The sequence below is a fragment of the Streptomyces sp. NPDC006332 genome, assembly GCF_040612855.1.
GTDB lineage: Bacteria > Actinomycetota > Actinomycetes > Streptomycetales > Streptomycetaceae > Streptomyces.
On the sequence record NZ_JBEXRA010000068.1, the window covers coordinates 1 to 42,699 of the forward strand.

The following is a 42,699-nucleotide window of genomic DNA, read 5'->3' on the forward strand; positions in this document are numbered from 1 at the left end:
CCGTGCGGTGTGTCCGGGGTGCCTTCGGAGCGGGGGAAGAACTCGTACCAGGCGCCGTACAGGGCCCGTTCCCGCTCGACGAGCAGCGGCAGCGTGTCCGAGGCGGTGACCAGTTCCCGCAGCGGAAACCGGGCCAGCACCGCGTCCACCTCCGGCGTCAACGCCGCGGCCAACCGGGTCGCGACCGGCAGCGAGTCGTCGCGCAGGACCTCCACCGCGGCCAGCAGCGCGGCCCGCCCCGGCCCCCGCGGAACTCCGGCCGCCGCCCGTTCGTGCAGTTCGGCGCCCTCCTCCAGGACCAGCCCGGTGTCGATGCCGGCCGGAACCTTGATGCGGGCCGTGCGCCGCCAGGTGGACAGCGGATCGCTCCACGCCTCGACGCGGTAGGTCCAGTGGCCCGCGATGTCCGGGGTGACCTCGGCTCCCCAGCGGTCGGTGCCCGGGGCCAGTTCCCGCATCGGCGTCCACGGCCCGTGCCGGCCCTCGGGGTCGGTCAGGACGACATTGGCGGCGACCGCGTCGTGCCCCTCGCGGAACACGGTCGCGGTGACCTCGAACGTCTCGCCGACGACCGCCTTCGCGGGCCGCCTGCCCCGGTCCACGGCAGGCCTGACGTCCCGGACGGGAATGCGGCCGATGGCCGGGAGCGAACTCATGTGCACCACCTCCGCGTTCTCGACTGGGCCGGGCTCGTGGCCGGGCCGGGGAAACGACAGGTGCCGGAAGGTGTCTACCGTCCGGCGGGAGACCGCCGGCCCGATGCCGGCGGACCCCGTCTGACGAACGGCCGCCGACGGGGCCGCTCGCTCTCCTCCCGGAGGTAGGCGACGAGGGTGGACCGCAGATAGCGTTCCGCGGCGTCCGCGGCCTCACGTGCGCATCGCTTCCCCATCAGCACGCACAGGGTGTAGCCCGAGTCCTCGAAGGTGGACCGGATCCGGCAGTCGGCGGGGGACGCGAGCATCCTGCGTTCCCACGCCCGGTACCGCCGCAGTTGCCGGGCCACTTCGGCTTTGGCCGGTAGCAGCATGAGCCGTTCACCTTCCCGGGCTCGATGGCGCGTCTCCCGACCGTCGGGCGGCCGCGCGGGTACGCGCGGATCCGTTACGGGCATCGAGGTCTTCACACATGGTGCACGCTTGATGACTCAACGTCTTGTTGGATCTTCAACCGCCCGGTCGAACGCTCGTGTTGCACGAATGGCGTAGCCCGCCCACTCTTGAGGTGACTCAGAAGCGATCAGTGCTCACGCTTCGTGTCCGGGGCCCGGCCCCGCAGGGGACGAGGCGGAGCGAGAGCTTCGCCGGTGAGGAGCCAACGACGATGAACACCGCAGTGCCCTGCTACTACCACCTCGACGTCGAGGTCAGCCCGGAACGCGTCGGACAGGTCAGGCGCATCCTGGCCGCCCACCTCCGTCACTGGGACCTTCAGAACCTGGTCGAGCCCGTCTGCCGAGGCACCGAACTGCTGCTGAGAGCCATAGACGAGCACGCCACCGACAAGAACACGTCGATCGAGATGTGGTGGAACGGCCAGCACCTCATCACCGCCATCAGCGAGAACGACTGCGACCTGCGTCCGGACCAGGACCTGCGCGACTGCCTCGAGCGCATCGCCGCGATGAGCGACGGCTGGGGCTGCTGCGCCACCGACACGGGCAGCAAGGTCATCTGGTTCTCGCAGCGCGCCCGCGCCGGCGAACGCGTCCCGCTGGTGCCCACCGCGCCCGCGCCCGACCTGCGCGAGGGGCTCCAGGTGCCGCGGGAGGTCCGAGTCGCGGCTCTGGCCGGACCCGCCCCGGCCGGAACGGCCGGCACACCGGACGGCGTCCTGGAGGACGCGCGGTGACCGCGCGACCCCGCCGGAAAGGGGTGCCCGCCTGGAGCGGGCACCCCTACCCGTTGGGCGCCTCCCACGACGGCGAGGGCACCAACTTCGCGTTGTTCAGCGAGGTCGCCGAACGCGTCGACCTGGTCCTCGTCGACGACGACGGCACCCACCGGGAGGTCCCGGTGGCCGAGGTCGACGGATTCGTGTGGCACTGCTACCTGCCCGGGATCGGACCGGGGCAGCGCTACGGCTACCGGGTGCACGGCCCCTGGCAGCCGTCGTTCGGTCACCGCTGCAATCCGGCCAAACTCCTGCTCGACCCGTACGCCCAGGCGGTGGACGGCCAGGTGGACAACCACGCCTCCCTCTTCGAGCGCGCCGGCGGCCCGTCCCGGTCCGACAGCGCCGGGCACACCATGCTCGGCGTGGTCACCGACCAGGCCTTCGACTGGGGCGGCGACCAGCCCCTCCGGCGGCCGTACGCCGACAGCGTGATCTACGAGGCCCACGTCCGCGGGATCACCGCCACCCATCCCGACGTCCCGCCCGACCTCCGCGGCACCTACGCCGGTCTGGCCCACCCGGCGGTGATCGAGCACCTGACCTCGCTCGGCGTGACCGCCGTCGAACTGATGCCGGTCCACCAGTTCGTGCAGGACGGCGTCCTCACGGACCGCGGCCTGTCCAACTACTGGGGCTACAACACGATCGGCTTCTTCGCGCCGCACAACGCCTACGCCGCCCACGGCACCCGCGGCCGGCAGGTCACCGAGTTCAAGTCGATGGTGAAGGCGCTGCACGAGGCCGGCCTCGAAGTGATCCTGGACGTCGTCTACAACCACACCGCGGAGGGCAACGAGAAGGGCCCCACGCTGTCCTTCCGAGGCATCGACAACGCCTCGTACTACCGCCTGGTGGACGGCGACTGGGCGCACTACTACGACACCACCGGCACCGGCAACAGCCTGCTCATGCGGCACCCCTACGTCCTTCAGCTGATCATGGACTCGCTGCGGTACTGGATCACCGAGATGCACGTGGACGGCTTCCGCTTCGACCTCGCGGCCACGCTGGCCCGGCAGTTCCACGAGGTGGACCGGCTGTCGGCGTTCTTCGACCTGATCCAGCAGGACCCGGTGATCAGCCGCGTCAAGCTGATCGCCGAACCCTGGGACGTGGGGGAGGGCGGCTACCAGGTGGGCAACTTCCCGCCGCTGTGGTCGGAGTGGAACGGCAAGTACCGGGACGCCGTACGGGACTTCTGGCGAGGCGAGGAACACACGCTCGCCGAGTTCGCGTCCCGGCTGACCGGGTCCTCCGACCTGTACCAGCACACCGGGCGCCGACCTCGTGCCAGCGTCAACTTCGTCACCGCGCACGACGGGTTCACCCTGCGCGACCTGGTCTCGTACAACGACAAGCACAACGAGGCCAACGGCGAGGACAACCGGGACGGCGAGAGCACCAACCGGTCCTGGAACTGCGGGATCGAGGGCGAGAGTGACGACCCGGCGGTGCTGGACCTGCGGGCCCGGCAGACACGCAACTTCATCGCCACGCTGCTGCTCTCGCAGGGCATCCCGATGCTCAGCCACGGCGACGAAATGGGACGTACCCAACGCGGCAACAACAACGCCTACTGCCAGGACAACGACGTCTCCTGGATCGACTGGCGGCTCACCGACGAGCAGCGCGACCTCGTCGACTTCACCCGGCACGTCATCGGGCTGCGCGCCGCCCATCCCGTGCTGCGCAGGCGCCGCTTCTTCCGCGGGGAGACGGTGACCCACGCGGACCAGCCGCTGCCGGACCTGGTGTGGCTGCTGCCGGACGCGCGCGAGATGAGCGACGAGGACTGGCAGCGCTCCGACGCCCACTCGGTCGGGGTCTTCCTCAACGGCGACGCCATCGCCGAACCCGACCCGCGCGGGCGGCCCGTCGTCGACGACTCGCTCCTGCTGCTGCTCAACGGATACTGGGAGCCGGTGGAGTTCCGGCTGCCGGACGTCACCTACGGCGAACGCTGGACCACGCTGATCGACACCGCCGAGCCGCAGGGCACCGACGAGCGGGAGCACAAGGCGGGCACGGCGGTGACCGTCGAGGCACGCAGCCTGGTCCTGCTGTCGAGGCCGTCATCCGCCTCCGGGTGAGGTCAGTGTTCGCGGCGCGAGGTCACCGTGAACTGCGCCCCGTCCGGGTCGCGCAGTACGGCCTCGTCGCTGCCTTTCGACAGCACGCTGCCGCCGTTCATCTCCGCGGCCCGCGTGCAGGCCGACACGTCCGCGACCGCGAAGTGGACCTGCCAGTGCGGCCGGATCGTCGGGTCGGGAGCCGAACCCAGGGCACCCGACTCGATCCGGGCCACGATGTCGCCACGGCTGCGCAGCACGACCTCGCCGCCCTCGTAGTGGACCTCGCAGCAGCCGGGACGCTCCGACGCCCAGTCCAGGACCTCCCCGTAGAAGATGGCCGAGTCGAAGGCGTCCCGGGTGTGGAGCCTGATGAAGGCCGGCTGGGCCTCGCGCCAGCTCTCCCAGTCGGCGAACAGCTCGCCCTCCCAGACGCCGAACGTGGCCCCGTCCCGGTCGGCCAGCAGAGCCGCCCGCCCGGGAGGGAAGGACAGCGGCCCGACCGCGGCGGTACCGCCGCGTTCCTGCGCCCGTGACGCGGCCTCGTCGGCGCTGGCCACCGCGAAGTACGGCGTCCACGCGACCGCCATCTGCCACATGGAGGCCACCGCGGCGATCCCGGCCACCGGGGTGCCGTCGGCCAAGGCCATACGGAAACGGTCGCCGAGTTTCGCCCGTTGCCACTGCCAGCCCAGCACGGCCGTGTAGAACCCCACCGTCGCCTCCACGTCGCGGCTGGTCAGGCTCACCCAGCAGGGTGCGCCGAACACCGAGTGGGTGGACGTGACGTCCTTCGTCGCGTGGTGGGGGCTCACGTGGTGCTTCATGACAGTCGTGTCCTGCTCTCCTCGGCCGGGGGGCCACGGTCTCGTCCCAGTGTCCGACCGGAACCGCTCGGGGCGCCTGCCGAGTACCCCGGTGGCACCACCGAAACGATGGCCCGTATGCGCCCTGCCGGGTGGCGTGTGCCACAGCGACTGATCAGGATGGAGCCGTGTCCCGCGTACCGCACGAGCCCGCCGACGACTCGGACCGCATCTTCGCGCTGCAGGAAGAGGTCGACCAGCTCAAGGAAGCCGTCGCCTCGCACGCCGTCGTGGACCAGGCGATCGGCATGGTCGTCGCCCTCGGCCGAGTGGCGCCCGACCAGGGGTGGGAGGTACTGAAGAACGTCTCCCAGCACACCAACATCAAGCTCCGCGATGTCGCGGAGCTGATCCTTCTGTGGGGAAGGGCCGGAGAGATGCCCCCACAGATCCGCGCGGAGCTCGAAGACGCCCTCGACCGGTACGGCCCCACACAGATCCCCGGAGCGCCGCCACACGAGTGACGGCCGCGGCCGCGCGGCTCAGCCGGCGTCGGCGAGGACTTCCTCACGCAGCCGGTCGAAACAGCCGCTGAGCAGTCGGGACACATGCATCTGCGAGATGCCGAGCTGCTCGGCGATGGTGCTCTGGGTCATGCCCCGGAAGAACCGCAGATACAGAATGGTGCGCTCGCGCTCCGGCAGCGCCTCCAGGCAGGGCCGGACAGCCACCCGGTCGACGACGGTCTCGAAGGCCGGATCCGGACCGCCGATCGCGTCACCCAGCGCGTACCCGTCGGTGCCCGGCATCTCGGCCTCCAGCGACAGCGCGGAGAAGCACTCCAGCGCCTCCATGCCGGTACGGGCCTCGTCCTCCGTCATGTGCGCGTGAGCGGCGATCTCCGGCACGGTCGGAGCCCGGCCCGGAGTCGTCTGCGACAGTTCCTTCGCGGCCCGGCGCACGCGATTGCGCAGGTCCTGGACGCGTCGCGGTACGTGCAGCGTCCACATGTGGTCGCGGAAGTGCCGCTTGATCTCGCCGGTGATGGTCGGCACGGCGTAGGCCTCGAAGGCGCAGCCCCGCTCGGGGTCGTAGTGGTCGACGGCCTTGACCAGTCCGAGGGCCGCCACCTGGTAGAGGTCCTCCAGGGACTCTCCGCGGCCCCGGAAGCGGACCGCGATGCGCTCCGCCATGGGCAGCCAGAGCTCGACCACCTCGTCCCGCAGCGTCTTGCGCTGCGGGCCGTCGGGCAGCGCGGCGAGCCGTTCGAAATCGGCGGCGGTGTCGGGGGCGTCGTCGTGCGGGTGGGGCTTCGTTCTGCCAGTGACAGGCATGCTGCCCGCCTCCCTCAGCAGGTGCTGGATGGACAGACACGTGGGGGCGCGGGCACTGAGCATGCGGAGTACGCGCGGGCCCGAGCGGGCCGACTTCCCACGGACGTGCCTCCTGTCCGAAGCACATAAGGCAATATTCCCGGCAGTAGCATCCCAAAACAACCCCAAAGCCACCGGGCGGCACGTGACCGCCCCACGCCAGGCTCTTGACCACCTTTTGGGATTCATTACCTCTGCTACAGAGGTAACCTCCGTCGAGTGGAACCCGATCCCTTCCCGGAGGAGCTGGCCGACGCGCTCGTCGGAGTCCAGCGGCTGATCCGACGCCGACTGCGCCCCCAGATGGCCGCCCCACCGCTGCGCGGAGCCGAGGTGGAGCTGTTGCGCCTCGTGGTGGCGCGGCCCGGCATCGGCATCTCGGACGCCGCCAAGGACCTGTACCTCGCGAGCAACTCAGTGTCCACGCTGGTCAACCGGCTCGCCCGGGAGGGCTATCTGACCCGCGAGACGGACCCGGCCGACCGGCGGGCGGCGCGACTGCTGCCGACTCCCGCGGCCGAGTACCGACTCGGGGAGTGGCGCAGACGGCGCGCCGCACTCGTGCGAGGCCAGGTGTCCCGCCTCGACGAGGCGGACCAGCAGGCACTGCGCGCGGCGCTCCCGGCCCTGCGCAAGCTGGCCGACAACCTGCACGAGGAGGCCGAGGAGTCATGACTGAGGACACCCGACCCGCCGTCACCTGCGAGAACCTCGTCTACTCCTTCGGTGAGACGACCGCGGTGGACGGACTCGATCTGACCGTGACCCAGGGTGAGGTGTTCGGGCTGCTCGGCCCCAACGGCGCCGGGAAGACCACCGCCATCCGCTGCATCACCACCCTCCTGCCGGTGCCCGCGGGGCAGGTCCGCGTCTTCGGTCGCGACACCGCCGAGGACGCCATGGCCGTACGCCGCCTGCTGGGCTATGTGCCGCAGCAGCTCTCGGCCGACGCGAGCCTCACCGGCCGGGAGAACATCGCCCTGTTCGCCCGCGTCTTCGACCTGCCCCGCCGGGAACGCGCCGAACGCGTCGGCCAGGCCCTGACCGCCGTCGGCCTCACCGACGCCGCCGACCGGCTCGCCGGCACCTACTCGGGCGGCATGGTCCGCCGCCTCGAACTCGCCCAGGCCCTGGTCAGCGCGCCCCGTCTGCTGATCCTCGACGAACCCACCATCGGGCTCGACCCGATCGCCCGCACCGGTGTGTGGGAGCACATCAACGCCGTCCGCGCGGCCACCGGCATGACGGTCCTGGTGACGACCCACTACATGGACGAGGCCGACCAGTACTGCGACCGGGTCGCACTGATGCACCACGGCCGCGTCCGGGCGCTCGGCACCCCGGCCGAGCTCAGGGAGGGCCTCGGCGAACGCCGGCGCGCGGCAGGCGCCCCGGCCACGGCTCCCCTGCCCACGCTGGAGGACGTCTTCCGCGACGTCGCGGGCAGCGGTCTCGACGACCAGTCAGGAGGTTTCCGCGATGTCCGAAGCACCCGCCGAACCGCGAACCGCGTCGGCTGACCGTGCCCGCGAGGACGGCATCGGCCTGCTGGTACAACCGCCCCGGCCCCGCGCGGGCTGGCGGCTGTTGCCCGCCCGGGTCGTCGCCATGTGCGCCGTCGAACTGCAGAAACTGCGCCACGACCGGACCGAGTTGTACACCCGCGCGGTCCAGCCGGCCCTGTGGCTGCTGATCTTCGGCCAGACCTTCACCCGGATCAAGGCGATCCCCACCCAGGGCATCCCCTACGTCGACTACCTCGCGCCCGGCATCATCGCCCAGTCCGCGATGTTCATCGCCATCTTCTACGGCATCCAGATCATCTGGGAACGGGACGCCGGCATCCTGAACAAGCTGCTGGTCACACCGACCCCACGGTCGGCGCTGATCACCGGCAAGGCGTTCGCGGCCGGGGTGAAGTCGCTGATCCAGGCCGTGGTCGTCATCGTCATCGCGGCGCTTCTCGGGGTAGCCCTGACCTGGAACCCGCTCAAGCTCCTCGGTGTCTCCGCGGCCGTGATCCTCGGGTCCGTCTTCTTCTCCTGCCTGTCGATGACCATCGCCGGCGTCGTCCTCAGCCGCGACCGGCTGATGGGAATCGGGCAGGCGATCACCATGCCGCTGTTCTTCGGCTCCAACGCCCTCTACCCGGTGTCCGTCATGCCGGGCTGGCTCCAGGCGGTCAGCAAGGCCAACCCGCTCAGCTATCAGGTCGACGCGCTGCGCGGCCTGCTCCTGGGGACGCCCGCGCATCCGGCGCTCGACTTCGCGGTGCTGCTCGTGGCCGCCACGCTCGGCATCACCGCGGCCTCCTCGCTGCTGGGCCGGCTGGCACGCTGAGCGGCGGCCGGAAAGTGATGTGCGGCACGCGCCGGGAACGGGTCGTCCGCCCGGTCGGCCTGTTCTTCCTGCGCACGGCTTGATCACCGATCAAGGGGACGAATTCGCTGGCCACAGCTCATTCTGCTCATTTGACACTGCGCTGAGCGCACAGATAGGAAGCAGCTCTCTGAGGTCGAAGAGGTGCACTGTGTACGAGCCGAACGTGGTCGGGGACTGGCAGGAGTACGACGAGCATGCCGGTCTGCGGGTCCGCGTCCATCAGCTGGAAGCGGCCGAGCCGCCGCGCGGACGGGACGACGCCGCCGAGGGGCTGGCGTACTTCCGGCTGCGCGTCACCGTGGAGAACCGGGGCCCCAGCCACCTCGGTATCCACCTGGAGGACGGTCAGATCGACGTGCGGATCGGCCCCGACGGCGAGAGCGCGTTCCTGGACTGGCGCAACTCCCAGTTCATCGAGGGCTACGACGTCTATCCGCTGCGCCGGGCCACCGCCGTGCTGTACGCCGCCGGACCGGAGGCGTCCCTGAGCCAGGTGGACATCCAGATCCAGCTGCGGGTCGACGAGGAGTGGGCGGACCGTCGGCTGTGGGCGGGCGGTATCGGACTGCAGGAGGGGGCCGTCGGCACCGGCACGGTCCGTGAGGGCCTCGCCTGCCAGGTGAGCAACTTCCTGCGGGACCAGGCCGAAGAGGGCACCGCCTGACGTGGGCCCGCCCCTCGGGGCGGGCCGCATCGGCGCCTGGGCTCAGTGCGGGATGCCGTCGATGATCTCGCGGGCGCCCTGCCGCAGCAGGGCCACGGCGACCGAGGTGCCGAGCGTCGCCGGGTCGAGCGGGCCCGCCCATTCGTGCGCGTTCAGCCGGGTCTTGCCGTCCGGGGTGAACACACAGGCGCGCAGGGACAGTTCACCACTGCGGGCCACGCGGGCGTACCCGGCGATCGGGCTGTTGCAGTGTCCCTGCAGGACGTGCAGGAACATGCGCTCCGCGGTGGCCTCCCGGAACGTGTCCGGGTCACCGAGCGAGCTGACCGCGTCGATGGTCGCGGTGTCGCCCTCGCGGCACTGGAGCGCGAGGATGCCCGCGCCGATCGGCGGCATCATCGTCTCGGGGGAGAGGATTTCGCTGATCACGTCCCGCCGGTCGATGCGCTCCAGGCCGGACACCGCGAGCAGCAGCGCGTCCGCCTCACCGGCCGCGAGCTTCTCCAGGCGCCGGTTGGCGTTGCCGCGGAACGGCACACAGTCCAGGTGCGGGTGGGTGGCGGCCAGTTGGGCGACCCGGCGCACCGAGGAGGTGCCGATCCGGGTACCGGCCGGAAGCTCGTCCAGGGTGAGCCCGTCCGGGTGGATGAGGGCGTCGCGGATGTCGTCCCGCTTCAGGAACGCGGCGAACGTGGTCCCCGCGGGCAGCGGCCGGTCGGCGGGCACGTCCTTGACGCAGTGCACCGCGAGATCGGCCCGGCCGGCCAGCAGCGCCGCGTCGACCTCCTTGGTGAAGGCGCCCTTGCCCTCGACCGCGGACAGATCGCCCATCCACTTGTCCCCGGTGGTCTTCACCGGTACGACCTCGGTGCGCGTGTCGGGATACAGGGCGGCCAACTCGGCGCGGACCCGCTCCACTTGGGCGAGCGCCATCGGCGAGTCGCGGGAGACGATACGGATCAGTTCGGGCACGGACATGCGGACACGATAGTCCCTTCGGACAGTGCGCCCGTGCAGTACCGCTCGACTTCCGGACGAGGAGGCGGATCCCGGCGCCGGCCGACCGTTTCAGGCCAGTGGTGTACTGAGTTCGACCGAACGCAGCGCGGCGGCCAGAGCTTGTTCGTCGCCGACGTCCAACGCCGTGTCGGTGAGTTTGATGACGTGCTCGTCGCCGTGCGCCAGGGCCAGCTCCAGGACCTCCTCGGCCGTCAGGCGTGCGGGAGGCGTGTAGGTGACCGGCTGCGCGGGCGCGTACATCGCGGTGACCGCGGCGGACGCCGTCCAGGCCGCGCGCAGGCTCGGCACCCACAGCTCCCGCGGCAGCGAACCCAGCGTGCGCAGCACGGCGTTGGGGGCCGTGGCCGCGTGCACCAGCATGGTCTCCTCGCCGTGGCCGTGGGTGGCGTAGCGATGGGTCGCGGCGCGGACGAGTTCGGTGAGCCGCTGCCTGGCCGTGTCCGGGTCGGTGACGTCGTCCGCCCAGACCGGCAGCCGGCGTACCGCTGCGAGCCGGGCCGGGAAGGCGCCCTCGGACGCCTCGATGGCGGGTGTCGCGTCGAGTGACCGCGCCGCGGAACGGGCGCCGGGCAGCGAGGTGATCCCGGACACAGGGTGGTGCCGGGCCGCCCAGTAGCCCAGTCCGTGCGCGAGTTCGGCGAGCCGGGGCGGGGTCGGTCCCGCTTCGAGGGCGCGTACGGCGTGGCCGACCCGGATGACCGGATGGGTGGCGCCGCCGTAGATCCCCGGCAGGAGGCGCGGCCACCACAGGGCGAGGACATCGCGCCACGGGTGGTCGGCGAGGGCCCGGGAGAAGTAGCCGATCCAGTCGGCGGCCCGGCGCGGATCGCCCAGCCCCGAGGGCCAGTTGTCGTCGGTGACGGGGGCAACCGGGGCGGGGAAGTCCTCCAGCTTGCCTCGGTAGAGGTCCAGCCAGCGGTGTACGGCGCCCGCCCGCCCGTGCGCGGCGAGTGCCTCGACGACCATGGGGGCGTGGTTGGTGAGCCGGCCCAGCCGCTCCGGTCCACAGGAGTGCAGGCGTTCCAGGGCTTCTTCGAGCTGTCCGCTCGTGTCACTGGTGTCCATGCACGGGACGCTATGCCCGGCCCGGAAGGAGCGGATCGGGCGCGGGACGGGACCCTTGTGGTGCGTGGGTCGTACGTCTCGCGCCCGATGTCCCTCCCCGGGGCGGGTGTTCGGTCAGGCGCCGGGGTCGAAGGCGATGCCGGACGGCTTCGCCGAGGTGAGGTGGCCCGCGAAGTTGGCGTCCTTGAGGCCGAAGTTGGCGCTGCCGAAGTCGTAGGCGCTCAACGTGTCGCGCAGGCCCGACGGGTAGCCGTTCCAGCCGACCAGCGGCGGGTACTGCCAGGTGCCCTTGTGGTTCTCCGGCGGCTCGTCGTTCGAGTTCGCCAGCCGGAAGCAGTGCGTGCTGATGCCGTCCTTGTGGTAGACGACCTTCGCGTGGGTGCCGTCGAAGCGGACCCCGGACGCCGCCGTGACGGTGAACGAGCCGTGGTTGGACGTCGAGACGTACCGCACCTGGTTGTCCTGCACCCAGATCACGACGTGCTCCCAGTCGTGCCGGTGCCCGCCGATGCTGCTGCCGGCCACGGCCTGGTCCTTCTCGAAGTACAGGCCGTACATGTAGGCGCACCAGCCGTTGTTGCACTTGTAGCGCGAGTAGCTGTTGGTGTTGTCGAGGTCCGAGGCGTCACGGCAACCGCCGTTGAGGGCGCCGGTCGGATTGAGACCGCCGTTGACGCTGCCGTCGGGACCGATCGCGGGTGTGGGGTAGCACCCGTCCGTGTCGTAGTCGAAGGCCGGCTGGAAGCTCTTCTCGGCCGTCTCGGCGTTGGCGGGGAGCGCCTGCGGCGGGGCGGCGAAGGCCACGGTGGGGAAGGCGACGACGAGGGCGGCGGCGCCGGCCAGGCCGGTGAGCCATCTCCTGCGGTGAGCCTTGAACGACGGTGACGACACTGCGTCCTCCTCTGGTCCGGGCGCAGCCCAACGGCTGTGGGGGGCAAGGGAGATCAGCTTCCCGGGTTTTCATGTCCGCGCCAAGAGTGCGCGGGCGTCTCTCCGGTGACAGTGGCCCCAACAGTTGGGTCCTGACGTCGTGTCGGGACGGGACGTCAGGGCAGGTCGTCCGGAAGGTCCGCCGCCGATTCCTCGGGGGCGAGGTCGGGCCGCAACCGCAGCCAGGACGGCTGGCGCAGCATTCCGGCCCGGGTCCGGGTGCTGTAGCGGACCTCGCCGACCAGGCGGGGCAGCACCCAGTGGGCGCCGGCGACCCGCGGAACGGGATCGAAGGGGCACACGTCGGTCTCGGCGGCCCTCAGCAGCGCGGCGAGCCGCTCCCGTTCGGTCTCGCTCCAGCCGGTGCCGACCCCGCCGACGTAACGCAGTCGCCCCCGGGTGCGCTGTCCGACCAGCACCGCGCCCGGCAGGCCGGTGAGCCGCCCCTGGCCGGGCAGCCAACCGCCCACGACCACGTCCTCGCTGCGCATGTTCCGGATCTTGATCCAGGCCCGGGAACGCACTCCGGGCTCGTACGCCGAGTCCAGCCGTTTGCAGACCAGGCCCTCCAGCCCGTTCTCGCGGGTGGCCCGCAGGGCCTGCTCGCCGTGACCGACCAGGGCGGCCGGGGTGGACCAGTGCGGCCCGCTCAGGTCCAGCCCCTCCAGGAGGGTGCGCCGCCGGGTGTAGGGGAGGGTGACGAGGGAGTGGCCACCCAGGTGCATCACGTCGAACAGGACGAGGTGGACGGGCACCTCCGCCGCGCGGCGCGCCGCCCTGCCGGGGGACTGCACCAGGCCCATGCGGGACTGCAGCAACTGGAAGTCGGCGCGCCCCTGTTCGTCCAGCGCCAGCACCTCTCCGTCCAGCACGGCGGGGGTGGGGCCGAGGGCGCGGCCCAGCGGAAGCAGTTCGGGGTAGGCGACGGTGACGACCTCCCCGGAGCGGGCGCGCAGGACCACGCCGCCGTCCCCGGCGAGGTAGGCCACCACCCGCTGGCCGTCCTGCTTCGTCTCGTAGGCCCACCGGGCGTCCTGCGCGGCGGGCGGCAGGACGCCGGTCGTGGCGAGCATGGGCGGGATCAGCGGGAGACTCACGGGTCAGTTCTCGACGCTCCTGCCCGTCGTCACGCGTGCCGTCCGCCGGGTTCGCCTGAACGGCGCCGTGCACGAGGCACCGGCCGGGGCGGAACCGGAGGTGCGGGCCGTCGCCCGTGGGCCGCCCCCGCCCCGAGCGTCGGTGTGCTCTCGGACGTTGCCGCCGGTCGGCCCGGGCGCCCGGCCGTCGGCCCGGCAGAGGCAGCGGCAGCGGCTGGGGAAGCCCGCGTGCGCCGACTGAGGCGTAAGCGGTACGCGGCCCTCAGCCCCGGCGGTCAGCGCCGCCCGCCGACGGCGCCGAGCGGAGCCTGCGTTGTGCTCACTTCGCCGTGGTGGTGCGAGCCGTCGACGCGCCGGCCCCCGGCGCCGGGGTCGGAGCGGGGGAGACCCGCTGCCGGGGAATGAACGCGGCGATCGCGAAGGCGAGCAGAGCGGCGCCGGCGCCGAGCGCCATGACCGTCCGGAAGCCGTCCTCGGAGGGCAGGGCGTAGCCGCCCAGGGTGGTGGTCATCTGCGAGAGGACGACACCCGCGATGGCGCTGGCCACCGACGTACCGATGGACCGCATCAGGGTGTTGAGGCTGTTGGCGGCGGCCGTCTCGCTCGCGGGCACGGCGCCCATGATCAGGGCGGGCATCGAGCCGTACGTGAAGCCGATGCCGGCGCCGATCACACAGGAGACCAGCACCAGGTGCCAGACCTCGGACATCAGTACGATGTTCAGGCCGTACCCGCAGGCCACGATCACCGCACCGATCATCAGCGTCACCTTCGGCCCCTTGGCCTTGGACACGGCGGCGGAGACGGGCGCGGTCGCCATCATCACCAGGCCTGAGGGAGCCATCACCAGACCGGCCGTCAGCAGCGACCTGCCCAGTCCGTAACCCGTCTGCTCGGGCAGCTGGAGCAGCTGCGGCAGCACCAGGGACATCGCGAACATGGAGAATCCGATCGCCACCGAGGCCAGGTTGGTGACCAGTACCTGACGACGGGCGGTGGTGCGCAGGTCGACCAGCGGCTGCGTGGTGCGCAGTTCGAACGCGCCCCACGCCAGCAGCACCAGCACGGCCGCGGCGAACAGTCCGAGCGTGGTGCCGCTGGTCCAGCCCCAGTCGGCGCCCTTGGAGATCGCCAGCAACAGGCACACCAGGCCGGTCGCCATGCCGAGCGCGCCGACCACGTCGAAGCGGCCACCGGTGCGTACCCGCGACTCCGGCACCAGGGCCACGACCAGAACGAGGGCGATCACGCCCATGGCGGCGGAGGCCCAGAACAGGACGTGCCAGTCGAAGTTGTCGGCGATCAGGGCGGCCGTGGGCAGACCGAGGGCGCCGCCGACACCGAGGGAGGCGCTCATCAGCGCGGTCGATCCGGCCAGCCGCTCGGCGGGCAGCTCGTCCCGCATGATGCTGATGCCCAGCGGGATCACCCCCGAGGCGAGCCCCTGCAACGCCCGGCCCACGACCATCGGCACCAGGGACTCGCTGAGCGCGCACGCCACCGAGCCGATCACCAGCATCAGGACGCTGATCATCAGCATCCGGCGCTTGCCGAACATGTCACCGAGGCGGCCCACCACCGGAGTGGCCACGGCCGCCGCCAGCAGGGTCGCGGTGACCGCCCAGGCGGTGTCGGACGCCGGCGCGTCGAGCAGCCGGGGAAGCTCCGGCACGATCGGGATCACCAGGGTCTGCATCAACGCGACGACGATCCCGGCGAAGGCCAGCACCGCCACGACGGCGTTGGGTCTCGGCGCGGCGGTGCCCCCGGACTCGGCGGGTGGGGCAAGGGCGTCGGACATACGGAGCCTCCGTGGGCGTCAGGTGGAGAGGCAGCCGGATTTAAGGCAGCTGCTTGACTTACCATACTGGCTCCGTTTCCTTACGTAGGCTTCAGGGACGTGAGGCGTCGCTCGGCGGCGGACCCGTGGCGGCTCCAGGGGCTGGCCGGCGCGGGGTTTCCCGAGCCCCGGTGCGGTGGTGATCATGGCGGGCGGGACGGTACGAGCCGAACAGGTCAGCGCGACGCGGGAGCTGATCCTGACGGCCGCGGAGCGGCTGTTCGCCGAACGCGGCGTGTACACGGTGTCCAACCGTCAGGTCAGCGAGGCCGCGGGCCAGGGCAACAACGCGGCGGTCGGCTACCACTTCGGCACCAAGACCGACCTGGTCCGGGCCATCATCCGCAAGCACGCCGCACCGATCGAGGAGATCCGCGCCCGGCTGCTGGCCGCCACCGGCGACTCCACCGATGTGCGCGACTGGGTGGACTGCCTCGTCCGCCCGGTGCCCGAGCACCTCGCGGCGCTGGGCTCTCCCACCTGGTACGCGCGGTTCTGCGCCCAGGTCATGACCGACCCGGCGCTGCGGCGGACCATGTCGGAGGAGTCGCTGGCGTCCCCGGCCCTGCGGCAGATCGTGGAGGGGCTGCGGCGCTGCCTGCCCGAGCTGCCCGACGACGTGCGCGCCGAGCGCGGCGACATGGCCCGCCACCTCATCGTGCACGTCTGCGCCGAGCGGGAGCGCGCGCTCGCCGAGCACACGCCCACGCCACGCTCCACCTGGCACGAAGCCGCCACCGGTCTGGTGGACGCGGCCGTCGGCATGTGGCTGGCGCCCGTAACCCCGGGCAGAATTAATTGAGTTAGGCAAGCAGCGGGGTAGGGTGGGGCGAATGTACGGCGTCATCCGCGAGAAACCGGCGCCGGTCCGCGGGGCCGGAGAGCACCTGCTGCTCGTCGTCGACGAGCCGGACACGGCCGAACTGCTCTCCACCACCCTCCACTTGGCGGGGTATCACATCACCGTGGTCCGCAGTGGGACCGAGGCGCTGGCGCGGCTCGCCGAGCGCCGGTTCGACCTCCTGGTCGTCGACGCGGCGCTTCCGGACCTGGAGAGCATCGGCCGCGACCGGCCCACCGTCGTCGACCGCCCGCCGGTGCTCCTGCTGACCGTGTACGAGTCCCTCGACCGGCTGGTCCCGGTACTCGGCCCGGGGGAGCGGGACTACGTCACCAAGCCCTTCCGGTTGGCCGAGGTCCTCGCCCGGGTGCAGGTCCTGCTGCGCGGACCTGGTCCCCGCGGGCCGCGCGGCGACGAGCTGGGCTACCGGGACCTGGTCCTGGACGACACCCGCTGCGAGGCGCGCCGCGGCCCCCGGCGGCTGGACCTCACACCGGCCGAGTACCGGCTGCTGCGTCACTTCTTGGTCAACACGCACCGGGTGCTGTCCAAGGAGCAGATCGGCCGCTACGTCTGGGGCGACTTCCCCGGCGACAACGCCATCGAGCAACTCGTCTCCCGGCTGCGACGCAAGGTGGACCGGGACGCCCCGCAGCTGATCCACACCCGCCGGGGCTTCGGATACTGGCTGGGGGACGCCGACGCCGAGTTCTGAGGCGTCGTCGCGGAGCACCGTGTGTCCTGAATGCGGCTGTGATCCGGGCCACGTCAGCTTTCTGTCAGGAAACTGACGGGTGGGCGTCAGTCCGCTCTGTTTGCCTGTGCTCATCGAGGCCTCACCCAACTCACCCCGGCGTTCCGCTCCCGGAGCCCCCACACCGAGGAGAACCATGGCCGACACCCTCACCGGCAGCGCCCCCGACGCGGCCACGCCGGTGCCCGAGTTCCCGATGGCCAGGGCGGCGGGCTGTCCCTTCGACCCGCCCCCGGCCCTCCGGGCCCAGCAGGACGAGGGCCGCCTCGTCAAGGTCCGCCTCTGGGACGGCAGCACGCCCTGGCTGGCGACCCGCTACGAGGACCAGCGCACCCTGCTCCTCGATCCCAGGGTCAGCGCCGACATCACCACCCCCGGCTATCCGCTCCAGGCACCGAGCAACGGCAAGAACAACATCAGCTTCATCCTCATGGACGACCCCGAGCACGCCCGCCTGCGCCGCATGGTGACCGCGCCGTTCGCGGTGAAGCGGATCGAGGCGCTGCGGCCCGGTGTGCAGAAGATCGTGGACGACCTGATCGACGACATGCTCGCCACCGGCGGCCCCCTCGACCTGGTGCAGGCGTTCGCCCTGCCGGTGCCCTCGCTGGTCATCTGCCAACTCCTCGGAGTGCCGTACGCCGACCACGACTTCTTCCAGGACAACAGCAGGACCCTCATCACCCGGGACGCGGCCATAGAGGACCGCATGGCCGCCCACGGAAGGCTGATCGGCTACCTCGACGAGCTGATGGGCCGGAAGATGACCGCCCCCGGCGACGACCTGCTCTCCGGGCTCGTGACGCGGGTCGAGGCGGGCGAGCTGACGCGGCAGGACGCCGCCCAGATGGGCGTACTGCTGCTGCTGGCCGGCCATGAGACGACCGCCAACATGATCGCGCTCGGCACGCTCGCCCTGCTCGAGCATCCGGACCAGCTCGCGCTGCTGCGGGACAGCGACGCCCCCAAGCTGGTCGCTTCGGCGGTGGAGGAACTGCTGCGCTACCTCAACATCGTGCACGGCGGACGACGCCGGGCGGCCCTGGCGGACATCGAGATCGCCGGGCAGGTGATCCGGGCCGGCGAGGGCGTGATCCTGCCCAACGACATCGCCAACCGTGATCCCGAGGCCTTCGCCGACCCCGACCGGCTGGACATCACCCGCGACGCCCGTCGGCACGTCGCCTTCGGTTTCGGCGTCCACCAGTGCCTGGGCCAGCCGCTGGCCCGGATGGAACTCCAGGTCGTCTACAGCACCCTCTACCGCCGGATCCCGACCCTCCGGCTCGCCGCCGAGGTGGACAGCCTGCCGTTCAAGCACGACGGATCGGTCTACGGAGTCTACGAACTGCCCGTCACCTGGTGACCCCCGCACCGACGGTCAACCCCCCACACAGAGCGAACGAGGTACCGAACATGCGCGTGGAACTGGACGAGCCGAAATGTGTCGCGTCGGGACAGTGCGTGATGGCCGCCCCCGAGGTCTTCGACCAGCGGGACGAGGACGGCATCGCCTTCGTGCTGGACGACAAGCCCCCGGCCGACCTGCTCGACGACGTGCGCGAGGCCGTGGCGATCTGCCCGGCCGCCGCCATCCGGCTGGTGGAGCGGTGAGGCGGATCGTCGTCGTGGGTGCCTCGGCTGCCGGGCTCGCCGCGGCCGAGACGCTGCGCCGCGAGGGCTACGACGGCACGCTCACCCTCGTCGGTGACGAGCCGCTGCCCCCGTACGACCGGCCGCCGCTGTCCAAGCAACTCCTGGCCGCGGAGTGGGAGGCGGAGCGGCTGGCGCTGCGCAGCCCCGCCGACCTGAGGGCGCTCGACCTCGACCTGCGGCTCGGGGTGGCGGCGACCGGCCTCGAACCCGCCGAGCGGATCGTCCGGTTGGCCGACGGCGGCGACGTGCCGTACGACGGACTCGTGGTGGCGACCGGGGTCCGGCCACGCCGGCTGCCCGGCGAGGGCGCCCATGTGCTGCGCACCCTCGACGACGCCCTCACGCTGCGGGACCGGCTCGCGCCCGGGCGGCGCCTGGTCGTGGTGGGCGCCGGTTTCCTGGGAGCGGAGGCCGCCACCGTCGCCCGGGGGCTCGGCGCCCACGTCACCCTCCTCGAACCCGCGCCCGTGCCGCTGGCCCACGCCGTCGGCACGGCGGTCGGGGAGGTGCTGACCCGGACCCATCTGGAGCGGGGAGTGGACCTGCGCTGCGGGGTCACCGTCACCGAGGTGACCGAGGACGGGGTGCGGCTCGCGGACGGGGAGGTCGTCGACGCGGACGAAGTGCTGGTCGCCGTCGGCTCCTGGCCGAACACCGAGTGGCTGGAGGGCAGCGGCCTCGCCCTGGGCGACGGGGTGGTCTGCGACCAGTACTGCGAGGCCGCGAAGAACGTCTACGCGGCCGGGGACGTCGCCCGTTGGTACAACCCGCTGTTCGGCACGTCGATGCGGATCGAGCACCGCACCAACGCCGCCGAACAGGGCATGGCCGCCGCCCGCAACCTGCTCCGCCCCGAGGCGCGCAAGCCGTTCGCGCCGGTGCCGTACTTCTGGTCCGACCAGTACGGGATGAAGATCCAGGCGTACGGCTTCCTGCGGGGCCACGACGAGGTCACGGTGGTGGACGGCGACCTGGGCGAGCGCCGGTTCGTCGCCCTGTACCGCACCGGCGACCGGGTCAGCGGCGCCCTGGCGGTCGGCATGCCGCCCAAGGCGCTCCGGACCTGGCGGCAGGTCATCGCGGCGGGCGCGCTGTGGGACGACACCGTCCGGGTCGAGGTCCCGGCGGCCGAGGCCTGACCTCCCTGAACGCGGATCACCAGATTACTTGAGTTACGCAACAAGATGGTAACCTGGCTCGCATGTCCCCACAGCCGCTCCCCGATACCCCCGCCTCCCCGGAAGTCACCGAGATCGAGCGGGCGCTCACCCGCATCACGTACCTGAGCACGCGCGCCCGGCAGCACGAGCGGCTCATGGCCCTGGCCGGGGTGCCGCTCGACCGTGCCGCCGTGGCGCTGCTGCGCCAGGTCGCCGACTCCGAGGCGCTGCGGCCGGGGGAACTGGCGAACCGGCTGGGCGTGGAGGCCTCCCACGTGACCCGCACCGTGCAGCAACTGCAGAGGTCCGGGTACGTCACCCGCGTCCCCGACCCCGACGACCGCCGCGCCCAGCGCATCCAGCTCACCGACACGGGCCGGCAGGCCATCGCCCGGATCCGGGACGCGGGCGCCCGCGGCATGCAACTCGCCCTCGCCGACTGGTCGCCCGAGGAACTGCGCCGTCTCGCCACGCTCTTCCACCGCATGGTCGACGACTTCCTGTCCTACTCCGTCGACGAGGACACCGAACCGGCGGCCGCGGCGCCCACCCAGACCGCCTGACCGTACGGCCTGATCACCCCGACGCCGCACGAGGTCGGCGGCGAGGCGGCCGGTCGGCCGATACCGCCTCCCCGGCAGGCGCGGGTTCCCGCAGGCCGCACAGCACAAGCCGCCCCAGCGCGGGCAGGACCACCAGCGGCACGAGCGCGGCCCGCAGCGACGTGGCATCGGCCACCGCCCCCAGAACCGGCGCGGCCAGACCTCCGATGCTCACGGTCAGCCCCAGCGTCACACCGCTCGCGGTGCCCACCCGCCTGGGCAGGAAGTCCTGCCCGAGCGTGACCTGCAGGGAGAACGGCACATACAGGCCCGCCGAGGCGAGGGCGACGAACGGATACACCGTCGCGCCCGGGGCCAGCACCACCCCCGCGACGGCGAGCACGGTCAGCGCGTACGACCACCGCACCACCGCCAACCGGCCGTACCGGTCGGCGAGTCGGCCACCGGCCACTGTGCCCGTCGCGCCCCCGGCGTAGAGCACGCACAGCGCGACCGTCCCGGCCAGGTTTCCGTCGCCGGTGCGCTCACGGACGTACAGCGGGACGAACGCGCTCAGGCCGACGAAGACGATCGACCGGCAGACGACCGCGCCGGACAGCCGCAGGAACGACGGCCAGTCGTCGGTGCCGGTGCCCCCCGCGGCAGCGGCGACCAGGCCGCGGGCCCTGGTGGTGCGGACCGCGGCCGCGCACAGCACCGCTCCCAGCACGGCGGGGACGACCAGCAGGGGAGAGGCGCGCAGACCGCCGACGGCGACCACGCCGGCGACCAGCAGTGGGGCCAGAGCGAAACCGACGTTGCCACCGAGAGCGAACCAGCCCATCGCCGTGTTGCCGCCTCCCGCGGCGACGCGGGCCGCGCGGGCCGCCTCCGGATGGTGGGCGGCGACCCCGATGCCGGACAGGGCGACCGCGGCCAGGGTGAGCGTGTAGGAGCCGCCGATCCCGCTCGCGGCCACTCCGATGCCGGCGGTCAGCGCGCTCAGCGGCAGCAGCCACGGCATCGCCCACCGGTCCGTGAGCGCCCCGAACAGAGGCTGCACCACCGACGACAGCAGCGACGCGGCCAGGACGATGCCGGAGGCGGCGGCATAGGTGTAGGCACGCTCGGCGACGAAGAACGGGACGAGAGCGGCGACGGCCCCCTGATAGACGTCCACGCAGGCATGGCCCAGGGACATCAGCGTGATGGTTCGGTCACCGGGTCGGTGACGGTTCTCGGACACGCGTCGATCGTCGTGGGACGACCGGTCGGCCCGCTTTCGATAACCTGCCGCGTTGTGTCGAACATCCGCCACACGCCCACGGCCCCGACCCGCGCCCAGCCCCTGGCCGCCGGGGAACGCGTCGACGCGCACCGCCACGACGACCACCAGATCGTCTACGCGGGCTCCGGAGTCCTGGCCGTCACCACCGACGCCGGGACCTGGTTCGCGCCCGGCACCCGTGCCATCTGGGTCCCGGCCGGTACCGTGCACGCCCATCGCGCCTACGGCCGGCTCGACCTGCACCTGATCGGACTGCCCGCCGAGGACAACCCGCTCGGCCTGGACACGCCGACCGTCCTCGCCGTCGGGCCGCTCCTGCGCGAACTGATCCTGGCGTACACCCGCGACCCCGCCGACGGCAGTCCCGAACGCCGACGCCTGCTCGCCGTCCTGCGCGACCAACTGCGCGCCTCACCTCAGCAGCCGCTGTGGCTGCCCACCCCCACCGACCCCCGCCTCGTCGCGGTCTGCCGGATCGTCCACGCCGACCCGGCCGACCCCCGCACCCTCGCCGCCCTCGGTGCCGCGACCGGCGCCGGCGAGCGCACCCTCAGCCGTCTCTTCCGCCGGGAGTTCGGCATGACCTTCCCGCAGTGGCGCACCCAGTCCCGCCTCTATCACGCCCTGCGCATGCTGGCCGACGACACACCGGTCACGGCCGTCGCGCACCGCTGCGGCTGGTCCTCCGCGAGCGCGTTCATCGACGTCTTCCACCGCGCGTTCGGCTACACGCCGGGCACCCACAACCGCCGTCCCCCGGCCGACGCGGACCCGGCCGGTTCCCGGAGTTTTACCGTCCAGTAATATCGCGCGGCAGGTCATCACGAGGAGGAACCGTGCCACGGTCCGAACGCTCGCCCCTGCTGCTCGCCGGCCTGCTGGCCGCCGCGGGTGTCACCCACTTCGCCGTCCCACGCCCGTACGACACGACCATCCCGAGCGGCCTGCCGGGTTCGCCCAGGGCCTGGACGTACGCGAGTGGTGCCGTGGAACTGGCGCTGGCCGCGGGTGTGGCGCTGCCGCGCACCCGGCGGACGGCGGCGCTGGCCACGGCCGCGTTCTTCGTCGGGGTGTTCCCCGCCAACGTCAAGATGGCCCTGGACCGGCGCCACCGGCCGGCGCCGCAGAAGGCCGCGGCGTTCGGACGACTGCCCCTCCAGGTGCCCCTCGTCCTGTGGGCGCGTGGCATCGCCGCGAACGGGGAGGGCCGGTCGTGACCACACGTACAGAGGTCGGAGACAAGGTCGAGGACTTCGAGCTGCCGGACGAGACCGGCACGCCCCGCAGTCTCACCGGCCTGCTCGCCGACGGGCCCGTCGTGCTGTTCTTCTATCCCGCCGCCCTCAGCACCGGCTGCACCGCGGAGGCCTGTCACTTCCGCGACCTGGCCGCCGAATTCGCCGCCGTCGGTGCCCGGCCGGTGGGCGTCAGCGGCGATCTTGTCGAACGCCAGCAGGAGTTCTCCGGACAGCACAACCTGGGCATGCCCCTGCTGTCCGACCCCGACGGGACGATCCGGGAACGGTTCGGCGTCAAGCGGGGCTTCTCGCTCGCCCCCACCAAGCGGGCCACCTTCGTCATAGCCGAGGACCGGACGGTCCTGGAGGTCGTCCGCAGCGAACTGCGGATGAACACGCACGCCGACCGCGCCCTCGACGCGTTGCGAGCCCGCCGGAAGTGACGCGGGTGCCCCGGTCGCCGCAGCGCGGTTGATGCGGTGTGACAAAGAGACCATTCTGGACGGTATGGAGCAGGTCTCCGCTGCGGCGACCACGGATGCCCAGGGCATCGTGACGGGGTGGAGCGAGGGTGCCCGGCGTCTGACGGGACGCACAGCCGAGGAGGTCGTGGGACGCGCGGCGCGGGACCTGCTCGCCGAGGACCCGCCGGACCGAGCCGTGGCGGAGCTGGCCGGCACCGTCGTCCTGCGGCACCGGGACGGCACCCACATCCCGGTCGCCCTGCGGGCGCACCCCGTGCTCGGCGCGGACGGCGCACCGAACGGCTATGTGATCACCGAGCAGCCCGGCGGGCGGGAACCCACCCTCGCCGAGCAGGCTTTCCAGCAGGCGTCCGTGTCGATGTCGGTCTTCGACACCCGCCAGCACTATCTGCGTCTCAACGAGACGGCCTGTCGGGTGATGGGCGTGGCGGAGGAGGTCCTGCTCGGCAGGCCCTTCCCGGAATCGGTGGAGGACGCCGAACACAGCCGGGGCTTCCACAGCAACCTGCGCCAGGTCGCCGAGACCGGACGACCCGCCCGCTACGAGAGCTACACGGGCGCCCCGGCCCTCAACCGGGAACACGCCTGGACCACCGAGATGTGGCCCGTGCGGGATGCCGCGGGCAGGGTGACCGGGGTGGCTCTCGCGGCCCTCGACAGCACCGAGCAGTACTGGGCCCGGCAGCGGCTGGCCCTGCTCAACGAGGCGGCGGCCGGCATCGGCACCACCCTGGACGTGGTGCGCACCGCCGAGGAACTGGTCGAGCTCCTCGTCCCCCGGTACGCCGACTTCGCCAGCGTGGACCTGCTCGAATGGGTCCTCGGGGCGGACGAACCCCAGACCGCACTGAGCGGAGAGGTCGTCCTGCGTCGCGTCGCCCACGGCTCCGGCACCGAGGGCACCCCGGAGGCGGCGGTGCACCTGGGCGAGGCGGAGGTCTACCCCGGGTACTCGCCGCCCGCGCGGGCGCTGCGGGAGGGCCGGGCGGTCCTCGGCCAGGCGGGCGAGCCGGACTTCATGCGCTGGGTCGACGAACGCAACGCGCGCGCTCCGAAGGGACGCTCGCATCGCAGGGGCGTCCACTCGATGCTCGCGGTGCCGCTGCGGGCCCGCGGCACCACCCTGGGCGTCGCGGTGGCCGTCCGCATCGCCCACCCGGACGACTACGGCGACGACGACGCCGTCCTCGCCGAGGAACTCGCCAGCCGCGCCGCCGTCTGCGTCGACAACGCCCGCCGCTTCGCCCGGGAACGCACCACCGCCCTGGCCCTGCAGCACAGTCTGCTGCCCCGCGGCCTGCCCGGACAGGCAGCCGTCGAGGTCGCCCACCGCTATCTGCCCTCCGGCTCGCTGGCCGGCATCGGCGGCGACTGGTTCGACGTGATCCCGCTCTCCGGCAGCCGGGTCGCCCTGGTCGTCGGCGACGTCGTCGGACACGGCATCCCCTCGTCGGCGACCATGGGCCGCTTGTGCACGGCCGTGCGCACCCTCGCCGACGTGGACCTGCCACCGGACGAACTGCTCACCCACCTCGACGACCTGGTCACCCACCTCGCGTCCGACGACCGCGACAGCGAGCCCGCCGAACTGGGCGCCACCTGCCTCTACGCCGTCTACGACCCGGTCTCCCGCTGTCTCGCCCTGGCCTCCGCGGGTCATCCGCCGCCCGCCGTGGTGCTGCCCGACGGCACCGCGAGCCTCGTCCCGCTGGCCGCGGGACCTCCGCTCGGCGTCGGCGGCCTGCCGTTCGAGGCGACCGAACTGGAACTGCCCGAGGGCGCCGTCGTCGCCCTGTACACCGACGGGCTCTTCGGCGACCGCGACCGCGACGTCGATCACGCCACCGACGAACTGTGCCACGCGCTGACCGCCCGCACCGACACCCTCGACTCGCTGTGCGACACCGTGCTGAAGGCCGTACTGCCCGACGAACCCAGCGACGACGTGGCGCTGCTGCTGGCCCGTACCCGGTCGCTGGGCGCGGACCGGGTCGCCACCTGGGACGTCGTCCCGGACCCCGTCCACGTGGCTGACACCCGGCAGGCCGCCACCGAGCAACTCACCGCGTGGGGACTGGACGAGGCGGCCTTCGTCACCGAACTGGTCGTCAGCGAACTGGTCACCAACGCGATCCGTTACGGCGAATCGCCCATCCAGCTGCGGCTGATCCGTGACCGCACCCTCATCTGCGAGGTTTCCGACGGCAGTTCCACCTCGCCGCACCTGCGCCGGGCGCACGCCTTCGACGAAGGGGGCCGCGGCCTGCTCCTGGTCGCCCAGCTCACCCAGCGCTGGGGAAGCAGGCAGACCGGCAGCGGCAAGACGATCTGGGCCGAGCAGTCGCTGACACCGGAGTTCTGATCAGCGGAAAGGACAACCGGGGTTCGGTGCCTCCGCGGACAGCGGTGAGTTGTGCGGCCCTCACTCCTGCCCGTCGCCGTCGGCGACCTGGGCGAGGGTGCGGCCCGACCGGGCCGACCGCGCCCGGCGTGGGTCGGGCGTGCCCTGGATCCGGGCCGTCGACCCGGACACCTTCACCAGCAGCCAGGACTCGTCCAGCCCCTCCCGGAACCGGGTCAGGGCGTACTCGCCGTGCAGCTTCGACCCACGCAGCCGGAACCTCGCGTGCCCGTGATCCAGCGACGTGCCGAAGTCCACGGGCCGACCCTCGCGGTCGTGGCTCAGCGGCTGGTACGTGCCGTGGTCCCAGACGATCACCGTGCCGCCGCCGTACTCGCCCCGGGGGATGACGCCCTCGAACTCCTCGTACTCCAGCGGGTGGTCCTCGGTGGGCACGGCGAGCCGCTTGTCCTTCGGGTCGTCGGAAGGGCCCTTCGGGATCGACCAGGACTTCAGCACGTCGTCCACCTGGAGCCGGAAGTCGAAGTGCAGGGTGCTCGCGTCGTGGATCTGCACGACGAACCGGGGTTCGCTCCCGGGGGCAGCCGCCCGTCCCTCCGGCTCCTTCGTCCGGCCGAAGTCTCGTTTGCCGCGGTAGTCCCGCAGCCGCTCCTGTCCGCCCACGGCGGCCTCCTTCCCGACCGACCCGAGTACCCCGCGGCGGGCCGGCCCAACGTCACCGGCCCGCCCTCAGAACTCCTCGTGCGTCTCCGGGTCCCCGCCGACCCGCCGGTGGGGGCGGTCGGCGATCGCGTCCATCTGGTCGGCGCTCAGCTCGAACCCGAAGACGTCGAGGTTCTGGCGCTGCCGCTCGGGATCGGAGGACTTCGGGATGGGGAGGGCGCCGAGCTGCACGTGCCAGCGCAGGACGACCTGGCCGGGCGTCACCCCGTGTGCCTCGGCGACGGAGACGACGGCCGGGTCCTCCAGCAGCTCCGTGCCCCGGCCCAGCGGGCTCCAGCTCTCGGTCACGATGCCCTTGGCGGCGTGGAAGGCACGCAGCTCGTCCTGCGGGAAGAAGGGGTGCAGTTCGATCTGGTTGACGGCGGGCAGGACGCCCGTCTCCTTCTCCAGCCGCTCGATGTGCTCGGCGGTGAAGTTGGAGACGCCGATCGAGCGGACGAGGCCCTCCTCACGCAGCTTGATCATGGCCTTCCAGGAGTCCACGTACTTGTCGACGCGCGGCAGCGGCCAGTGGATCAGGTACAGGTCCACCTGGTCCAGGCCGAGGCGGGCGCGGGACTCCTCGAAGGACGCGAGGGTCTCCTGGTAGCCGTGGTGGCGGCCCGGGAGTTTCGTGGTCACCACGATCTTCTCCCGGGGAGCCGCGCCGCCCGCCACGCCGCGGCCGACACCGGCCTCGTTGCGGTAGTTCGTCGCCGTGTCGACAAGGCGGTATCCCGTCTCCAGGGCACCGCGTACCGCCTGCTCAGCCTGCGTGTCGTCCATCGGCCAGGTGCCGAGGCCGAGCGCCGGGATCGTCGTGCCGTCGTTGAGCGTGTGCGTCGGGATGCTGATCACTGCCGGACCCTTCTTGACTGGAACTGTGGCTGTGACTGTGTCGGGTACCCATCCGACGCCCTGTCGCCCCGCACGCCCGACACTGTCACGATCTTCGGGGACCGGCACGGACCGAGCCGGTGCGGACGAACGGATCAACGGAGCGTGTATGACGACGGACAGCACCACTGCGGACCGCCCGGACGGGGCCACGGGGATCGAGGTGCGACCGGCCGCCGGACACATCGGCGCCGAGATCACCGGCGTCGACCTGGCCGGTGACCTCGACGACACCGTGATCGCCGCGATCCGGGCGGCGGTGCTGCGCTGGAAGGTGGTGTTCTTCCGGGGACAGCGGCTCGACCACGCCGGGCAGGTGGCCTTCGCACGCCGGTTCGGCGAGCCGGTCGCGCCGCGCCGACGAGGCAGCGCCTCCCCGCCGGACTTCCCCGAGATCGAGACGACCGCCGACCGGCTGGAGCTGGGCGGCAGGTTCGGCATGGAGCACGACGAATGGCTCAGGCGCCGGCGGCACACCCTGCTGCGCGGCTGGCACTGCGACCACGGCGCCCGCGTCGACCCGCCGATGGCGACGATCCTGCGCGCCGAGACCGTGCCGCCCTACGGAGGGGACACCACCTGGTCGAACCTCGCCGCCGCGTACGCCGGACTCTCCCTCCCGGTGCGGGAGTTCGTGGACGGGCTGCGGGCCGAGCACCGGCTGGGGGTCGGCTACCAGGCGCGGCCCGGCGACGACGCGTACGTCCGGCACCTGCTGGACCATCAGGTCGCCTCGCTGCACCCGTTGGTCCGGGTCCACCCGGAGACGGGGGAGCGGATCCTGTACGTCAACGGCTACTACGTCGAGCAGATCGCCGACCTGTCCCGGGCCGAGAGCGGCGCGATCCTGGAGATGCTGCTCGACCAGGCGACCCGGCCCGAGTACACGGTCCGCTTCCGCTGGGAGCCCGGCAGCGTCGCCTTCTGGGACAACCGGGCCACCATCCACCTGGCGCCCGCCGACAACGCGCACCTCGGCTTCCCCCGGACCATGCACCGGGTGATGCTCGCTGGTGACGTACCGGTCGGCGTGGACGGCAAGCCCTCGGAGCCGATGGTCGGGACCGAGGCCGGCCGGTGGTGACCCCTCAGACGCCGGGCCGCCACCCCAGCGCCGGACCCAGCCTCGTCGCCATGTCGGTGAGGATCTGCACATAGTCCTCGTGCCCGAAGGTGAACGGCAGCGCGAACGCCACCTCGTCGACCTCGCGGAAAGCGGCGTGCGCGTGGAGCCGTTCGGCGATCTCGTCGGAGGTGCCGACGATGTCCGGCGCGAACATCAGCCGGGCCGGTCCCTGCGGTGCCGCCGTACGAGGGGTGCGCTTGGCCGCGTACTCCTCGTACCGGGCGCGCTGTTCGGGCGAGGCGGAGTCGGTGGGGATGACGACGAGGCCCTGGGAGACACGGGCGGTTTCGCCGTCGGGGTGGGCGGCGCGGAAGGCGCGGATGTGGGAGAGCTGGATCTCGGCGAAGTCCGGTGTCCCCTCGGGCTCTTCGGCCTTGACGACGCTGCTGGTCAGGAAGTTCATGCCGTGCTCACCGGCCCAGCGCGCCGAGCTGAGACTGCCGCCGCCGTACCAGAGGCGCCGGCCCAGACCGGGGGACTGCGGCTGCACCCGGTCGGAGAACACCTCGAACCCCTCGACCCCGCTGAAGTCGGTGGCCCGCTCGCCCCGCACGAAGTCCAGCAACCGCCGCACCCGCTCGTACCCGAAGTCCTCGGCGTCGGCGGTGTCCGGGTACAGGGCGTCTTTGACCTGGTCGTAGTGCATCGGCGGGCCCACGCTCACGCCGGGGTTGACCCGACCGCCCGACAACAGGTCGACGGTCGCCAGGTCCTCGGCCAGCCGCAGCGGGTTCTCCCAGCCCAGCGGGATCACCGCGGTGCCGAGGTCGATGCGGCTGGTGCGCTGGGAGGCCGCCGCGAGGACCGCGACGGGCGAGGAGATGCCGTACTGCAGATGGCGATGGCGCAGCCACGCGCTGTCGAAGCCCAGCCGCTCGCCCAGCTCGATGATCTCCAGCGTGGACTCGTGTCCCCGGCGCGGATCGGCCTCGTCGAACAGGCCGATGGTGAGGAAGCCCAGCTTGCGCAGCGGGCGTGAGGTGGGCGGCACGGGCTCCTCCGGCGTTCTTCGATCATCGCGTACGACGGTGCCAACTCGACCGTGTCCGCAAGTGTTCCCGTGCCCCGTCAGACCAGCGGAATGGTCACCTCGTCCTCGACGGGCGGTTCGATCTCCTGGGCGCGGTTTCCGGTCGCCGCGTGACAACGCAGCCGGATCGCCTCCGGGGTGACGTCCAGACGCAGGAAGCACTTGAAGAAGGGCGGGCTGTACGTGGCCGAGCTCGGGGAGAACAGCTGCGTGTAGATCTTGCGCACCGGGAGCCGGAAGCGCGAGGTGCGGTCGGGACGGCCCCCGGCGCCCAGCAGACTGGCCACCAGCCGGGTGCGCGCGGTGACCTTGGTGGCGCCGCCCGGCGCGCGGGTCGGGGAGATGCCGAGCCGCTCGGCGATGACGGCCGTGGCCTCGGCCTCGGTGAGCGTGAAGAAGCGGCGCAGGCGCAGCCGGCGGCCGTAGAGGCGGCTGTAGAAGGCGAGGGAGTCGCCGCGCAGCGGGTAGCAGCGGAAGTCCTTCTCGGTGACGCCGCCGACCGAGACCCGGGGGATGGTGTGGGTGGCGTGCATGAACGCCCCGCCGCCGCCGGAGACGACGTACTGGAGGGTACGATCGCCCACCCGTGCCGGGTAGCGCTGGTAGTTGTGGATGTCGCCGCCTATCGCCGCCACGTAGTGGTGGTCCGGGTCGCGGACGATGTCGTCGACCGTGCCACCGCCCTCTATCGGGCACGGGTGGTGCTCGCCGTCCACGTACAGGGGCGACCCGGTGATGAGGACCTTCGGACGGGGGCCCTGGGAGACCTCACGGAGCCAGGCCCCCTGCTCGGCGTCGAGCGTGCCCAGCAGACCCGTGTCGATCCCGATGATTCGCACCGGTCCGGCGTCCACCGCCCAGTACGGGCCCGGCTGCACGGCCCGTTGGGCCTGCAAACCACGCAACTGCCTTTCCTGGTCGAGTCGTTCACCGTCCTGCGGACGCGGCCGGTGCCACAGCAGCGATCGCAGCCAGGCCCGGGTGAGAGGGCGGGGCGCGGGTTCGGGAGCGAGGGGCGGGGCGTCGTCGCAGAAGACGCGCATGAACGCGCCGAGGTCCTCGTACCAGTCATGGTTGCCGGGTATCGCGTAGATCGGCGCCGGGTAGTCCTGGTACGGGCGGAAGAACTTGGTGCCGTAGTCGTCGGCGCTGCCCACCGGATAGATCACGTCACTGGCGATGACGGCGAAGCGGGTGTCCTGACCCGTCTTCAGGAAGCCCGGCACGACGGCGTACTGGGGATCGTCGCCCTCGCCCGTGTCGCCGATGACCATGAACGAGAATTCGTCCGGGTCGTCACGCCGGACCACCTTGTCGGCGGGTGCGCCGGCCGCCGCCCGCTGCGCCACCCACCGGCTGCGGGTACCACCCGTGGGGTCCCCGAACCAGGACGCCAGGACGCCGTTGCGGGCGGCCCACAGCGTCTTCGGGTTCAGCCAGGAGATCTTCTCGACCTCGGAGGGCATGAGCCGCTGGTACTCGCCGCGTTCTGCGGTGCCCCAGCCGGCGCCTTCGGCGGTATCGCGTGAGGAGTCAGACACCGGTGCACCGTAACAACGATCTAGAACCGGCCGAGCGGGGGAGTCCCTTGGGCACCGACTGGCACCAACGTGAGGGCACTGACACCAACGTGGTGGGCGCCCCGGCTCGTCACGTGGACGAGCCGTTCCTCACCTTTGCCCTCTCCTTGGGCCCGGGGCCGAGTGCAGGGGAGGGGACTGCGGGTGGCCTTCGGGCCGCCCGGCGGGCAGCGGTCCGGCCGAAGCCTCCGCAGCGGTCGTCGCCGGCGTCCCCCGGCTCCGCTCGCCGTTGCCCAGGACCAGCAGGGGATCGAACATCACCACCACCCCGGCCAGTACCAGGAAGAGGACCGGCCCCGCCAGCATCGGTAACAGCAGCGAGTTGGGTGCGTCGCCCGCCCAGGTCCCCCGGCCGCCGTCGTGCACGTGCACGCTCACGGCGGCCATCCCGGTGTAGTGCATCCCCGACACCGCCACACCCATGACCAGACTGGCCCCGAGGCTGGTCAGGAAGCCGCGCACGGAGACCGCCGCCCACAGGGACGCCGTGGCGGCGACGATCGCGATCACCACGGAGAGCGCGACGACGGCCCAGGCGTAGCGCACCTCGCCGTTCAGATGCATCGCCGCCATGCCGAGATAGTGCATGGCGGCGATACCGAGACCGGTGACCGTGCCCGCGACACCCAGCGTGGCCCGGCTCGCACCGCGACGGCCGACGATGAACACGCCGACGCCGACCATGACGATCGCCACGGCGAGACTGAGGACCGTCAGGCCCACGTCGTAGCGGATCCGGGTCTCCTCGACCCGGAAACCGATCATGGCGATGAAGTGCATCGTCCAGATGCCACTGCCGATCGACGTCGCCCCCAGCGCCAGCCAGCCCGTCTTCCACGTCTGCGTGTCCAGCAGGGTGCGGACGATGCAACGTAATCCCAGCGCCCCACCCAGGCACGCCATCAGATAGGCCGCCACCGGTGTGACGGCTCCGTAGCGGAACCCGTCAACCGTGCCTTCCATATGCCAACTCCCCCATCACGGCTCGTGTCGGGGAAGGTTTACGTGGCGGAGCGGAATGAGAGCAAGGGCTTACCGTCGGTACGCCGCGAACTCCCGGACACCATGGCTTGACTCGAGTCACGGAGCGGCGAGTTTCAGCCAGTCCGCTCGTTCAGAAGGTGCGCTTCAGCAGGTCCAGCAGGGCCGTCCAGTGCCGTTCGTCGCCCGCGGCGTCGTACATCGCGGTGTCGGCCTGCGTGTAACCGTGCGGTGCCCCGGTGTAGACCTCGCAGGTGTGGCGGACACCGGCGGCGGTGAGCGCCTCCTCCAGGCGTTCCCTCTGCTCGACGGGCAGTGACGGGTCCTGGTCGGCGTGCCCGAAGTACAGCTCGGCGGTGACGTTGCCGGCCACCAGGTGCGGGCTGTCGGGGGCGTCGGGCGCGAGGTGTCCGCCGTGGAACCCGGCCGCGGCGGCGACCCGCTCCGGGTAGGTGCCCGCGGTGAACAGCGCGAGCCGTGCGCCCATGCAGTAGCCGGTGAGGGCGACCGGACCGTCGGCGGCCACCGGCGAGTCGGCCAGCGCCCGGAGGTAGGCGCCGGCGTCCCGCATCGCGACCTCCGGCGTCAGCTCTCCCATGACCGGGCCGATCTGCTCGAAGAGCTGCGGACGCGCGCCCGGGTCGATGAAGTCCGGCAACTCGAAGACGGGTGCCCGCCCGTGCCGGTAGAACAGGTTGGGCACGAGGACCGTGTAGCCGGCCTCGGCGAGCCGGTCCGCCATGGACCTCAGCTGCGGGCGCAGCCCGAAGGCGTCCATGTACAGCAGGACCGCGGGATGCGGTTGTCCGTCCGCGGGGTGGACCAGGTAGGCGTCGGCGACGCCGTCCTCGGTGGATATGTCGACAGCTGTTCCCTGTACGGCGGTCATGGGGGCTGCCTCTCTGTAGGGGGAGTCGGCGAAGGCCCTGCCCGGCGCTGGGAGGGGCAGGCCCGATCATGGTGGCACGTGTCTCGTGGCCCGCCGCTCCCGCCCCCGAGGATCTGGCGGAACGCCTACTCGAACCGTGAGATGTCGCCCGCGCCCTTCCGGACGATTTCGGCCTCGCCGCCGGAGAAGTCGATGACCGTGGTCGGCTCGGTCCCGCAGTCCCCGGAGTCGACCACCGCGTCCAGTACGTGGTCGAGCCGGTCTTTGATCTCCCAGCCCTGGGTCATCGGCTCGTCCTCGTCGGGCAGCAGCAGTGTGCTGGACAGCAGCGGCTCCCCGAGTTCGGTCAGCAGCGCCTGGGTGACGACGTGGTCGGGGATCCGGACGCCGACCGTCTTCTTCTTGGGGTGCTGCAGCATGCGCGGCACCTCCTTGGTGGCGGGCAGGATGAAGGTGTAGCTGCCCGGGGTCGACGCCTTGATCGCGCGGAACACGTCGTTGTCGACCCGTACGAACTGGCCGAGTTGCGCGAAGTCCTGGCAGACCAGGGTGAAGTGGTGGCGGTCGTCCAGGCGGCGGATGGTCCGGATCCGGTCGATGCCGTCACGGCTGCCGAGCCGGCAGCCCAGCGCGTAACAGGAGTCCGTCGGATACGCGATGAGCGCACCCGAGCGGACGCTGTCGGCGACCTGGGCGATGGTGCGCGGCTGAGGGTTGTCGGGGTGCACGTCGAAGTACTTCGCCATCCGTCGAGCTTATGCCGCCCGGCGGCGGCGGTCGCGCGTGCCCCACTGCGGGCGCGATCGCAGCGGTACGACACCCGTGGCGGGCGCGGCTCGCGCACGGCGGGGGACATGAGCGGCCCGGCCGCCGGGCGGACGTAGCCTCCGGTCATGGACATCACAACCGTACGACTGGAAGCCCCCGCCACATCGACCGCGCCCCCGCTCGCCCTGCGGCCGTGGCACCCGGCGGACGCCACCGGCCTGGCGGCCGTGTTCCGCGACGATGAGGCGCTGCGCCGGTGGGCCCCGGGCGGTCCGCACGACGAGGCGAGTGCCCTGGACTGGGTGTCGCGGCAGCGGCGGCTCGGGGAGAGCGGCGAGCGCCTGTCGTTCGCGGTGGTCGAGCCCCGTGACCGAGCGATCGGCGGGCGACTGGTCGGCCACGTCGTCGTCAAACGCGGCGCTCGCGACAGCGGGTCGGCCGAGGTCGGCTACTGGACCGCCGCCCACGCGCGCGGCCGGGGTGTGGCTCCCCGGGCCCTGCGGACGCTGACGGACTGGGTCTTCGCGTCCTTCCCCGACAGCGAGGTGACGCGCCTGGAACTGTTGCACCAGGTGGACAACACCGCCTCCTGCCGGGTCGCGGACAAGTGCGGGTACGTCTTCGAGGCACTGTTGCCCGCGGCCCCGCCCGCCTTCCCGCTGGACGGCCACCGGCATGTCTTGAGCCGCACGGAACACGCGGCGAGAGGTACGAAAATGTGGACAAGTTGTTAAGTGGTTAAGGCGAGCTTCCGGGGTGGGCGTCCGGCGGACAAGGGTGAGGTAACGTCCGATCGGCGGGACGTGACACGACTGAAGGGCCAGGGGAAGGCGACGTGGCTGGGCGGGCGGACGGGCACCGTCCCACAGGGGAGAAGGTCGGCGAGACCACGGACTGGGCGCAGGAACTGCTCGACCATCTGCGACCGACCGGGCGCGACGTCCGCCGGATCGTCGCCTGGCTCGCGGCCGCCGTGCACGGCGCCGCCTCCCTCCAGGACGACGGGGGCGCCCTCCTCGCCGGCACCCGCGTCCAGGTGGACGAGGACCTGGTCCGGTCCATCGTGACCGGCCGCATCGCCTCCGCCTCCTGGGAGGGGCAGGGACAGCACAAGCGCCTGGTGAGAGTGGAGCGCCCGCACCCGGCCACGGCGGGCGTGCTCGCCGTGTCGCGTCCGGACCCCTTCGACCGGCGCGCCTCGGAGGTCGTGCTGCACACCGCGCAGGTCCTGGAACTGCTGCTGCGGGCCCATGAGACGACCGCGGCCGGCCACCGGCTGCGGCGCGCGGCGTCGGACCTGCGGCTGGCGATCCTGCAACTGCTGATGGTGGAGGACACCGTCTCGGCGCGCAGGGTCGCGGCGGGCCTGTGGCCCGGCCTCCTCGACACGGACACCGCCCGCGTCTACGTCCTGGAGGGCGACGCCGGTGCCCGCGACCGCCTCGCCGACGAATGCCTCGACGCCACGCAGGAACAGGCCCTCGTCGTCCGCTGCCCGGCCGTGGACGAGCACGTGATCGTGGTCACCCCCGGGGAGCCGGCGGCCCGGGCACTGCGCTCGCTGGCCGCCCGGACCCCTGGCACCTTCCTCGGCGGCAGCGTCCGACAGAGCCTCGCCCGTACCGCCACCGCCTACGGACAGGCCGTCAGCGCACTCGCCGTCGCCCGCTTCCGGCCGGAGAAATCGGCCGTCTACGCCGAACGCTCCCACCCCGAGCGCCTGATGGACCCGGCCGGGCTGCACCACTGGAGCGCCCGAGTGCTCCGGCCGCTCGACACGCTCCCGCACCACACCCGCGCCGAACTGCTCGCCACCACCCGGCTCGGCCTGGAGTTCACCGCCGTCAGCGCCGCCAAGGTCCTCGGCGTCAGCCGCAACACCGTGCGTGCCCGCATGGAACGCGTCGAGGGCCTGCTGGGTACGGACTTCTCCGACCTCACCGTCCGCGCTCTCGCCCACCTCGCCCTCAACACCCAGGTCGGCTTCTCCGAGCCGCCGGCCCCGACCACCGGGCCGGAACCGGTCCCCGCCCGGCTGGCCGACCTGCTGGCCGGGACCGCGGTGCGGGGCTGGGCCCACGACCTCCTGGGACGGCTGGGCGCGGACACCCGCGACCTGCGCCGGACGCTGCGCACCTGGATCACGGCCGGAGGCAACGCGGAACGCGCGGCGCTGACCCTCGGGATGCACCCCCAGACCGTGCGTGACCACGTCCGCAGCGCGGAGCCCGTGCTGGAGCACCACCTGCTCGCCGCCGGCAGCGATCTCTACGAGGTCGTACTCGCCCACCTGGTCGTCGGCGAGCTCGAAGCGCCCCTCCTGGACCGGGCGAACCGGGGCTATCCGGACTCATCTGTGCACGGGTGAGTCCTCCGGGCGGACCAGCGGGCACCGACGCGATACACAACGGTTCGGCCTGGCACGTAAGTTCTGACACACCGCAGGGGGCACGACCGGAACGGGGGACCGGTCGCGCCCCCGGCGCGGCACCCACCGTCACCAGGCGACTCCACCAGGTCGCGGCGTGCTCGCCGCGGAAACCGTCCCCAGCCCGGGTTCGCCGTGTTCATCGTTGCCCCGGCGGGTACTCGTCCGACTCCGGAACGACCGACAAGCGCTGGAGGAGATCTTCATGACCAGCAGCACCGAGACCGGCGGCGTGACCGGTACGGCGGACAAGGACTACAACCTGATCTGGTATGTGGAGGCGTGCCTCAACAACGCGCTGCGGCTGGATTCCTACATCCAGGACGCTGAGCGTGAGAAGGACACCGAGGTCGCCGACCTGTTCCGCAAGGCCCAGGCGGACAGCCGCAAGGGTGCCGAACTCGGCAAGGGGCTCCTGCGGGCGCGACTCGACGGCAGCTGACGCAGGCGCACCCCCGAAGGCCCGGTCACCGCGGAAAACCTCCGGTGACCGGGCCTTCGGCGCAAGGGGCGGGCCGCTCGTCGGGGCCTGGGGAGCGGCCGTCGTCGAACGTCGACACCCGCACGGGGGACGTGGGGGACACCTGGCACGAAGAGGCTCAGATCGGGGAAAATCGACTCCGGGACGCCACCTGCCGAGCGGCAGCACAGTCAGGAGTGACGCATGGAGTACTACGATCTCGGCCCGCACGGCCGCTCCGTGACGACCTCGTCCTCCGAGGCCCAACTCTGGTTCGACCGGGGCCTGTTGTGGACGTACGCCTTCCACCACGAGGAGGCCGTCTCCTGCTTCGAGGCGGCGGCCACGGCGGACCCCGACTGTGCCATGGCCTACTGGGGCATCGCCTACGCCCTCGGCCCGAACTACAACAAACCCTGGGAGTTCTTTGACGACCAGGACCTGACCAGGACCGTCGACCGCACCCACGCCGCCGTCGAAGAGGCCCATGCCAGGGCCGCCGGTGCCACCACGGTGGAGCGGGCGCTGATCGGCGCGCTGCGCGCCCGGTATCCGCAGGCCGAGCCGGTGGCGGACTGTTCGGTGTGGAACGCGCCCTACGCCGACAGCATGCGCGCCGTCCACGCCCTCGCCCCGGACGACCTGGACATCGTCACGCTGTACGCCGACGCGCTGATGAACCTCACCCCCTGGCAGCTGTGGGACCTGCGCACCGGCGAACCGGCCGACGGGGCCCGCACCTCGGAGGCCAAGGCCGTCCTGGACCACGCGCTCGCCACCGACGCCGGACGGCGGCACCCGGGCGTCCTGCACCTGTACATCCACCTGATGGAGATGTCCCCGGCTCCCGAGCTGGCCCTGCCCGTCGCCGACCGGCTGCGCGGCCTCGTACCGGACGCCGGTCACCTCCACCACATGCCCTCACACCTGGAGGTGCTCTGCGGCGACTACCGGCGCGTGGTGTCGGACAACAGCGCCGCGATCATCGCCGACGAGAAGGTCCACGCACGCGCCGGGGCGATGAACTTCTACACGCTGTACCGGTCGCACAACTACCACTTCAAGATCTACGGCGCGATGTTCCTCGGCCAGTCCGAGGTCGCCCTGGAGACCGCCGCCCAACTGGAGGCGTCCATCCCGGAGGACCTGCTGCGCGTCCAGAGCCCGCCGATGGCCGACTGGCTGGAGGCCTTCCTCGCCATGCGGGTGCACGTCCTGATCCGTTTCGGCCGCTGGGACGACATCCTGGCTTGGCCCCTGCCCGCCGACCGGCGCCTGTACTGCGTGACGACCGCGATGTTCCACTACGCCCGGGGAGTCGCCCTCTCGGCCACCCACCGGATCCATGAGGCGGAGGCCGAACGACGGCTCTTCCACGAGGCGGTCGCCCGCGTCCCCGAGACCCGCATGCTGTTCAACAACACATGCGCCGACATCCTCGCGATCGCCTCCGCGATGCTCGACGGCGAGCTGGAGTACCGCAAGGGCAACCACGACGCCGCCTTCGCCGCGCTGGAACGGTCGATCGAGCTGGACGACAACCTCCCCTACGACGAGCCCTGGGGCTGGATGCAGCCCACCCGCCACGCCTACGGCGCCCTGCTCCTCGAACAGGGACGCGTCGCGGAGGCCGAGGCGGTCTACCGGGCCGACCTCGGCCTCGACGACACGCTCCCGAGGGCCCTCCAGCACCCGGGCAACGTCTGGGCCCTGCACGGCCTGCACGAATGCCTGATGCGCCTGGGCAGGGCGGACGAGGCCCGGATCATCGCCCAGCAACTGCGTATCGCCGCCGCGTTGACCGACGTACCGATCGAGGCGTCGTGCTACTGCCGCCTGGACACCGCGGCCGACACCGACATGAGGCCCGACACCGGCACGACCACCGATACCGACACCGATATGGCCACCGCCGCAAGCTCCGGACGGGGCGGGGCGGACCGCTGCTGCGCGGACTGACCACCGCGGCCCGTCCTCTAGGCTGGGAAGCTGCCGAGGAGAGGAAAACGCTGTCGTGGTCGGTCCGCAACCGGACGCGCTGGGTCCGTTGCTGCGCGGCTTCAGACATGCGTCGGGCATGACGCTGGAGGAACTCGCCGAGGCCTCGGACGTCAGTGATCGTGCCATCGGCGACATGGAGCGCGGCCACAGCAGAGGACCGCAGGCGCGTACCGTCCAGGCCCTGGCCACCGCCCTCGGTCTGCGGCAGGAAGACGCCGACGCTCTGCTGGCCGCCGCCCGCGACGGCCGTCGCCGCACCAGACGCACGCCGTCCGGGCTGTGCGATCTCCCTCCGCCCATCCCCGACTTCGTCGGCCGTCAGGAGGAGTTCCGCTGGCTCGACACGGCCGGGAGACCGGGCGCGGGCCCCCACGTCGTCATCGTCAGCGGAGCCCCGGGCCTCGGTAAGACGACACTTGTCGTCCAGGCCGCCCACCAGCAGGCGAAGCGCTACGACGACGGATGCCTGTTCCTCAATCTGCGTGGCCTGGACGCCCAGCCCGTCACCCCCCATGAGGCGCTGGCCCGTCTGCTGAAGGCCCAGGGCGTACGGGAACGCGAGCTGCCGGCGGACGTCGAGGAACGCCAGGTGCTGCACCGCCGTCTGGTCCGCGACAAGAACGTTCTCGTCATCCTCGACAACGCCGCCGACGAGGCACAAGTGCGTCCGCTGCTGCCGGGCGAGGGCGCCTGCACCTTCTGGATCACCAGCCGACGCGCGCTGACCGGCATCGAGTACGCCCGGCGGCTCATACCGTCTCCCCTCGCCGCCGACGCGGCCACCGCCCTGCTGGAGACGATCACCGCGGACCGGCCGGGCCCCGGGGCGGACGATCAGGACTCCGCCTCCCTGGAGCGCATCGCCGACCTCTGCGGAGGCCTGCCGCTCGCCCTGCGTATCGCGGGCAACCGCCTGGTCAGCCGTCCGGCCTGGACCGCGACCGGTCTGGCCGCCCGGCTGGCCGCCGAGGACCTGCGCCTGGACCGGCTGACCGCCGGCGACCTCCGGATCAAGTCGGCCTTCACCCTTTCCTACGAGCAACTGGCCGAGCCCGCACGGAAGTTGTTCCGACGGCTCTCCCTGGTGCCGGGCCCCGACTTCGCTCCCGCGCTCGGGGCGGCACTCACCTCGTTCGGGCCCGCGCAGGTGGAACAACTGACGGACGAGCTCATCGAACTCGGCCTGCTGAACGCCGCCGGCGGTGACCGGGCCGCCTTCCACGACCTGGTCCGGCTGTACGCGCACCAGCGTCTGAGCGACGAGGAGTCCCCCGGGGAACGGGAGGCCGCCCGCAGGGCCCTGCACACGTGGCTCCTGGACACGGCCCGCACCGCCGGGCAGTGGTTCGAACCGGTCCTCGGCCAACAGAGCGTCGACGACCCGCTCGTCGACCTGCGCGACGCGCCCTCCGCCCAGGACTGGCTGCGTACCGAGAGCGCCAACTGGTTCGCCGCCCTGCGCACCGCGGCGGCGGCAGGCGAACACCGGGTGGTCGTCGAGGTCGCGGAGTCCATGCACTGGTTCTCCGACCGGTGGCCCCACTGGGGACACTGGCACACCGTCTTCGCGCTCTCGCGAGCCGCCGCCCACGCCCTGGGCGATCCCGGCCTCGAAGCCACCCATGCCAACTACCTCGCCTGGGCGTTCACCAGCTGCCTGGGCAGACCCGCCGACGGCATGGCCCTCGCCCTGGAGGCCGCCGAACTCGCGCGGCAGGCCGACAACCCCGTGCAGGAGGCGTGGTCACTGACGTACGCCCTCTACGCCGCCAACGACTCGGGGAAGTTCGGTGCGGCCATCGACCAGGCCCGGCGCGCGGTCGCCCTGTTCGCCGCGGCGGGGGACAAGGAGGGACACCCGCAGGCCCTCATGGGCCTCGCTCTCAATCTGCGCGCGGAGAACCGGCTCCAGGAGGCCGTCGACACCTTCGACATCGCCGTCGCGTGGGTGAACGACCCGGCCACCGCCCCGGCGCCGCACATCGCCGACGTCACGGCCATGAACGCCCTGAGCGGCAAGGCCCAGGTCCTGCTGGACCTCGGACGGTGGGAGGCGGCGATCGAGGCCTGCGACCGTGCGCTGGAACTCGACGCCCGGGTCGGGGTTCCGCTCAACCGTGGCGTGCCGACGATGCGCAAGGCGCGGGCCCTGTGGGCACTGGGCCGACGGGACGAGGCGACGAAGATGATCGAGGACGCCGTCCACTGCTTCACCGAGGCCAGGTCCGAACGGTGGCTGGACGAAGCAAGCAGCCTGCGGGAGACGTGGCTGGAGCAGGGCGAGGGCCCGGACTGAGGTAGCTGCCGGGCTCGCTGCTCGGGCAGGCGCGGCGCTCTGTCCCGCCTGCCACGCGGCGGACGCAGCGGCCTGGGCGGCCTCGGCGGTCAGCTGGAGCGCCCCTCGGACCTCGCGAAACGGCCGGCGCCGTCCGCCGGAGTCCGCATGTGCTTGTCGCCGCGCGCCGTTGCCTGCCAGTCGCGGGGCGACATGCCGTAGGCGGCCCGGAAGGCGCGGCTGAAATGCGCGGGACTGACGAAACCCCACTGTCGCGCCACAGACGCCACACCGGGCCCGCGTAACGGGTGGCGGGCCAGGTCCCGACGGCACATGGCCAACCGACGCGTCTGGATCCACCGGGCCAGCGTGGTGTCCTCCGACTCGAAGAGCTTGTGCAGGTACCGGACCGAGATGTGGTGCGCGTCCGCGATCGACCGGGGCGACAGCTCGGGATCGGTCAGGTGCCGCAGCGCGTGGTCCTTGACGCGGGCCAGCATGGTCCGGGTCGCCTCGGGGGCCTGCGGCACGTGCCGGTCCCGACGTTCCCGGATCAGGGTGGCCAGCAAGTCACAGGCGGTGAGGCCCAGTTGGTGTGCGGACTCGGGTGGGACCTCGGCCGCGTCCCGGGCCAGCGCTCCCAGATAGGCCGCCACGACGCCGGCGCAGCCTCCGGTGGGGGAGAACACCGTGGCGGTGAGGGCCCTCAGATCCGCGTCGGTCACGTTGAGCGCGCCGCGGGGAAGGTGGAACGCCGTGCAACCGAACCCCGCCGGCAACTCCTTCACGAAGGGCCGCGCGGAGTCGGACAGCGCGAACTGCCCCGGTTCCAGGAACGCCTCGCGCCGGTCCTGCTCCAGCCGGGCGGTGCCGTGGTGCTGGATGGTGAGCGTGAGGTGGCTCTCGCCGCCCCGCGCGATCATCCGGCGGTCCCGTACGACCTTCTGCGGCCCCGCCGAGACGGCCGAGACTTGGAGCGGCCCCAGCTGATGGCTGGTGATCGTTGCCGCGGACGGCCGCGTCTCGTACAGCTCGACGTCCAGCGGAATGAACGTGTGGGAGACGGCGTCACGCCAGAACTCCGCGCGGTCGGACGGGGACAGCGAAGAGGTCGTCAGGGTGATGCTCATGGCGACTCCTTGTGGGTCCCGACGCGAACGCCGATCGTGCGACGCCACCCATCACACCTCGGCCCGACCATGCGCGCCAGGAAGAACAACAGGAAGAACAACCGGAGGTTCAGCGAGTCCGTCCGGCGCCGACCGGGTCGGGAATGCACGGGCGGAAGACGGCGTTGTAGCCCACGTAGCTGACATGCACGGACCAAAGAGTCCGCGATGTGGGCGGAAGGAGGACCTCATGGCACGCAACACCGCGCGTCCCGTCGTCACGCTGAGGTCGACGGCCGGGACCGGCGTCACCTACGTGACACGCAAGAACCGTCTCAACGACCCCGACCGGCTGGTCCTGCGCAAGTACGACCCGGTGGCCGGGGAGCACGTCCCCTTCCGCGAGGAGCGATGACCGCGGTCATCGCACCGCGCCGGACGGCCGTCAGAAAGGAAACCCCATGAGGTCCGACATCCACCCCGTCTACCGCCCGGTCGTCTTCCGCGACCGCGCGGCGGGAGCCACGTTCCTCACCCGCTCGACCGCGCGGACGTCGCGGACGATCGAGTGGACGGACGGCTCCACCTACCCGCTGATCGACGTCGAGATCTCGTCGGCCGGCCACCCCTTCTACACCGGCGCCTCGCGGGTCGTGGACACCGAGGGCCGGGTCGAGCGGTTCCGGCGGCGCTACGGCGACACGGCTACCACCGTCCGCTGACCACGCGACGGCGTTCGAGGTTCGAGCAGGAGGAGGACACGGACATGAAGGTGCGCAATTCGCTGCGCGCGCTGAAGTCCCGGCCCGGGGCCCAGGTGGTGCGCCGCCGGGGCGTGACATTCGTGATCAACAAGAGGGACCCGCGCTTCAAGGCCCGCCAGGGCTGAGTCGGCGCGGTCCACCCGGTCGGCCCGGCCCCCGCCCCGCAAGAAGAAGACGAGGTCGCCGACCTGGAGCTGGCTCTGCGAGTAGATCTTCGTCCC

General features: G+C 71.8%; 44 protein-coding genes. 26 read left to right on the forward strand and 18 right to left on the reverse strand.

The genetic code is table 11. From position 1 onward, the window contains the following. Window positions 1-656, reverse strand: a 656-nt coding sequence (locus ABZ027_RS37905) for a maltotransferase domain-containing protein (protein ID WP_356776641.1), incomplete at its 3' end; no start/stop codon positions are given. Between the two features lie 74 nt (window positions 657-730). Further along, the gene (locus tag ABZ027_RS37910; protein WP_356776643.1) at window positions 731-1,030 is read right to left on the reverse strand and encodes a DUF5133 domain-containing protein; all 300 of its coding nucleotides are present in this window, start codon (window positions 1,028-1,030) and stop codon (window positions 731-733) included. Between the two features lie 293 nt (window positions 1,031-1,323). Here ABZ027_RS37910 and ABZ027_RS37915 point away from each other — a divergent pair, with 293 nt between their 5' ends. Together ABZ027_RS37915 and glgX are read left to right on the forward strand one after the other, a co-directional pair. After that, entirely contained in the window at window positions 1,324-1,851 is a 528-nt protein-coding gene (locus ABZ027_RS37915) for a pep a2 (RefSeq protein WP_356776645.1), read from the forward strand. Further along, window positions 1,848-3,986: a glycogen debranching protein GlgX gene (gene glgX / locus ABZ027_RS37920; protein WP_356776647.1), complete on the forward strand. Its 2,139-nt coding sequence runs from the start codon at window positions 1,848-1,850 to the stop codon at window positions 3,984-3,986. Before ABZ027_RS37915 ends, glgX begins: the two co-directional genes overlap by 4 nt. Before the next feature lie 2 nt (window positions 3,987-3,988). On the opposite strand, the gene ABZ027_RS37925 is transcribed toward glgX, so the two are convergent. Beyond that, the gene (locus tag ABZ027_RS37925; protein ID WP_356776649.1) at window positions 3,989-4,792 is read right to left on the reverse strand and encodes a VOC family protein; all 804 of its coding nucleotides are present in this window, start codon (window positions 4,790-4,792) and stop codon (window positions 3,989-3,991) included. Between the two features lie 167 nt (window positions 4,793-4,959). Between ABZ027_RS37925 and ABZ027_RS37930 the strand changes: the two genes are divergently transcribed. Continuing rightward, the gene (locus ABZ027_RS37930; protein ID WP_356776651.1) at window positions 4,960-5,295 is read left to right on the forward strand and encodes an ANTAR domain-containing protein; all 336 of its coding nucleotides are present in this window, start codon (window positions 4,960-4,962) and stop codon (window positions 5,293-5,295) included. 18 nt (window positions 5,296-5,313) lie between these two features. Here ABZ027_RS37930 and ABZ027_RS37935 read toward each other — a convergent pair whose 3' ends face one another. After that, on the reverse strand, window positions 5,314-6,105 hold the full coding sequence (locus ABZ027_RS37935) for an RNA polymerase sigma factor SigF (RefSeq protein WP_356776653.1): 792 nt from the start codon (window positions 6,103-6,105) through the stop codon (window positions 5,314-5,316). 258 nt (window positions 6,106-6,363) lie between these two features. On the opposite strand from ABZ027_RS37935, the gene ABZ027_RS37940 reads away from it, so the two are divergent. The 4 genes from ABZ027_RS37940 (at window position 6,364) to ABZ027_RS37955 (ending at window position 9,190) form a co-directional block, all read left to right on the forward strand. Beyond that, a complete protein-coding gene (locus tag ABZ027_RS37940; RefSeq protein WP_356776655.1) occupies window positions 6,364-6,819 on the forward strand; it encodes a MarR family winged helix-turn-helix transcriptional regulator in 456 nt (151 codons plus the stop codon). Beyond that, window positions 6,816-7,664 (forward strand): ATP-binding cassette domain-containing protein, encoded by an 849-nt coding sequence (locus ABZ027_RS37945; RefSeq protein WP_356776657.1) that lies wholly within the window; start codon window positions 6,816-6,818, stop codon window positions 7,662-7,664. The genes ABZ027_RS37940 and ABZ027_RS37945 overlap by 4 nt, the downstream gene beginning before the upstream one ends. Next, on the forward strand, window positions 7,624-8,484 hold the full coding sequence (locus tag ABZ027_RS37950) for an ABC transporter permease (protein ID WP_356776659.1): 861 nt from the start codon (window positions 7,624-7,626) through the stop codon (window positions 8,482-8,484). Before ABZ027_RS37945 ends, ABZ027_RS37950 begins: the two co-directional genes overlap by 41 nt. Before the next feature lie 190 nt (window positions 8,485-8,674). After that, window positions 8,675-9,190, forward strand: a complete 516-nt coding sequence (locus ABZ027_RS37955) for a hypothetical protein (protein WP_356776661.1) — start codon at window positions 8,675-8,677, stop codon at window positions 9,188-9,190. Window positions 9,191-9,232: 42 nt separating this feature from the next. Here ABZ027_RS37955 and hemC read toward each other — a convergent pair whose 3' ends face one another. The 5 genes from hemC to ABZ027_RS37980 all read right to left on the reverse strand — a co-directional run bounded on the left by hemC (window position 9,233) and on the right by ABZ027_RS37980 (window position 15,103). After that, window positions 9,233-10,168, reverse strand: a complete 936-nt coding sequence (hemC, locus tag ABZ027_RS37960; protein ID WP_356776663.1) for a hydroxymethylbilane synthase — start codon at window positions 10,166-10,168, stop codon at window positions 9,233-9,235. A 90-nt stretch (window positions 10,169-10,258) separates the two neighbouring features. After that, the gene (locus tag ABZ027_RS37965; RefSeq protein ID WP_356776665.1) at window positions 10,259-11,275 is read right to left on the reverse strand and encodes a questin oxidase family protein; all 1,017 of its coding nucleotides are present in this window, start codon (window positions 11,273-11,275) and stop codon (window positions 10,259-10,261) included. 114 nt (window positions 11,276-11,389) lie between these two features. Next, window positions 11,390-12,166: an NPP1 family protein gene (locus tag ABZ027_RS37970; RefSeq protein ID WP_356776667.1), complete on the reverse strand. Its 777-nt coding sequence runs from the start codon at window positions 12,164-12,166 to the stop codon at window positions 11,390-11,392. A 155-nt stretch (window positions 12,167-12,321) separates the two neighbouring features. Beyond that, on the reverse strand, window positions 12,322-13,302 hold the full coding sequence (locus ABZ027_RS37975) for an ATP-dependent DNA ligase (protein WP_356776669.1): 981 nt from the start codon (window positions 13,300-13,302) through the stop codon (window positions 12,322-12,324). 319 nt (window positions 13,303-13,621) lie between these two features. After that, window positions 13,622-15,103 (reverse strand): MFS transporter, encoded by a 1,482-nt coding sequence (locus ABZ027_RS37980; protein ID WP_356776671.1) that lies wholly within the window; start codon window positions 15,101-15,103, stop codon window positions 13,622-13,624. Between the two features lie 184 nt (window positions 15,104-15,287). Here ABZ027_RS37980 and ABZ027_RS37985 point away from each other — a divergent pair, with 184 nt between their 5' ends. From ABZ027_RS37985 to ABZ027_RS38010, 6 genes are all read left to right on the forward strand, one after another. Continuing rightward, window positions 15,288-15,944, forward strand: a complete 657-nt coding sequence (locus ABZ027_RS37985) for a TetR/AcrR family transcriptional regulator (RefSeq protein ID WP_356776673.1) — start codon at window positions 15,288-15,290, stop codon at window positions 15,942-15,944. 31 nt (window positions 15,945-15,975) lie between these two features. Further along, window positions 15,976-16,698 (forward strand): response regulator transcription factor, encoded by a 723-nt coding sequence (locus ABZ027_RS37990; protein ID WP_356776675.1) that lies wholly within the window; start codon window positions 15,976-15,978, stop codon window positions 16,696-16,698. Between the two features lie 175 nt (window positions 16,699-16,873). Next, window positions 16,874-18,103, forward strand: coding sequence for a cytochrome P450 (locus ABZ027_RS37995; protein ID WP_356776677.1), 1,230 nt, complete (start codon window positions 16,874-16,876; stop codon window positions 18,101-18,103). Window positions 18,104-18,153: 50 nt separating this feature from the next. Continuing rightward, complete coding sequence (locus ABZ027_RS38000; protein ID WP_356776679.1) at window positions 18,154-18,351, forward strand: ferredoxin; 198 nt, start codon at window positions 18,154-18,156, stop codon at window positions 18,349-18,351. Then, window positions 18,348-19,532 carry an FAD-dependent oxidoreductase gene (locus ABZ027_RS38005; RefSeq protein WP_356776681.1) on the forward strand — a complete coding sequence of 395 codons (1,185 nt, stop codon included), beginning with the start codon at window positions 18,348-18,350 and terminating at the stop codon, window positions 19,530-19,532. The genes ABZ027_RS38000 and ABZ027_RS38005 overlap by 4 nt, the downstream gene beginning before the upstream one ends. A 62-nt stretch (window positions 19,533-19,594) precedes the next feature. Next, entirely contained in the window at window positions 19,595-20,116 is a 522-nt protein-coding gene (locus ABZ027_RS38010) for a MarR family transcriptional regulator (protein WP_356776683.1), read from the forward strand. A 13-nt stretch (window positions 20,117-20,129) separates the two neighbouring features. Here ABZ027_RS38010 and ABZ027_RS38015 read toward each other — a convergent pair whose 3' ends face one another. Beyond that, complete coding sequence (locus tag ABZ027_RS38015; RefSeq protein WP_356776728.1) at window positions 20,130-21,296, reverse strand: MFS transporter; 1,167 nt, start codon at window positions 21,294-21,296, stop codon at window positions 20,130-20,132. 99 nt (window positions 21,297-21,395) lie between these two features. Between ABZ027_RS38015 and ABZ027_RS38020 the strand changes: the two genes are divergently transcribed. The 4 genes from ABZ027_RS38020 (at window position 21,396) to ABZ027_RS38035 (ending at window position 25,468) form a co-directional block, all read left to right on the forward strand. Continuing rightward, complete coding sequence (locus ABZ027_RS38020; RefSeq protein WP_356776685.1) at window positions 21,396-22,187, forward strand: helix-turn-helix transcriptional regulator; 792 nt, start codon at window positions 21,396-21,398, stop codon at window positions 22,185-22,187. Window positions 22,188-22,219: 32 nt separating this feature from the next. Then, entirely contained in the window at window positions 22,220-22,600 is a 381-nt protein-coding gene (locus ABZ027_RS38025) for a hypothetical protein (protein ID WP_356776687.1), read from the forward strand. Next, window positions 22,597-23,064 carry a peroxiredoxin gene (locus ABZ027_RS38030; RefSeq protein WP_356776689.1) on the forward strand — a complete coding sequence of 156 codons (468 nt, stop codon included), beginning with the start codon at window positions 22,597-22,599 and terminating at the stop codon, window positions 23,062-23,064. The genes ABZ027_RS38025 and ABZ027_RS38030 overlap by 4 nt, the downstream gene beginning before the upstream one ends. Window positions 23,065-23,128: 64 nt before the next feature. Further along, window positions 23,129-25,468, forward strand: a complete 2,340-nt coding sequence (locus ABZ027_RS38035) for a SpoIIE family protein phosphatase (RefSeq protein ID WP_356776691.1) — start codon at window positions 23,129-23,131, stop codon at window positions 25,466-25,468. A 60-nt stretch (window positions 25,469-25,528) separates the two neighbouring features. Here the strand turns inward: ABZ027_RS38035 and ABZ027_RS38040 are convergent, their stop codons facing one another. Next, window positions 25,529-26,131: a DNA polymerase ligase N-terminal domain-containing protein gene (locus tag ABZ027_RS38040; protein WP_356776693.1), complete on the reverse strand. Its 603-nt coding sequence runs from the start codon at window positions 26,129-26,131 to the stop codon at window positions 25,529-25,531. 66 nt (window positions 26,132-26,197) lie between these two features. Beyond that, window positions 26,198-27,028 carry an aldo/keto reductase gene (locus ABZ027_RS38045; RefSeq protein WP_356776695.1) on the reverse strand — a complete coding sequence of 277 codons (831 nt, stop codon included), beginning with the start codon at window positions 27,026-27,028 and terminating at the stop codon, window positions 26,198-26,200. Window positions 27,029-27,176: 148 nt separating this feature from the next. Here ABZ027_RS38045 and ABZ027_RS38050 point away from each other — a divergent pair, with 148 nt between their 5' ends. Then, the gene (locus ABZ027_RS38050) at window positions 27,177-28,151 is read left to right on the forward strand and encodes a TauD/TfdA family dioxygenase (RefSeq protein WP_356776697.1); all 975 of its coding nucleotides are present in this window, start codon (window positions 27,177-27,179) and stop codon (window positions 28,149-28,151) included. A gap of 4 nt (window positions 28,152-28,155) precedes the next feature. Here the strand turns inward: ABZ027_RS38050 and ABZ027_RS38055 are convergent, their stop codons facing one another. The 5 genes from ABZ027_RS38055 to ABZ027_RS38075 all read right to left on the reverse strand — a co-directional run bounded on the left by ABZ027_RS38055 (window position 28,156) and on the right by ABZ027_RS38075 (window position 33,419). Further along, the gene (locus tag ABZ027_RS38055) at window positions 28,156-29,184 is read right to left on the reverse strand and encodes an LLM class flavin-dependent oxidoreductase (protein WP_356776699.1); all 1,029 of its coding nucleotides are present in this window, start codon (window positions 29,182-29,184) and stop codon (window positions 28,156-28,158) included. A gap of 77 nt (window positions 29,185-29,261) precedes the next feature. Then, window positions 29,262-30,764 carry a metallophosphoesterase gene (locus tag ABZ027_RS38060; RefSeq protein ID WP_356776701.1) on the reverse strand — a complete coding sequence of 501 codons (1,503 nt, stop codon included), beginning with the start codon at window positions 30,762-30,764 and terminating at the stop codon, window positions 29,262-29,264. Window positions 30,765-30,893: 129 nt separating this feature from the next. Beyond that, the gene (locus ABZ027_RS38065) at window positions 30,894-31,766 is read right to left on the reverse strand and encodes an MHYT domain-containing protein (RefSeq protein WP_356776704.1); all 873 of its coding nucleotides are present in this window, start codon (window positions 31,764-31,766) and stop codon (window positions 30,894-30,896) included. A 151-nt stretch (window positions 31,767-31,917) separates the two neighbouring features. Beyond that, window positions 31,918-32,673, reverse strand: coding sequence for a dienelactone hydrolase family protein (locus tag ABZ027_RS38070; protein WP_356776706.1), 756 nt, complete (start codon window positions 32,671-32,673; stop codon window positions 31,918-31,920). Window positions 32,674-32,798: 125 nt separating this feature from the next. Continuing rightward, on the reverse strand, window positions 32,799-33,419 hold the full coding sequence (locus tag ABZ027_RS38075) for an L-threonylcarbamoyladenylate synthase (protein ID WP_356776708.1): 621 nt from the start codon (window positions 33,417-33,419) through the stop codon (window positions 32,799-32,801). Between the two features lie 147 nt (window positions 33,420-33,566). Between ABZ027_RS38075 and ABZ027_RS38080 the strand changes: the two genes are divergently transcribed. From ABZ027_RS38080 to ABZ027_RS38100, 5 genes are all read left to right on the forward strand, one after another. Beyond that, a complete protein-coding gene (locus tag ABZ027_RS38080; protein ID WP_356776710.1) occupies window positions 33,567-34,175 on the forward strand; it encodes a GNAT family N-acetyltransferase in 609 nt (202 codons plus the stop codon). A 101-nt stretch (window positions 34,176-34,276) separates the two neighbouring features. Beyond that, on the forward strand, window positions 34,277-35,809 hold the full coding sequence (locus ABZ027_RS38085; RefSeq protein ID WP_356776712.1) for a helix-turn-helix domain-containing protein: 1,533 nt from the start codon (window positions 34,277-34,279) through the stop codon (window positions 35,807-35,809). Between the two features lie 265 nt (window positions 35,810-36,074). Then, the gene (locus ABZ027_RS38090; RefSeq protein ID WP_356776714.1) at window positions 36,075-36,311 is read left to right on the forward strand and encodes a hypothetical protein; all 237 of its coding nucleotides are present in this window, start codon (window positions 36,075-36,077) and stop codon (window positions 36,309-36,311) included. Window positions 36,312-36,533: 222 nt separating this feature from the next. Then, window positions 36,534-38,288 (forward strand): hypothetical protein, encoded by a 1,755-nt coding sequence (locus ABZ027_RS38095; RefSeq protein ID WP_356776716.1) that lies wholly within the window; start codon window positions 36,534-36,536, stop codon window positions 38,286-38,288. 55 nt (window positions 38,289-38,343) lie between these two features. After that, window positions 38,344-40,626, forward strand: coding sequence for a helix-turn-helix domain-containing protein (locus ABZ027_RS38100; RefSeq protein ID WP_356776718.1), 2,283 nt, complete (start codon window positions 38,344-38,346; stop codon window positions 40,624-40,626). 89 nt (window positions 40,627-40,715) lie between these two features. On the opposite strand, the gene ABZ027_RS38105 is transcribed toward ABZ027_RS38100, so the two are convergent. Then, complete coding sequence (locus ABZ027_RS38105; protein ID WP_356776720.1) at window positions 40,716-41,735, reverse strand: helix-turn-helix domain-containing protein; 1,020 nt, start codon at window positions 41,733-41,735, stop codon at window positions 40,716-40,718. Window positions 41,736-41,964: 229 nt separating this feature from the next. Here ABZ027_RS38105 and rpmG point away from each other — a divergent pair, with 229 nt between their 5' ends. From rpmG to ykgO, 3 genes are read left to right on the forward strand one after another with little or no spacing between them, the layout of a single operon-like run. After that, window positions 41,965-42,129 (forward strand): 50S ribosomal protein L33, encoded by a 165-nt coding sequence (gene rpmG, locus ABZ027_RS38110; protein ID WP_356776722.1) that lies wholly within the window; start codon window positions 41,965-41,967, stop codon window positions 42,127-42,129. Between the two features lie 46 nt (window positions 42,130-42,175). After that, window positions 42,176-42,436, forward strand: a complete 261-nt coding sequence (locus tag ABZ027_RS38115; protein WP_356776724.1) for a type B 50S ribosomal protein L31 — start codon at window positions 42,176-42,178, stop codon at window positions 42,434-42,436. Between the two features lie 44 nt (window positions 42,437-42,480). Continuing rightward, window positions 42,481-42,603 carry a type B 50S ribosomal protein L36 gene (gene ykgO / locus ABZ027_RS38120; RefSeq protein ID WP_356776726.1) on the forward strand — a complete coding sequence of 41 codons (123 nt, stop codon included), beginning with the start codon at window positions 42,481-42,483 and terminating at the stop codon, window positions 42,601-42,603. Window positions 42,604-42,699: the final 96 nt, after the last annotated feature.

Coding starts and splice junctions, on each gene's coding strand:
- ABZ027_RS37910 (WP_356776643.1), bottom strand. CDS start 1,030: ATGCTGCTACCGGCCAAAGCCGAAGTGGCCCGGCAACTGCGGCGGTAC.
- ABZ027_RS37915 (WP_356776645.1), top strand. CDS start 1,324: ATGAACACCGCAGTGCCCTGCTACTACCACCTCGACGTCGAGGTCAGC.
- ABZ027_RS37925 (WP_356776649.1), bottom strand. CDS start 4,792: ATGAAGCACCACGTGAGCCCCCACCACGCGACGAAGGACGTCACGTCC.
- ABZ027_RS37935 (WP_356776653.1), bottom strand. CDS start 6,105: ATGCCTGTCACTGGCAGAACGAAGCCCCACCCGCACGACGACGCCCCC.
- ABZ027_RS37945 (WP_356776657.1), top strand. CDS start 6,816: ATGACTGAGGACACCCGACCCGCCGTCACCTGCGAGAACCTCGTCTAC.
- ABZ027_RS37950 (WP_356776659.1), top strand. CDS start 7,624: ATGTCCGAAGCACCCGCCGAACCGCGAACCGCGTCGGCTGACCGTGCC.
- hemC (WP_356776663.1), bottom strand. CDS start 10,168: ATGTCCGTGCCCGAACTGATCCGTATCGTCTCCCGCGACTCGCCGATG.
- ABZ027_RS37965 (WP_356776665.1), bottom strand. CDS start 11,275: ATGGACACCAGTGACACGAGCGGACAGCTCGAAGAAGCCCTGGAACGC.
- ABZ027_RS37980 (WP_356776671.1), bottom strand. CDS start 15,103: ATGTCCGACGCCCTTGCCCCACCCGCCGAGTCCGGGGGCACCGCCGCG.
- ABZ027_RS37985 (WP_356776673.1), top strand. CDS start 15,288: ATGGCGGGCGGGACGGTACGAGCCGAACAGGTCAGCGCGACGCGGGAG.
- ABZ027_RS37990 (WP_356776675.1), top strand. CDS start 15,976: ATGTACGGCGTCATCCGCGAGAAACCGGCGCCGGTCCGCGGGGCCGGA.
- ABZ027_RS37995 (WP_356776677.1), top strand. CDS start 16,874: ATGGCCGACACCCTCACCGGCAGCGCCCCCGACGCGGCCACGCCGGTG.
- ABZ027_RS38000 (WP_356776679.1), top strand. CDS start 18,154: ATGCGCGTGGAACTGGACGAGCCGAAATGTGTCGCGTCGGGACAGTGC.
- ABZ027_RS38010 (WP_356776683.1), top strand. CDS start 19,595: ATGTCCCCACAGCCGCTCCCCGATACCCCCGCCTCCCCGGAAGTCACC.
- ABZ027_RS38015 (WP_356776728.1), bottom strand. CDS start 21,296: ATGTCCCTGGGCCATGCCTGCGTGGACGTCTATCAGGGGGCCGTCGCC.
- ABZ027_RS38035 (WP_356776691.1), top strand. CDS start 23,129: ATGGAGCAGGTCTCCGCTGCGGCGACCACGGATGCCCAGGGCATCGTG.
- ABZ027_RS38050 (WP_356776697.1), top strand. CDS start 27,177: ATGACGACGGACAGCACCACTGCGGACCGCCCGGACGGGGCCACGGGG.
- ABZ027_RS38065 (WP_356776704.1), bottom strand. CDS start 31,766: ATGGAAGGCACGGTTGACGGGTTCCGCTACGGAGCCGTCACACCGGTG.
- ABZ027_RS38070 (WP_356776706.1), bottom strand. CDS start 32,673: ATGACCGCCGTACAGGGAACAGCTGTCGACATATCCACCGAGGACGGC.
- ABZ027_RS38075 (WP_356776708.1), bottom strand. CDS start 33,419: ATGGCGAAGTACTTCGACGTGCACCCCGACAACCCTCAGCCGCGCACC.
- ABZ027_RS38080 (WP_356776710.1), top strand. CDS start 33,567: ATGGACATCACAACCGTACGACTGGAAGCCCCCGCCACATCGACCGCG.
- ABZ027_RS38090 (WP_356776714.1), top strand. CDS start 36,075: ATGACCAGCAGCACCGAGACCGGCGGCGTGACCGGTACGGCGGACAAG.
- ABZ027_RS38095 (WP_356776716.1), top strand. CDS start 36,534: ATGGAGTACTACGATCTCGGCCCGCACGGCCGCTCCGTGACGACCTCG.
- ABZ027_RS38105 (WP_356776720.1), bottom strand. CDS start 41,735: ATGAGCATCACCCTGACGACCTCTTCGCTGTCCCCGTCCGACCGCGCG.
- rpmG (WP_356776722.1), top strand. CDS start 41,965: ATGGCACGCAACACCGCGCGTCCCGTCGTCACGCTGAGGTCGACGGCC.
- ABZ027_RS38115 (WP_356776724.1), top strand. CDS start 42,176: ATGAGGTCCGACATCCACCCCGTCTACCGCCCGGTCGTCTTCCGCGAC.
- ykgO (WP_356776726.1), top strand. CDS start 42,481: ATGAAGGTGCGCAATTCGCTGCGCGCGCTGAAGTCCCGGCCCGGGGCC.